This is a genomic window from Aliihoeflea sp. PC F10.4, assembly GCF_054612275.1.
The window spans coordinates 232,039-287,919 of the sequence record NZ_JBTSWH010000001.1 but is presented as its reverse complement, the minus strand read 5'-3'; the positions used below and the strand labels follow the sequence as shown (position 1 = coordinate 287,919).

The following is a 55,881-nucleotide window of genomic DNA, read 5'->3' as shown; positions in this document are numbered from 1 at the left end:
CCTTCGAATTCTCGACCGGGATGCCCGCTTCTTCCAGACCGTTGCGCAGGGCGCGCATATAGTCTTCCTCTTTGGAGGTGATCTGGATCAGATAGTCGCCGATATGGGGGGACGCGGTGCGCAGGTCCTTCCAGCCCTGTGTGCGTGCGCTGTCGTAGGTTTCCTCGAAGAGGTAGAATTCCAGTTCGGACGCGAAATAGGCGAGGTAGCCGCGCTCTTTCAGCCGCGCGACCTGACGCTTCAGGATCGCGCGCGGCGAATGCGGCAAATCCTCGTGATGACGATGGTCGAGCAGGTCGGACAGAACGAGCGCCGTCTTTTCGAGCCAGGGCGTCAGGCGGATCGTGGACAGGTCCGGCTTGATGACGAAATCGCCATAGCCCTTTTGCCAGCTTGCCGCCTTGTAGCCGGGCACCGGCTCCATATCGATGTCGTTGGCAAGCAGGTAGTCGCAGCCATGTGTCTCGTCATGGGCCGATGCGATGAAATGGCGTCCGGTGAACCGCTTTCCGATCAGGCGTCCCTGCATATCGACGGCTGCGACGAGAACCGTATCGATCGCTCCGTCCGCGATCAGTTTCTTCAATGCGTTGAAGGAAAGCGCTCCGGTCATGCAAATCCTCTTTGCCTCACACCGTCCGCGACGGCCGTAACGGCATTTACATCACGTATTCGTGCATGTGCAAAGCGGCCCGGAACGCACTTTAATGCCGATCCTTACGGATATTTAACAACAAAACTGGTGCATGGCACGAGACGTGCTGGCATAAGAATCGCACGATAACGTGCCTGCCCATGTCGCAATGCATGCGGTCGCTCTCTCATCGAAGACAATACTTCGGAGACTGCGGTCAAAAGTCAGATAGCCGGAGTACCACATGCCGATCTGGAAACAGCTTGCCATATGCGCCGTCCTGCTCGTTGCAGGCGCGATTGCCTGGGCGCTTTTCGGCTCCCCGCGCGAGACGCTGGCAGGCCTGGGGATCGGATCGGCCCCTGAGGTGGCGCAAATGCAGGCACCCGGCCCAAATCCGGAACAAGGGACGGCCCGGCAGGGTGGTGGCGTGTTCACCGTTGCCGTGACAACGGCGACGATCAATGATCGCCTGCAGGCGATCGGCACCGGCCGTGCGGCCGAAACGGTCGCTGTCACGCCATTCGCGTCAGGTCGCCTGACGGAACTTCTGGTCCGCTCCGGCTCGACAGTCGATGCCGGAGACATCATCGCCCGGCTCGATTCGCAGACCGAAACCATCGCCGTCGATCGCGCCCGCTTCGCGCTGGAAGACGCAGAGGCTCGGCTTCAGCGTATCGATCAGCTTCGCGCGTCAAACACCGTGTCGCAGGTGCAACTGACCGAAGCGCGGCTCGGCGTCGAAAATGCCCGCCTAGCGCTGCGCGATGCGGAATTGACGCTCGAACGGCGCGACATCGAGGCTCCCATTTCTGGCGTCGTCGGCATCCTGCCCGTTTCCGTCGGCAATTACGTGACGAGTTCGACCGAAATCGCCTCGATCGACGATCGCTCTAGCATCCTCGTCGATTTCTGGGCGCCGGAGCGCTACGCAGGCATGATCGAAGTCGGCGCAGCGCTTCAGGCTTCGCTGATCGCTCGGCCTGATCAGGTCTTTCGCGGGGAAGTAAGCGCGCTCGACAACCGCATTGACGCCCAGAGCCGCACGTTGCGCGTCGAAGCGACCATCGACAACCCCAGCGATGCGTTGCGTGCCGGCATGTCCTTTCAGGTCGAGATGTCGTTTCCGGGCGAAACCTATCCGGCGGTCGATCCGCTCGCCGTGCAATGGGGCACTGAGGGCGCGTTCGTCTGGGCCGTCGATAACGGCGTCGCCCGCCGCGTGCCCGTCCGCGTCGTCCAGCGCAACACCGATTCCATCCTGATCGCGGCCGAGATCGAGCCGGGCGTGCAGGTCGTTTCCGAAGGCATCCACTTGGTGCGCGAGGGAGGCGACGTGCGCATCGCGCAGCCGCGCGGCGAGACTATCCCCGCCGTCGAAGCACGCGGTTCTTAAGGAGACGGGCGCGATGTCGAACGCCACCGCAGCCGCCAAGGACGACGCCAATGGCATGACCGCGCTCTTCGTGCGGCGCGCCGTGCTGGCCTTCGTGGTCAACGTCCTGATCGCGGTCGCCGGCCTTGCCGCCTTTTTCGGCGTCGAGGTGCGCGAGCTTCCCGATGTCGACCGTCCTGTCATCACCATCCGGACCGAATATACGGGCGCGGCTGCCGAAACGATCGACCGCGAACTGACCTCCATCCTTGAAGGGGCGGTCGCCCGCGTTCCCGGCGTCAACAACATGTCGTCATCGTCGTCGTTCGGCAATTCGCGCGTCACGGTCGAGTTTAATGACGGCGTCGACCTCGACACAGCCGCATCCGACATGCGCGATGCGGTCAGCCGCGTGCAGAACCGTCTCCCGGAAAACGCCGAAGCACCGCTGATCGTGAAGGCCGACGACAACGCGCAGGCGATCATGCGTCTGTCGATAACGTCTCCGTCGATGAACATCGAAGACATGACGGTTCTGGTCGAGGACCAGATCATCGATCAATTCGCCTCCGTCCCGGGCGTCGCCGACGTGCAGATTTATGGCGACCGCGAGAAGATTTTCCGCATCGACATCGACCAGAACCGGCTTGCCAGCCTCGGAATGACGGTCGCGGACATCCAGAACGCACTCGCCACCATGTCCTTCGACACTCCGGCCGGCAGCCTCACCTCGTCGTCGCAGGCGCTTGTGGTGCGAACGCAGGCGCCCGTCACGACGCCGGAGGATTTCGAGAATATCGCCATCAGCCCGAACGCACGGCTGCGCGACGTCGCCAACGTCACGTTGGGGCCGGACATCGGCGAATCCGTTCTGCGCTCCGACGGCATGCCCGGCATCGGCCTCGGCATCATCCGGCAGGCACAATCGAACACGCTCGACATTTCCGTCGGCGTGCGTGAAGCGATGGAGCGCGTGCGCCCGACCTTGCCGGAAGGCATGAACATCTACGTCACAAGTGACGACGCGACCTTCATCGAGGGTGCGATCCACGAGGTGGAGATCGCGCTGGCCATCGCCGTCACGGTCGTTCTCCTGATCATCTTCATCTTCCTGCGCGACTGGCGGGCGACCGTCATCCCTGCGCTCGCCATGCCAATCTCGCTGATCGGCACCGTCGCCGCGATCTTCCTGATGGGCTTTTCGCTCAACATCCTGACGCTTCTGGCGCTCGTCCTGGCCGCCGGTCTCGTTGTCGACGACGCCATCGTCGTTCTGGAAAACATCGTGCGCCGCCGCAATCAGGGCATGGGGCCGCGCGCCGCCGCCGTGCTCGGGACCAAGGAAGTCTTCTTCGCCATCCTTGCGACCACGGCCACGCTCGTCGCCGTTTTCGTGCCGCTCTCGTTCCTTCCCGGACAGGCGGGCGGCCTGTTCCGCGAATTCGGTTTCGTGATGGCGATCGCGGTCTTCATTTCCTCCATCGTGTCGCTGTCGCTTTGCCCGATGGTCGCCTCGCGAATTCTCAAGCACAACGACCTTGGCGAGACGCCGGGCAGCACGGGCGAACGTGTCGCTGGAGCCTTTGCCGGCTTTTATCGCCGCACGCTCGCCGCCTGCCTCAACGCGCCCATCGTGGTCGTCGCGATCGCACTGGTCTTTGCGGGCGTAGCCGGCTTCGCCTTCACCGCCCTGCAATCGGAACTGACGCCGCCCGAGGATCGCTCTGCGGCGTTCATGCGCGTTTCTGCGCCGCAAGGCGTGTCGATCGACTACCTTGCCCAGCAGATGGCGGAGGTCGAACGTCTCATTCAGCCTCTGCGCGATTCCGGCGAGATCATCGCGACCTTCTCGCTTGCCGGTCAGGGCGGTGCGACGAACAATGGCTTCATTTCGCTGACGCTCGCGCCATGGAGCGAACGCGACCGCACGCAGCAGGAAATCCTCGACGAAGTGAACACGCTGGTCGAGCAGGTTCCGGGCGTGCGCGCCTTCGCGTTCCAGCCCAACAGTCTGGGCATTCGCGGCGCCGGCTCGGGCCTGCAATTCGCCATTCTCGGCAACAACTACCAGACCCTCGACGCCGCCGCGCAAGCGATCGTGGCCGAGATGCAGGACGATCCGCGTTTTCAGCAGGCGCGCCTGACGACCGAATCCACCCAGCCGCAGCTTTCCGTTTCGATCGATCGCGAGCGCGCTTCCGATCTCGGCATCGAGATCGCCGGTCTGGCGCAGGCCCTGCAATCGCTGCTCGACGGACGCGAAATCGGGGAAGTATTCATCGACGACCGCGCATTCTCGGTCAAATTCGTATCCACGACCAATCCGGTCAACGATCCGACCGATCTGGAAAGCATCTATCTGAAAACCGGCGACGGCCGATTCGTGCCGGTTTCGACGATCGCCTCGATCCGCGAGGTCGCCGTCCCGCCATCCCTTTCGCGCGAGGACCAGATGCGCGCCGTGTCGATAACGTCGGCCCTTGCAGAGGGCTTTGCGCTCGGCGATGCGCTCGCTGAGGCGACGCGGATTTCCGAAAAGCATATGCCCTCGGGTGCGCGCGTCCTGCCGCTCGCCGAAGCCGCGACGCTTGGCGAAACCGGCAACGCGATGATGACCGTCATGGCCTTCGCGCTCATCATCGTGCTTCTGGTGCTTGCCGCCCAGTTCGAAAGCTTCGTCAGCGCGATCATCATCATGGCGACGGTGCCGCTCGGCCTTGCCTGTGCGGTGATCGCCATGCTTTTGACCGGCACCAGCCTCAACGTCTATTCGCAGATCGGGCTCGTGCTTCTCGTCGGGCTGATGGCCAAGAACGGTATTTTGATCGTCGAGTTCGCCAATCAATTGCGCGATCGTGGGCACAATGTGCGCGACGCGATCGAGGAAGCATCGAACATCCGCCTGCGTCCGGTCGTGATGACGATGCTGTGCACCGTCGTCGGCGGCGTTCCCTTGGTGATGGCCTCGGGTGCGGGCGCGGAAGCCCGCATCGCGCTTGGCTGGGTGATCGTCGGCGGACTTGGCCTCGCCACCATCTCGACCTTGTACCTGACGCCCGTCGCCTATCTGCTCCTCGGCCGTTGGGTAACGCCGAAGGTCGAGGAAGAGGCACGGCTCGACCGTGAACTCGGCGAAGCCGAGGCGAACGAGCAGCGCAAGCTCGCTCCGGCCGAATAGAACTCTTCGTTGAAGGTCGCGAAATGAAAAGATCGCTCGTTCTTGCCGTCGCGATGGCGATAACAACGATCTCGCACGCCGCGCCTGTCTCTGGACGATACGGCCCGACCCTCCTCGTCGTGGATGGCAAGCATCTGAGCGGCGTTATCGGGGACACGGCGCGCGGCAACGGTACGGATGAAGCGCCGCAGTTCATGTGCCGAGCGCTGGTGACGGGGCGCTTCGACGGCGATGTTGCCGAACTCGTCGCCTGGCTTCCCGATGATCCGCAACGTATCGCAGGTACGTTGACGAGAGACGGAGCCGACATTCACGTGCGTCTGGACGAGAACCCGCCCGGCTGCGGCATGGTCTCCAACATGACCGGTGACGGACAGCGTTGGTGGCTGGAGGAAGCGCGCCCGGACTGGATCGCGGTCGGGATCGTTACCACCGAACGCGCCATCCTTCACTCCGAACCCACCGAGGACACGGAACGCGAACGGCCTTATCTCGTGGAATGGGACGTTGTTGCCGTGCTTGAACAGCGCGGAGACTGGGCGCGCGTCGAATACGTCCAAAGCGACCCGCTCGCACGCGGCTGGATCAAGGTTTCCGATCTCGCGCTTGCCGGGCCGGGTGAGGAATGAGCGCGCCGCAAAAATCGCCGGACGCCGCCGCGCGGGAGCGCGCCGCCAGAAGCCGCCGACGGCGCAGGAATGACGCAGAATTCAAACGAATATCGCGCGAAGCGGGACCGCGCTGGAAGTCGGCCTTGTTCGGCCTGTGTTTCGTCGTACCGGCCGGGCTGATTATCGTATACGCATCGGCACGGATCGAAACGATGCTTGAAACGCTGCGTATCCGCGAGGCCGTCATCGACACGTCGAGCGAAATGTTCGGCATCATCCTTGTCGCCCTGTCGATGACCGGCATCGGGATTCTTGCACTGCTCGGCGCGATGCGGATGGCATGGGCCTATCATCATGCCGGGGCGATATTCGGCGGCATCCTCGCATGCCTGCTGTTGGGCATCGGCCTGATGATCACTGGCGGCGAGATCAACGCGGCGCTGATGCGTTACAACGGCTATGAGCCATGCGACCGCAAGAGCTATTATCGCATGACGACGACCTTATGGGCGTTGCAAGAGCGCGGCTGCGACGGCGTCGATTACACGACATGGCGGCCATTGCGGTAAGCCGTTCGCCGGTAGCGCCCATGCGGATCACATCCTGCCGGACAATCGTTCTGCGATGTCTTACTCTCGGCGACATGCAGCCCGACAGCACCTTTTTTGTCATCGCCTCTCAAAACAGTCCGACGCCACGGATCACCCTTGGCCGCATGGCCTGCGATGAAACGCTGACGCTGGATGCCGCCCGCCTCGCAGCACAATACGCTTTGCCGTGGGGCGACATTCTTCTCGTCCTCGACGATGATTGCCCGTTCGAGGAGGAGCTTCACCTCGTGCTTGTCAGGAAAGGCGCGATCCTCGATCGTCTGGGTATCGGATTTCCCTACACGCCAGCCATCTTCGAGGAGATGGGCCATGATGGTTGCGAACTGCGCTTCACCTTCGAGTCCGACAAGCTCTGGATGCTGCATGTAGAGGAAAGCGGTACGCGGAGCCTGTCATGGTTGCCGGCCGGGACGCGCAAGCGCGGACGCTGGTTAAAGCCACGCCACCTTCATCTGTCCCGCTCCGATCCGAAATAAGGTGCGCCCACGAACGCGTTCACATTGCTTCGATACGCTCGATCAGCAGCAACGCCGCAACGATGAGCCCGATTGTCCAGATAAAAACCGACGGCCACCAACTCCACGTTTTCGAATGCGGCCAGATGGGCAAAAACGCGATTGCGGCGACCAGAAGCATGACGATGAGAATGACGATCATTCCCGCATCCTAGCGAATGAACCGGCGTGCAGACAGCATTACTGATCGCTTGAAGTCCAGCCACTAAAAACGCCGCCCGAACCAGCGGGCGGCGTTTTCATCTTTAGGACAAGGTTCAGTTGGCTGCTTCGGCCTCTTCCTCGCCGCCATCCGCTGCTGCACCGTCGCCATCTTCCGGATCGATGCGGATCACTTCGCGCCACATGCCGCCCTGGACCTGCGAAAGGACGATGGTCGTCGCGCCCTGATGGTCCTCGGGACCGTAACTGATCTGCATGCCGCCATTGATCTCGTCGGTGAAATCGAGGCTTTCCATGCCTTCGCGGAAGGATTCCGCCGTCAGGTCGGGACCGGCGGCTTCGAGCGCGTTGACCAGCGTCAGCGCGGCGGCGTGGCCGAGTTGCGCAGCTGTACCGGGCGTTTCGCCCGTGCTGGCCTGATAGCTATCCGCCCATTCCTTCACTTCAGGAACGTCGAGACGCTCCTCGAAATCGACCCAGCCCGATGTCGCGTAATACCCCTCGGTGACGCCTTCGGGCACCTTGGCGACGGCGGTGTTCATGGCAGCCGACGATCCGATGAACTTGACGTCGTTCCAGCCCAGCCGCTTTGCCGTTCCGATCGCAACGATCGTCTGGCGCACGCCGACGCCGGTCGCGACGATATCGCAGCCAAGTTCGCGCAGACGCGTCACCGCGCCGACGAAGTCCTGTTCGTCGGGACGATGCGTGGTTTCTCCGGCGAATTCGACGCCCCGCGCTTCGGCTTCATCGACGGCTGCTTCATGCACTTCGAGGCCGAAATCGGACGGGATATACATCGAGCAGATCTGCTCCGCGCCGTCTTCCTCGATCAAATGGCCGATGCCCGCGCGCGTCCCGTCGTAATAGGACGACGTGCCGGCATATTTATAGGTGATGTCGCCCTCAATCATCTGGCGCGCGGAGGTGAGCGGCGAAACATTTGCAACCTGCCGCGCCTCCATCAGCGGAAAGCCGGCGATATTGTGGGGCGTACCGAGGTTCAGGATCATCGCAAAGACCTGATCGGAATTGATCAGCTTGTTGAAATTCTGCACCGCGCGCGGAACCTGATAGCCGTGATCTTCGGCGATGAACCGGATCTGGCGGCCATGGACGCCACCATTGGCGTTGACCTCGTCGAAGATGAGCTGCGCGGCCTTGATCGCGCCGACATTGAACGCGGCAAAGATGCCCGAAAGGTCACCGTTCGAGCCGATCCGCACTTCCGTATCGGTGACGCCCTGCGTAGCGAAAGCGGAGGACGACATGCCCGCGGCAAGCCCCAGCGCCAATATGTATTTCCCAGACAGAACTTTCATTTCATTCCTCCTCTCGGGGTTGTCCCGCATTCCTCCTGTATGGCCCTTTTCAGGCATCGGATTATCCGAAAACCGGTTCCCACTTTTCGGTCCGATGCCCTAGCCATACATCTCGTCAATCAAAGGCTTGTGCTTCTTCTCGACGAAACCTCGCTTCAGCTTCATCGTAGCCGTCAGTTCCTCGTCTTCGGCCGTCAAGAGAACGTCGATGAGCCGGAAATCCTTGATCTGCTCGACGCGCGCGAATTCGCGGTTCGTGTCGTCCACGACCGATCCGATCAGGTCGCGCACCTCCTGCGCGGCGCAAAGCGAGCGGAAATTGTTGAACGGCACCTTCCGGTCCTGCGCGAATTTCTCAACGTTTTCCTGATCGATCATGATCAGGCATGCGAGGAACTTGCGCTGGTCGCCGATAATGACGGCATCGGAAATGTAAGGGCTGAATTTCAGTCGGTTCTCGATCTCGGCGGGCGTGATATTCTTGCCACCGGCTGTGATGATGATGTCCTTCATGCGTCCGGTAACGAACAGATAGCCATCGTCATCGACGCGCCCGACATCGCCTGTCCTCAGCCATCCGTCTCCGGTGATCGTCTCCTCGGTTTTGTCCGGCTTGCCCCAATAGCCCTTGAAGACATTGGGCGCGCGATACTGGATTTCGCCCTCGTCCGAAATGCGGATTTCCGCCCCTGGGACAGCCGGGCCGACGCTGCCGGTGCGGCTTTCGCCAAGACGATTGACCGAGATGACGCCGGAACTTTCCGTCATGCCGTAGCCTTCGAGGAGTTCGACGCCGACGGCGCGATACCATTTCAAAAGGTCAGGCGAGATGGGTGCCGCACCGGTCGTGCCCCGTCGCAACCGGTCGAAGCCGAGCATGCGGCGCAGGTTTCGTAGCACCATGAAATCCCAGAACGCATAGGCGAGGCTTGTTGCGGTGGGAACCGGTCGTCCGGTCTCCAGCGCGGCGGCGCGCTTCATGCCGGTTTTGACCGACTGGCGATAAGCCCATCGCCCGAGCGGCGAGGCCTCGTTCGCCATGATCGTCACGCGGCTGTAGATCTTTTCCCAAACGCGCGGCACGCCGGTAAAGATGTGTGGCGAGACCTCGCGCACATTGTCGAATACGGTTTCCGGGCTTTCGGCGAAATTGACGGTCGATTTCAAGCCGATCGGCGTGAACACAGTCACCAGCCGTTCGAGAATGTGGCAGAGCGGCAGGAAACAGACCTGCTCGTCGCCCTCGCCGACCGGAAGCGTCAGCACTGAACCGATTACCGAGGCAATGATGTTTGAGTGCGTGATCATCGCGCCTTTGGGCTGGCCGGTCGTGCCGGACGTATAGACAAGGATCGCTACATCCTGCGGCTTCGACTTGGCGATTTCCTCGTCGAAGAGGTCGGGGTGATCCTTCAGCCCACATTTCCCAAGTAAGGCGCTGATTTCGCTGTCCTGACCATTATATTTCCTATATAAAACATGGTGTTGAAGGCTGCGAGGGGCGCGTTTCATGGATCACCCAGAGGGTGCGGGCTTGCAACGGGCAGATCGGGTGGATTTCGACCCTCGCGTGCGGCTGGAATTTCGCGGCACGCAGCTCAGTTCCGACGGCGGCCTTCTGGTGATGCGCGAGCTTGATGACGCGCTCGGGTTGTCCGATTTGGCGTCAGCGGCGCTGCGCGATACTCGCTCTGGCAAGAACACGGTCCATCGGCTCGACGGCCTGTTCCGGCAATCAGTCTTTGGGCGGCTGGCCGGATACGAGGATGTCAACGACGCCAACCGTCTCGCCTGCGATCCGGTCATGCGCCAAGTTGTCGGCGGCAGAGCGGTCGATGCACAAGCGGCCTCGGCATCGCAGATGGGACGGTTCGAGACCGAGACGCTGGCTCTGGCCGGGAACCGTGCCGCGCTGGCCGACCTGAACGGGCAATGGATCGACCGGTTCCATGACCGTAACGGGCTGAAGTACATCGTTCTGGACATGGACAGCTCGGTCAGCCCGACCCATGGCGACCAGGAAGGGTCCGCCTGGAATGGCCATTTCGACTGTAGCTGCTATCACCCCAACTTTCTGTTCAACCAGTTCGGGATGCTGGAACGCTGCGCCCTGCGCCATGGCAACGTCCACAGCGCCGATGGCTGGCGTGATGTTCTCGACCCCGTCATTGCGCGCTACGCGGAGCGCGACCTTGGTGGCAGGTTCTTCCGGGCCGATGCTGCCTACGCGATCCCGGCGATCTATGAGCGATTGGAAGAAGCGCGGTTCTTCTACGCCATCCGGCTGCCCGCAAACGCGGTCCTCAAGGACAAGATCGCGCATCGGCTAACGCGCCCTGTCGGGCGGCCGTCACTGACCAAGGTCAAGCGGTTCTTCGAGGAATTCGAGTATCAGGCGGCGTCCTGGGACAAGGAACGCCGGGTGATCGCCAAGATCGAATGGCATCCGGGCGAACTGTTCCCGCGTGTCGGCTTCATCGTCACCAACCTGCCGATGGAGCCGGACTGGGTGGTGCGGTTCTACAACCAGCGCGGCACCGCCGAGCAGCACATCAAAGAGGGCAAATACGCCTTTCGCTGGACGCGGCTGTCGTGCCGGAAGTTCCGCGACAATGAGGTGCGGCTGCAACTGCACGCCCTGGCGTACAACCTGGCCACCTTCTTGCGCTGCATCGAGCTGCCCGAGGCCATGGCCGACTGGTCGTTGACCAGCCTGCAACTGAAGCTGATCAAGATCGGGGCACGTGTGGTCCGTCACGCCCGCACCATCACCTTCCAGCTGGCCGAGGTCGCTGTCACCGGCACGATGGTACGCGCCATCCTCGCCGCTATCCGCCGATTGCGAGCGCCACCGCTATGCGCATGATCGCGATCCACGCTCAAACTGAACGAAAGCGGCTGGACAGATCTGTCCGCTGCGCTGAAAAACGCCGCCCCTGGGCAAGGAAACAGCGGCTTCGCGGTCTGATCCGTCCAGATCCAGCAGTCTGCGCGACCGCAGGTGCCGCTTGCGGCAGAAAATCCTTGTCTAGCGCTCGGATACAGGCGATCTTCACCTCAAACGACACGCCACTTGGGGAATGCAGGTTCAGATAGTCGCGGCCGATCCTGTAGAGATCGTCGAGGAAGATGACCTGATCGTCGGCAAAATCGTGGAGGCCGTCACGGTCGAACACGATGACCTTCGAAAGGCCCGGCATTTCGCCGCGTATGGACAGGAACTTGTCGAGTTGCTCATCATTTTCGACCAGCAGGAACCGGCTGTCGGAATCGTTGACGAGATAGGCGAGTTGCTTGGCAGAATCCGTCGTGTAAACGCCCGAGGATATGCCGCCGACCGACTGGATGGCGAGATCGGCGTAGATCCATTCCTTGTTGTCTTCCGACAGGATCGAAACGGCTTCGCCGCGTTTCAGCCCGAGCGCCAGCAGACCGAGGCCGATTAGCCGCGCATGCTCATAAAAGTCCGTCCAGCTATAGGACAGCCAGATGCCGAAATCCTTTTCGCGATGGGCGATCTGAGGGCCGAGTTCCAGGCAGCGCTGGCGAAACAGCTTCACCAGCGTGTCGCATCCGTCGAAGTAGAACGGACCTTGAACGAGGTCCTCGTTGAAGGAATGGCCGCGAACGGTCTGCATCGGCGGCAGTTTTTCGGCGATGGTCATGCTTCTACCTCCACGTCTTCTTCTGCTTCCAGCGCTTCTGGCCGCGCTGGGCCTCCTCCGTCTGAACGCCAAGATAGAATTCCTGCACGTCCTTCGACTGCAGGAGCCTGTCGGCGCTGTCGGCCATGACGATGCGGCCAAGCTCCATGACGTAGCCGTAATCGGCGACTTCAAGCGCGACCTTGGCGTTCTGTTCGACAAGCATGATCGTCACGCCCTGCTCGCGGTTGAGCCGCCGCACGATCTGGAAGATTTCCTTGACCAGCAGCGGCGACAGGCCAAGCGACGGCTCGTCGAGCAGCATCACTTTCGGCCGCGCCATGAGGCCGCGCCCGATGGCGAGCATCTGCTGCTGTCCGCCCGACAGCGTGCCGGCTGCCTGCCCGCGCCGTTCCTTCAGGATCGGGAAATAGGAAAAGACCATTTCCTCGTCGGATGCGATTGCGGCCGTGTCGGAGCGCGTGAACGCGCCCATGCGAAGATTTTCCTCAACGGTCAGGAGCGGGAAGACCTCGCGCCCTTCGGGAACATGGACCATACCGAGCCGCACGACCCTGTCGGGGTTCGCGCCCGCGATGTTCTCTCCCTTGTAGAATATCTGGCCTTTTTCCGGGTCCATGACCCCGGAAATCGTCTTCAAAAGCGTCGTCTTTCCTGCGCCATTCGCGCCGAGCACGGTGACGATCTGTCCGTCGCGCACGTCAAGGCTCGCGCCACGGATTGCCATGATCGGCCCGTAATAGCTTTCGAGGTTTCGCACCGAGAGCACGATCTCGGGATCGGCTTTATCCGCAGGGGCGGTCATCGTCATGCCAGCACCTTTTCGTGTTCGTCGGCGACGCCGATATAGGCCTCGATCACCTTGGGATGGTTCTGCACCTCATGCGGCGTGCCCATGGCGAGCATCTTGCCGTCGGCAAGCGCCAGCACACGATCCGAAACGGACGCCACGAGATGCATGTCGTGTTCGACCATCAGCACCGTGATGCCCATCTGCTTCTTGATATCCTCGACCCAGAAGGCGACGTCCTGCGTCTCCTCGACCGAAAGTCCCGATGCAGGCTCGTCGAGAAGGAGAAGACGCGGCTCGATGGCGAGCGCACGGCCCATCTCGACCACCTTGCGCACGCCATAGGGCAGGCCGGCGATGTACTTTTCGCGATAGGCCTGAAGATCGAGAAAATCGATCACGCGTTCGACCGCCTCGCGGTGGCGGCGCTCTTCGGACCGCACGAAGGGCGTGAACATCAGTTCCGTCCACATATGGCTTTTCCGGTGGCGGTGACGCCCGACCAGAAGGTTCTGCGCCACCGTCGCATGGTCGAACAATTCGATATTCTGGAAGGTGCGCGCGATCCCGAGCCGCGCCATTTCGTGCGGCTTCCTATCGAGGATGGTGCGCCCGTCGAAGCGGATATCGCCTTCGGCCGGGTCGTAGATGCGGCTGATCAAATTGAACAAGGTGGACTTGCCTGCCCCGTTCGGCCCGACCAGCGCGAACACCTCGCCTTCCTCCACATTGAAAGACACCTGACTGACGGCGGTGACGCCGCCGAAGCGAAGCGTGACATTGTCGATTTCGAGGAGGCTCATCGCATGCGCTCCGTCTTGAGATAGGCTTTCTGGCGGCGGAACATGTCCTTTCGATAGAAGGGGAAAAGCTCGAAATAGGTGCGGATCTTGATCCACCGCCCATAGATGCCGCGCGGCTCGAACAGGATCACGAGGATCAGAATGACGCCGAAGATCGCCGTTTCCAACCCTGGAATGGCGATCGACCCGCCGCCGATGATACGCCCGATCGCATCGCGTGCGATCGCGATGGTCTGCGGCAGCATGGCAACGATGATCGCACCGAAGAACGCACCGTGGATGGTGCCGAGGCCCCCGATGACGATCGCAAGCAGAAGCTGGATAGAGATGATCAGGTTGAACGTCTCGTAGTTGAAGACGCCGGCATAATGGCCCATCAGCGCACCGCCAAGACCGGTGATGCCGGCTGAAAGCCCGAAGGCCACGGCCTTGGCGCGCGCCACGTTGATGCCCATCGCCTGCGCCGAGATTTCCGAATCCCGGATGGCCGCGAAGGACCGGCCGAGTGGCGAGCGCTCAAGATTGCGATAGAGAAACACGACGGCGAGCACGATCGCGAAGACGAGGTAATAAAGCAGCCACGGCGTGCGGTAGCGATCGATTTCGAGACCGAAAATATCGATCGGCGGCGCGAAAAGCCCGATGACGCCGTTGGTCAGCGGCGTGGCGATGACGATGAATTCCTCCACGAGAATCACCACCGCAATCGTCGCGATTGCCAGATAAATGCCGTGCAACCTTGTGATCGGCAGCGCGATGATCGCCCCGGCGACACCAGCGATCAGGCCCGCCAGCGGAAACGACAGCAGGAAGGGAAGACCGAGGCGTTCCTGCAAAAGCACGTTCGCATAAGCGCCGATGGCGAGAAACGCGGCATGGCCAAGGCTCGCCTGTCCGGTCTGGCCGACGAGGACCATCAGCCCCATGCAGGCGACCGACCAGACCAGAACGTTCGTCACCTCGCCGAGCGCGAAGGTGGAAAGGACGAACGGCAGCACGAGCATGATGATGAGCAAGCCCGCATACCAGCCCATCTGCTGGGGGTGGCGAAAGAGATTGATGTCGGCGTCGTAGCTTGTCTTGAAAACGGTTCTCATCGCCTCACACCTTCTTCGCGTGGACCTGGGCGAGAATGCCGTGCGGTCTGAACACCAGGATCAGGAAAAGAAGCAGGTAAGGCATGACCTGATTGTAGTGGGGCGGCATGTAATAGGCCGCGAAAGGCTCGATCAGCCCGACGATCAAGCCACCCAGAAGCGCGCCCGGCAGCGACCCGAAGCCGCCGATGACGGCGGCCGCGAACGCCTTGATGCCCAAAAGCCCGATCGACGGATCGATGGAGCCCTTGGAGGCGAAAAGGATACCGGCGACAGCCGCGACCATACCCGACAGCGCCCAGATCAGCGAGTGAATGCGCTTGACCGGGATGCCCATATAATAGGCCGCAAGCTGGTTCTGCGAGGACGCCTGCATGGCGACGCCAAGCTTGGTGCGGTTGAAATAAAGCCAGAGCAGCAGCGTCAGGATGGCGGTGACCGCGATCACCATCACCTCGTCGAGGCCGAGTACGATCCCCCCGAACCTGACATCGCGGCCCGCGATCGGCGAGGCGAGCGAGATCGGCTCGTGCCCCCACATGACGCCGGCGAAAAAGCGCAGGACGAAGCCGAGCGCGATGGTCAAGATGACGATCGCGATCTGCGACTGGCCGAACATGCGCCGCAAAACGACGAGATCGAGTGCGTAGCCGAACGCGCCCATGATCGCGATGGCGATGGGAACGGACAGCCAGAACGGAAGATCCATGAATTGCGGATTGGTCAGCCCAAGGCAGATGAAGGCCCCGAGCATCATGAAATCGCCTTGGGCGAAGTTCACCGCTTCGGTCGCCTTGTAGATCAGCACGAACCCCATCGCGATGAGGCCGTAGACGCAGCCATTGGCAAGGCCGCTGACGATGAGCTGCAATACGCCCACAGGCGCTCCTCCTCCCGGTTTCCGGCACGGGGTGTTGTCGGCCTGCGGTCCGTCCGGTTTCCCGGCTCCTCTCGAACCGCAGGTTGAACCCTGCGTCGGCTTTCGACTTTATGCTGCCCTCACTCAAGGGCAAGCGTTTCGCTCACACCATCGCGTTACGGCGCGATGAAAACCTTGCCGTTCGGTCTGGCCAGTTCGTCCGCAACGCGCGAAACCGCTTCCTCAAGTGGCACGATCGCGGTCACGTCCGTCTTCCAGCGCCCGTCCGCAAAGCGCTTTTGCGCCTCGATGACCGCAGCCATGCGTTTTTCGTCTCCGGCCGAGCGCATCCACTCGGTCAGCCAGAAACCCTCGATTTTCTTGTGCATGAAGATCATCTGGCCCGGTTCGATGATCGGGGTGACGCCCGCATCGAGCCTGCCATAGACGATCCAGCGTGCGCGCTTACCCATCGCGTTGAAGATTTTTGCGGCGAGCGGGCCGGTGACGGCGTCGAGAAAGATGCGTGGTTTCTCGCTGGCCATCACCTCGGAAAGGCGCGCGTCGAAATCGGCAGCTTCCGCGTTCAGGACATGCGCCGCGCCGATGCCCTTCAAAAGCTCGATCTGGTCGTCGCGCCGCACGATGGCGATGGGGCGGTAGCCTTCGTCCTTCGCGACGGAGATGATCAGCTTGCAAAGCTGGCTTGCGCCGGCGGTGACGACGAACGCCTTTTCGCCCTCGTCCCGGACGATGCCGAACATGGCAAGCGCGGTCAAAGGATTGACGATCATCGCCGCCGCATCCTCGTCGCGCACGCCATCCATCATGATCGGTACGCATGCACCGGCCTCGGCGACGGCATAATCCGCCCAGCTTCCCCAGTTGGAAAGGCCGGTCGCGAACGCCACGCGCTTGCCCATCAGCCCTTTTGCCTCCGCACCAGCCGCGACGACTTCGCCGACACCCTCGAAGCCGGCCGGCTGTCCCTGTTTTCGCGGCTGGCCGTAGAGCCCTTTCAGGAACATCACGTCGGACGGATTGATCGAGGCGAGCGCAACCTTGACCAGAACCTGGCTCGGCCCCGGCTGCGGCACCTCGATTTCGCCCTGTTCGACATAAGGCTCCATGGCCTCAAGTACCGTTCCCGAATGGTCGCGCGAATAGCCGTCATTCTTGAGAAGCAGGGCTTTCATGGTTTTGGGCAGCGCCATGTCGTTCCTTTCAGGGCTTCAGGATGATCTTGCCGGCAGCGCCGCGGCCAAGCACGCGTTCGAGAATGGAAGGCGCTTCGGCAAGCGGATAAACGCCTTCGATGACGGGCTTAACCTTGCCTTCGAGATACCAGCCAACGAGTTCGCTCATATTGTCGGCATAGGCCTGCGGTTCCTTCGCGGTGAACGCGCCCCAGAAAACGCCGACCACGCTGTAGCCCTTCACCAGCGTCAGATTCACAGGCAGTTTCGGGATCGTGCCGGAGGCAAAGCCGATGACAAGCAGACGCCCGCCCCAGCCCATCGAGCGCGCGAGGACGTCGAAACCCTCACCGCCGACCGGATCGAACGCCACATCGACACCGTTGCCGCCGGTCGCTTGTTTCAGCGCATCCTTCAGATTGTCGTAGCCGAGAACGATATCCGCGCCGGCCTGTCGCGCGATTTCCTGCTTTTGCGGCGTCGAGGCGACGGCGATGACCCTTGCGCCCATCACCTTGCCGATTTGCACGGCGGCAACCCCCGTCGCACCCGACGCGCCGAGCACGCACAGCGTTTCGCCGGATTTAAGCTGCCCGCGCTGCTTCAGCGCATAATGGGATGTGCCGTAACCGCATAAAAGCGCACAGGCGTGCTCGGCCGGAAGTCCGTCCGGCAGCTTCATCACAGCGCCATGGTGAACCGCATTGAGTTCGGCATAGCCGCCGAGCGTGCCGAGTGCGGCAACACGGTCGCCCGGCGCAAATCCCGACACGCCCTCGCCAATGGCTTTCACGCGGCCGGCCATTTCCATCCCGGGAATAAAGGGCGGCTCAGGCTTCATCTGGTAGAGGCCCTGCACCAGCAAACCGTCGGGAAAGTTGACGCCGATCGCCTCCGCCTCGATCAGCACCTCACCCACGCCCGGCACGGGGTCGGGCATGTCGGTATAGTCGAGTTCGGCGATCGGGCCGAAGCCGCGTGCGACGATGGCCTTCATACCTTCTCCTGCGTGTACTTCTTCAACTCCTCGCGCGCGACCTGACGGCGATGCACGGCGTCGGGACCATCGGCGAAGCGCAGCGTGCGCAGATGCGTCCACGAACGAGCGAGCGTCGTGTCCTGGCTGATCCCTTGAGCGCCGAACATCTGCGCCGCCTCGTCCGTCACTTTCAGCGCCATGCGCGGCGCGACGACCTTGATCTGGCTGATCCACGGCGCGGCGGCTCGTTTGTCGCCCTGATCCATCATCCACGCGGCCTTGAGGCAAAGCAGCCGCGCCTGCTCGATCTCCATGCGGCACTCGGCGATGATATCGTAATTGGCACCGAGTTCTGACAGCTTCTTGCCGAAGGCCTCGCGGCGCAGTGCGCGCTTGCACATCATTTCGAGCGCCATTTCCGCATGGCCGATGGCACGCATGCAATGATGGATGCGGCCCGGCCCAAGCCGCCCCTGCGCGATCTCGAACCCCCGGCCCTCACCTAAAATGAGGTGCGACGCCGGCACGCGGACATTCTCAAATTTCAGGTGCAAATGGCCGTGCGGCGCGTCGTCCTCGCCATAGATCGTCATGGCGCGCAGCTTGGTGATGCCGGGCGTGTCCGCCGGCACCAGGACCATCGAGTGCTGCTGGTGCTTGCCGCGCCCGGCATCGGGCGTATGCACCATCACGATATAGATCTTGCAACGCGGATCGCCGGTTCCCGATGCCCACCATTTTTCACCGTTCAGGACGTAGTCGTCGCCATCGCGCTCGCAGCGCATGGAGATGTTGGTGGCATCGGACGACGCCACGTCCGGCTCGGTCATCAGATAGGCCGAACGGATTTCGCCGGCGAGCAGGGGTTTGAGCCATTTTTCCTTGTGTTCGGGAGCGCAATAGCGCTCGAACACTTCCATATTGCCTGTGTCGGGAGCCGAACAGTTGAACGTCTCGGCTCCCAGATGCGCCTTGCCCATTTCTTCGGCGAGATAGGCGTATTCGACAGTCGACAATCCGTAGCCACGCTCCGAATCCGTCAGCCAGAAATTCCACAGGCCGCGTTCCTTCGCCTTCGCCTTCAGCCCTTCGAGAATTTCGGTCTGCCGCGCGGTATACTCCCAGCGATCGCCTTTCCCCACTTCGGCGAGAAACTCCTCATCGAGCGGCATGATCTCATCGCGCACCATGCGCGCGACCTTCTCGTGAAGCGGCTTCAGGCGCTCGCTCATGCCAAGGTTCATCTGAGGATTCTCGTTCATTCACGGGGTCCTTCGTTTGCGCCGAGACCGCGCCAGGCGCAGGTGACGACTTGGGCAATGAGATCCTCGATATCGGCGCGGGTTTCCCCGGCGCGCGGCGAGTACCAGAAGATCGGTGAGTTCAGCGTCATGAACATGAGCTGATTGGCGACGGACAAATCGGGAAAGTGGAAGCGCCCCTCGCTTCGCCCGCCGGCGATGAGTTCGCGAAAGATGTTGCCGTAGCGCGAGCGTGTTTGCACCAGTTCGTCGTAGCGGCTTTTCTGCTGTTCGGTCGGCGCGCCGGTCTGATGCATTTCAACGCCCATCCACACGACACGCTGAAACGCACGCGTGGCCATCATCTGTTCCACATGGACACGGGCGAAGCTTTTCCAGCGGACATGCGCCGGCCCTGTCATCGCGCGAAGCGGCTCGAGCGCCTCGTAGTTCATTTCCATGCCAGCACGGAACACTTCCGCAAAGAGATCGGCCTTGGATTCGAAATGGTGATAGATGCGGCCCTTGGTGGAACTGAGCGCCCGGGCGACATCGTCGATCGACGTCGCAGCATAGCCCCGCTCGTGAAAACAGCGTGCGGCCGCCTCCAAAATGGCGCTGCGCGAACTGTCGACGGTGCGTTCCCCGATATCCAGACCCACCATACTCCTCCCGTCGCTGCCCTGCTTTGCCGGTCTTCTGCCGGTTTTTGCGAAGGCTCTTTACGGACGGCAAATGATGAACATACTATCGGGTATGTTGTCAACGCGGCCGCCGGACGGCTCGTGCCACATCCTGGGGAGGAATGATGAGCTACATCGACGACCTGTTTTCCGTTGCCGGCAAGACCGCGCTCGTAACGGGCGCTGCGACCGGCATCGGCCGTATGGCCGCGACGGCGCTGATGCATGGCGGGGCAAATGTTTTGATCGCCTCGCGCAAAGCACACGACTGCGCACAGACCGCCGAGGAGTTGAACGCGCTCGGCACGTCGGGACAAGCCGAAGGCTTCGGAGGTGATATAAGCACCGAAGACGGCATCGCCGCGATCGTCGGTGAGGTACGAAAGCGCACGGAAAAGCTCGACATCCTTTTCAACAATGCGGGCGTGTCATGGGGCGCAGAACTTGCCGAGTTCCCCTATTCGGCATGGGCGAAGGTACTCAACGTCAACGTGACGGGGCTTTTCCACCTGACCCGCGAACTCCTGCCGGAACTCGAACGGGCGGCAAGCGACGAGGACCCGGCGCGCATCATCAATCTGGGTTCCGTCATGGGCACCCAGCCGATCGCCGACGGCGCCTATTCCTACACGGCATCTAAGGCGGCCGTGCATCATCTGACCCGCACGCTCGCGATCGAGTTCGCCGGGCGGCGCATCACCGTCAACGCGTTTGCCCCCGGCCCTTTCCAAAGCCGCATGACGGCCTTCGCCACCGCCAGCGAAGAGCAGGCGGCGCATGTCGGATCGCGCGTGCCGATCGGCCGGATCGGCGCGCCGAGTGACATCGCGGGCGCGACCTTGTATCTGTGCTCCAAGGCCGGCAGCTATATCACGGGCGCGATCCTTCCCATCGATGGCGGACAGTCGGTCCAGCACGGCATGTCACTGTTCAAGGAATAAGGTTTTTGTCCATGGAAGGTCCGCGTTTGGCGCCGGTCGCGATCGATCAGCTCGTCTCCAATGTCGGCAATGAGATCGGCGTTTCGCCCTGGCGTGTCGTCACGCAGCAGATGATCGACATGTTCGCCGATGCGATCGACGATCACCAGTTCATCCACGTCGATCCGCAGCGCGCGGCGCAAACGCCGTTCGGCGGGACGATCGCCCATGGTTTCCTGACCCTGTCGCTGTTGTCGGCGTTTTCCTATGAGGCTGTCCCGCCGCTCGCCAATGTCGAGATGGGCGTCAATTACGGCTTCGAGAAGGTTCGGTTCGTCACCCCGGTCAAGACCGGCGCACGCGTGCGCGGACGGTTCGTCCTTGCTGACGTCAATGTGCGGCCCTCTGGATGGGTTCAGGTGTCGACCGACGTGACCGTTGAGGTCGAAGGTTCGATCAAGCCGGCACTGACCGCACGCTGGCTGACGCTCGCCGTGTTGCAGAAGGAAGACGCACAGGCATGAACGAAGCGAACGCGCTCGACGAAGCCGCCCTTGCCGGCTATCTCGCCACCGAGGTCGACGGCTTTCACAGTTTGCGAGACATCGCCAAGTTCGATGCCGGCCAGTCCAATCCGACTTATCTTTTGACGGCCGAGAGCGGCCGCTACGTGCTGCGCGCCAAGCCGCCGGGCGAACTCTTGAAGTCCGCCCATCAGGTCGATCGCGAATTTCGGGTCATGGAGGCGCTGGCCGAAACCGACGTTCCCGTCCCCCGCGTGCTTCATCTGTCGGGGGAAGCCTCGCCCATCGGGCGCATGTTCTACGTGATGGAATATGTCGAAGGGCGGATTTTCTGGGACCCGGCACTGCCGGACGCCGCCGACAATGGCGAGCGCGCGGCAATCTATGACGACATGAACAAAGTGCTGGCCGCGCTCCACTCCATCGACCTGAAAAAGACCGGGCTAAGCGACTTCGGAAAGCCGGGCAATTATTTCGAACGTCAGTTCTCACGTTGGTCGGCGCAGTATCGTGCCTCGGAGACGCAGCGCGTCGACGCCATGGAAACGCTGATCGCATGGCTGGAAGCGAACGCCTTGCCCGATGACGGGCGCGTCTCGCTGGTGCATGGCGATTACCGCCTCGACAACATGATCTTCGCGCCCGAAGAGCCGAAAGTCGTCGCGGTTCTCGACTGGGAACTGTCGACGCTCGGTCATCCCTTTGCCGATCTTGCCTATCAGTGCATGCAGTGGCGTCTGCCCAACTCGTCGGCCTTTCGAGGGCTGGGCGGTATCGACCGTGAAGCGATCGGCCTTCCAACGGAAATCGAATATGTCGACGCATATTGTCGGCGGCGGGGCATCGCCGGCATCAATAACTGGACCTATTACCTCGCTTTCTCGTTCTTTCGCCTCGCTGCGATCTGTCAGGGCGTCTACAAGCGCGCCCTCGACGGCAACGCGTCGAACCCTGAAAAGGCGCGAACATACGGAGACGCCGTCGCACTGCTCGCCGGACTGGCGGTCGAAGCGATCGAAACCGGCAGATAATCAATGATGCGATCCTGGAATTTTGAATGAAGCGCTTCGATGGGTTGACGGTCATCGTCACGGGTGCCGCCGGCGGGTTCGGCAAGAAACTGGCCGAACGCCTTTTGTCGGAGGGCGCAAGGCTCGTTCTTTCGGACATAAGGGACGAACCGCTAAATGCGCTTGCCACTTCTCTCGGCGGCGAAATCGCCGTCCTTGCCGGGGATGTCGCGCATGAGGAGCACTCGCGCGATCTCGTTGCCTTGGCCGTCGAACGCTTCGGTCGGCTCGACGTGGCATTCAACAATGCCGGTATCGCGCACAATTTTTCGAAACTGCCGCTGATGGATTCACAAGAGGCGCGTCGGGTGATCGATATCGATCTGATGGGCGTCTTTTATGCGATGAAGCATCAGCTCCCCGTTCTTGAGCGCCAGTATCGGCGCGACGGTAAGGGCGGCGCGATCGTCAACATCGCCTCCGTCGCCGGGATTGCGGGCGCACCACGGCTCAGCGTCTATTCCGCAGCCAAGCATGGCGTGGTGGGTCTGACGCGCTCGGCCGCCGCCGAATACGCGTCAAAGAACATCCGAATCAACGCCGTCTGTCCGTCCTATGCGCGCACGCCGATGGCGACCGACGCTCTTGGCCGTGTCGCGGATGACGCCGTTTCGGCGGAGAAAGAACTGACGCGTGGCGTTCCGATGCGGCGACTTGCCGAAGTGGACGAAGTGATCGAAGTCATGATGTTTGCAGGCTCTCCTGCCAATTCATTCATGACCGGGCAAACACTGGCTGCCGACGGCGGAATAACTGCCATCTAAGTGCATCGCCTTTTGAGCGACCGGGCAATTTTAATTTAAGGTCTCTGCTGCACCATGCGTTGATTGTGCTGAAATAATAATACGCATCGGGGAGCGTTGGCACGCATGCATGGGTGGCAAGGCAAAAGACCGCAAGTTCGGCTCCCGCGTTTTCGCGGCAGTCATGCGCAGTTTTTGCTCGTCACGGTCGTCGTCGTCTGTGCGGCGATATTCGCCATCCATCAGAACCAGAGAATATTCGAGCAGAAGCTGCGGGCAGACGTATTTTCTCAGGCGTCGCTCATTCGCTCCAAGCTTGAGGGAAACATCAACGCCAGCGTCCAGCTTGTGCGCGGCCTCGTGGCATCGATCGAAGCCAATCCCGACATCTCGCAGGATCAATTCTCGCGGCTGGTAAGCTCCTTGCTGACGCAGGACGTGCAAGTCAGGCATATCGTTGCGGCGCCCGATCTCGTGGTGCAGATGATCCATCCGATGGAAGGAAACCAGCGCGTTCTCGGCCTCGACTATCGTACCAGCCAGGCACAGCGCCAGATCGCGATGCAGGTCCGCGACACGGGCAAGTTCATTTTCACCGGCCCCATCGACCTCATTCAGGGCGGACAAGGCTTCGTAGGCCGGTTTCCTGTATTCACGCAGGGTCCATCGCCCCAAGACGCGTTTTGGGGCCTTGTCTCAGCCGTTATCGACGTCGACCGGCTCTATGCGCAAAGCGGCCTGCTCGATGAGAATCTTCCCATCGACGTCGCTCTTATCAGCCGAGGCGCGGACGGCGTTCGAAAACAGTTTTTCGGCGCGGAAAGTATCCCGTCGAACGACCCGGTTTTGCTCGATGTCAATTTTCCATCCGGTCGCTGGCAGATCGCGGCAGTACCCCGACAAGGCTGGAACCAGCCGGTTCCCGACAGAAGCCGGCTTTACGCCTGGATTATAGCAGCGGCGTTTTTGATTCTCGCGCCAAGCTTCGTCATGGGACGGCTCATGGACGAACGTCAGCGGCATATCGTCTTCATGCGCGAGCGCGAGTTCGAGCTCGAGCAGGTCTCCCGGCGCCTGCGGCTGGCATTGCAGGCATCCCGCATCGGTATCTGGGAGATGGATATCAAGAACGGTGAGCTGTTCTGGGACGACCGGATGAACGAGCTCTACGATTTCCCGACCGACGGACGCATGCGCAACTACACATACTGGTCGCGCCGGCTTCACCCTGACGACAAGCAGCGCGCCGAATCCGATTTTTCGGTCGCGATGCATCAAAGCGGCAGGTATCGCTCCGACTATCGTCTGATTCTGGAAAGCGGCCATATCCGCCACATCCGGGCGATTGGCAGGGTTTATCAGGATGGCGACAACCCGCCACAGATCGTCGGCGTCAATTGGGACGTGACGGAGGATGTCGAGCGAACCGAACAGTTGAACATGGCCGTGCTTTTGTCCGAAGCGCGCAACGCCGAGCTTGAGACGATCCGCGAACGGATCGAGTTCAACGCGCTGCACGATTCACTGACCGGCCTGCCGAACAGGCGTTTTCTCGACGAGGTGATGGCAGACCACGCCGCAGCGTTCGGCAAAGGGGCCGAAGTCGCAGCGATCCTTCAGATCGACCTCGACAGGTTCAAGGAAATCAACGACACGCTGGGCCATGCGGCCGGCGACGCCATGCTCGTCCATGCTGCAAATGTCCTGCGCAATTCGGTGTCGCCGCAGGATTTCGTCGCACGGATCGGAGGCGACGAATTCGTCATCGTGCGGCGCGCGAGCGATCCCGCGTCGCTGAGCATCGAAAACCTGGCAGACCTTGCGGCGAACCTCATCGTCAGATTGCAGGAACCCAAACGCTTCAACGAGCACGAATGCCGGATCGGCGGGTCGGTAGGTATCGCCGCAGACACGGATTTTCTGGCCGATCCGGCACGCCTTCTCATCAATGCCGACATCGCGCTCTATCGCGCGAAGCGAAACGGCCGCAACTGTTTCCAGTTCTTCTCGGAGGAATTGCAGGCGGAGATCGTCACGCAAAAGCGGATCGCCGACGAAATCCTGCTCGGACTGGAGCGCGGCGAGTTCGTCCCTTACTATCAGCCGCAGCTCGACGCCAGGACGTTGAAACTCGTCGGCGTCGAAGCGCTGGTGCGCTGGGAACACCCCGAAAACGGCGTGCTGGCCCCGCAGCATTTCCTCAAGGTGGCGGAGGACATCAACGTCGTCGACGAGATCGACCGTCGCATGCTGGAACAAACCATCGCACAGCTCGGTCTTTGGGAAATGCAGGGCCTCCGCGTGCCCAAGGCCGCTGTCAACGTCTCGGCCAAGCGTCTTCACGGCGACGGCCTTCTGGCCAGCCTGCGCAAAATGCAGATCGAGCCCGGCCGGATCGCGTTCGAACTGGTCGAGTCGATCTTCCTCGACGAGCATGACGACCTTTTGGCCGCGAACGTTCAGGAACTGAAGGAAATCGGCATCGATATCGAAATCGACGATTTCGGCACCGGTTACGCCTCGATCGTATCGCTCCTGCGCCTCAAGCCCGCCCGGCTCAAGATCGACCGGCAATTGGTTCAGCCGTTGGTAGGCTCACCCGCGCAGCGCCAGATTCTCGGCTCCATCATCGAGATGGGTCATTCGCTCGGCATCGAGGTTTTGGCCGAAGGTGTCGAGACGATGGAGCATGCCAAAATCCTGAGAAACATCGGCTGCGATGCGCTGCAGGGCTATGCCTTTGCAAAGCCGATGCCGCCCGGCGAACTGATCGATTTCGCCCGGACAGCCCGGCTTCGCTACGCGTCCTGATCAGACGGCGGCGTCTCTGGCGGCCTCGCTCAGATACGAGAATGCGTAATCTGCAAATGAGCGCCAGCACTCGACGCGAAACGTGTTTTCGTCCGTCCGGTAGAGCACGATCTCGATCTTGTGCAGGATCGTGCGCGATGCAGCTCCAACGGGAAAAGCCGCCAGCGACAGGTCTTGCGGGCAACCTGCATTGATAATAGTTGCCGCGCCCGGACCCGTGACGACGAAACCGACATTACGGTGGGAAACGTCAACGGTGGAGTGAAATTCCGTAACGGATGTGAGCAAGGCGACGAGATCCGCGCCGGCATCGTCGATGATCAGCCATTCGTCCGGGCCGAGCCACAACGCATGGCGCGAACCGTTCGACGCCGAGCTTTTCGGTTTCACGGGCAGTTCGAGACCCAGCGCCTTCGACAGTGACTGAACGCTCTCGGCCGGCGCGCGAAGCGACAGGCGCAATGCGGGTGGCGCGACCGTGATGGAGACGGTCGGCGCGGTGGTCTGGTGGCCCGCGAAAAGCGGGCGACGTTCCGCAACGATCATGTGTGCATCAACCATTGAGCCGCTCCCCGCTTTCGTCGAAGAAGACCGTCCCGGTCACCTCCACCTCGATCGTTCCGTTCGGCATCGGCACGAAGAGGCGCTGACCCGTCTTTTCACGTCCATCAACGACCAGCGCCAGCGCGATCGATCGACCGCAATTAGGAGACCAGTAGCTCGACGTGACGTGGCCGATCATCTTCATCGGGATCGGCTGGTCACGGGTGGCAACAACCTGCGCGCCCTCTTCCAGAACCACATTCGGATCTACCGTCTTCAAACCGACAAGCTGCTTTCGCCCGCCGCCCACAAGATCGGGACGTTTGAGGCCGCGAATACCAACGAAATCCGTCTTCTTCTTGCCGATGGCCCAATCGAGCCCGGCATCGTTCGGCGTCACCGTTCCGTCCGTCTCCTGGCCGACGATGATGTAGCCCTTTTCGGCGCGCAGGACGTGCATCGTCTCGGTGCCGTAAAGGCACGCGCCGTGCTTTTGCGCTTCCGCCCAGACGGCCTCAATGACCGCTTCGCCGTAATCGGCCGGCACATTGATCTCGAAGCCGCGCTCCCCGGTGAACGACATGCGGAACAGCCGAGTCGGCACGCCGCAGATCGTCCCCTCGCGCACCGACATATGCGGCATGGCGGCGTCGGAAATGTCGATCCCCTCGACCAGCGGCGCGATGATATCGCGGCTTTTTGGCCCCTGAACGGCGATGACCGCCCATTGTTCGGAAATCGAGGTCAGATAGACCTTCAGATGCGGGAATTCGGTCTGGAGGTAGTCCTCCATGTGGTTCATGACCCGCGCCGCGCCGCCGGTCGTCGTCGTCACATGGAAGCGGTCTGCCGCCAACCGCCCTACGACGCCGTCATCATAGATGAAGCCGTCCTCGCGCAGCATGATGCCATAGCGGCAGCGGCCGGGTTCGAGCTTCGCCCAAGGGTTGGTGTAGAGCAGTTCCATGAAGGCAGCCGCGTCGGGTCCGACCACCTCGATTTTGCCCAGCGTCGATGCGTCGAAGATACCGGCCGACTGGCGCACGGTTTTCGTCTCGCGCGAAACTGCCTGCGCCATGCCCTCTCCCGCCTGCGGGAAATACCACGCGCGCTTCCACTGGCCGACATCCTCGAACACCGCGCCGTTCTTCTCGGCAAAGCCGTGCATGGCGGTGCGCCGCGTCGGATCGAACAGAACCCCGCGCGAATGGCCGACGATCGCGCCGAACGTGACCGGCGTATAGGGCGCACGGAACGTCGTCAGCCCGACTTCGGGAATCGGCTTGCCGAGCGTTTCGGCTGCGATGGCGAGGCCGTGCATATTCGACGTCTTGCCCTGATCGGTCGCCATGCCGTTGGTGGTGAAACGCTTGACGTGTTCGATGGAGCGCATGCCCTCGCGCACGGCCTGCCGCAGATCCTTCGCGGTCACGTCGTTCTGGAAATCGACGAAGGCCTTGACGGCATCGTCCGGCCCCGCGCCCGGTGCGGCACCGAGCATGCCGCCTGTCCAGTTCTCGCTCGTCGCGGCAGCAGGACGTGGGCCTTTAACAGCGCCCGCCGCCTTTTCGCCGGCCGCATAGGCTTCCTCGATCACGGCTTCGAGCGTATCGGTCCCGTTGCATGCGCCGACAGACGCGCAATCCTGCGCAGATTGGCCCGGCAGAAAACGCTGCGTCGCGTCATCGAACGCGACCTTGCCACGCGACTGCGAGAAGAGGTGAACGGACGGCGTCCAGCCCGACGACATCAAAAGGGCATCCACCGGGATCACCCGCGCCGCGCCACCGTTTTTCGGCGTCACAGCCATTGAGGAGACGCGCAAGCGTCCGCCCGTTTTCGTCACCGAATGGCCGGCGAGAATTTCGATACCGAGTGCCTTGGCTTCTTCGGTGGCGGTGCCTTGCGGATCGTCGCGCAGATCGACGATGGCCGCGATCCCGACGCCCGCCTTCTTCAGGTCGATTGCGGCGGCATAGGCGGAATCGTGCGCGGTGAAGACGCCGACATTCTTCCCGACCGCCACGCCGTAATGATTGAGATAGGTGCGCGCCGCGGACGCCAGCATGACGCCCGGCCTGTCATTGCCAGCGAACACCATGTGCCGCTCGATCGCACCGGCGGCGACGATCACCTTTTTCGCACGAACCTGCCACAGACGCTCGCGCGGCAGGTCCTTGCCGGGGTTGGCGACATGCTCCGTCACGCGCTCGACCAGCCCAACCATGTTCTGCGCGTAATAGCCGAAGGCGGTCGTGCGATTGAGGACACGCACGTTGTCCCTGGCTTTCAGGCTTGCAACGCTCGCCTGCGCCCAGTCCCAGCCGGAAACACCGTCGATCGCAGCACCACCTTCGAAACGCAATGCTCCGCCGAAATCCGCCTGTTCGTCGGCGAGGATGACACGCGCGCCAGATGCCGAGGCCGCCAGAGCCGCCGCGATGCCCGCAGCGCCGCCGCCGAGCACCAGCACGTCGCAATGCGCGTAAAGCGAGGAATAGTGATCCGGGTCCGGCTCTTCCGGCGCGACGCCTAGCCCTGCGGCATGGCGGATGAACGGTTCGTAGACCTTGTCCCATGCCGCCTTCGGCCACATGAACGTCTTGTAGTAAAAGCCAGCCGAAAAGAAGGGCGAACCCAGATCGTTCGCCTCGCCGACATCGTAGGCGAGCGAAGGCCAGCGATTTTGCGAGACGGCGGCAAGGCCGTCATAGACTTCCTGCACCGTCGCACGCACGTTCGGCGTCTTGCGCGCGCCGTCGCGATGGATGCCGACGAGCGCGTTCGGCTCCTCGGCGCCTGCCGACAGGAAACCGCGCGGGCGGTGATATTTGAACGAGCGGCCGACAAGATGAACGCCATTGGCCAGAAGCGCCGAGGCGAGCGTGTCGCCTTCCACGCCCTGCATCGCCTTGCCGTCGAATGTGAAGCGCGCGGTGCGCGCGGGCGTCAGCCGGCCCGCGCCTGCGATGCGATAATCCGCGTTCATCGCACGTCTCCCTTCTCTAGCATGTCGACGTTCAGTTCGGCAGGTTCGCGATTGGCCCATGCAGCAGGCTCGGCCGGAGCCATCAGCGTGATTTCAGGCTTCGGTTCACCGGCCTTGTAGGTCAGGTAAAACCTGTCGGTGACGGTGTCACGCGCCGCGTTGAAGAAGCGCCCACAGCCATGGATATGGCGCCACCGCTCGAAGATCAGACCCTTCGGATTCTGGCGAATGAAGAAGAATTTTTCGAACTCGTCGTCCGAAAGCTCCGTCATCTCCGTCGAACGCGCGATATGCGCCTCGCCGGCATGGCGGAACTCGAGTTCGGGACGCTCTTCCTCGCAATAGGGACAACGGATGAGAAGCATGGCGCTGCCGTTTCGTTCTAGTGTGTCACATCGAGAGCGGCGAGAAGTTCGTCCGCCACATATTGAGGATTTTCAAGCTGGGGTAGGTGTCCAAGCCCCTTCATCTGCCTGAAGGTCGACCGTTCGATCCTGTCATGAAGCTCCCTGCCCCGCGAAACAGGAATCCACGGATCGTCCTCGCCCCACAGGATCGCGACCGGGCAACGGATGTCGTTCAGCCGGTCCTCGAATTCGTCCGTCAGGCGTTCGTCCGCTTGGGCGAACTGGGCATAGAAACTGCGTCGTCCCGCATCGTCCAGCCACGGCGCGCAGAGCCGTTCGAAATCCTCGCCCTCAAGCTCATTGACCAATGCACCTTTGATATATGCGCCAACGACCGCGCGATGAATATGGACCGGCAACCGTGCGAACACGTCGGTATTTGCGCTGACGAGGTCGAAGAAATCGGACCCCCATGGGCTGAGCGCCACGACATTCATCAATACCAGCCGCTCGAAATTCGCATCGTGGAGAAGATGGGCCCGCAACGCTACCGCGCCGCCGACATCATGGGCGACGACCGACGGTGCGTCGAGTTGCCAGAGATCGATCATCTCGACCAGCAATTCACCTTGTGCGTCGAGCGCCGTCGACCGATCCGCATCCTTGGACGAGGCCCCATAGCCCGGCATGTCATACCAATGGACGGTGAAGCTTCGGCCGAGCGCTTCGATGACACGATGCCAGCTATAAGACGACCATGGCCAGCCATGGGCAAGGACGAGCGCAGGCCCCTCGCCTGCGCGGCCCCACGCGACCTCGCCCTTGCTCGTATTGGCAGTCTGGTCAACGTTCCACATCACCTGTCTCAATGCGCAACGGCAGCGGCAGCCGCCTCTCCGATCAGCCGACGCGTGCGGAAGTGTTCGAGATTGAACTGGCGGACGCAGAAGACCGTCTCGAACTCATCGTCCGGGAGTTCGTGACGCTCTTCCTCGCAATAGGGGCAGCGGATCAAAAGCATGGATCGTTCCTAAAGTTCGCCGGGACCGACATGGGTCCCTCGCGGTTGATCGCACAAGCGTCGGCCGAGGCTTTCGAACGGCCCCATTCTCACGATGAGGTCTTCGACCGTTTCGGTTTCGGCGACGAGATGCCGGTTCGCCATATTGAGAAAGACAGCGTCCATGGGATTGGTCGAAACGAACACCATTCCCTCTTCCTCGTCGGGAATGAAGATGACGACTTTCTGACCCGCGCTCCATGTGCAGGCGAGCGATCCATGATCGACGGTAAACGGCCAGCTACGCTCGTCTCCCGAACGTGAAATCGCCTGCAAGCGCACGTCTTCCGGGCCGCCGAAATGAAAAAGGCTCCGCTCGTTGGCCAGAATGACAGGTGCGCCGATGGCAGCTATGGCGGCGACAGTCAGCATCAATGCGCGACGGCAGCGGCAGCAGCCTCGTCGATCAGGCGTCCGGTACGGAAGCGGTCGAGATTGAACGGCGCGTTGATCGGGTGCGGATTATCGTTGGCGATGGTATGGGCGAAGACATGGCCCGACCCCGGCGTCGCCTTGAAGCCGCCGGTTCCCCAGCCGCAATTGACGTAAAGCCCCGGCACCGGCGTCTTGGCGAGGATCGGCGAGCGATCGGGCGTCACGTCGACGATGCCGCCCCACGAGCGCAGCATCTTCATGCGCGTGAACATGGGAAACATCTCGCAGATCGCGTCGAGCGTGTGGTTGAGGATGTGGAATCCGCCCGTCTGCGAATAGGACGTGTACTGGTCCGTTCCCGCGCCGATGACGAGTTCGCCCTTGTCGGATTGTGAGATATAGGCGTGAACCGTGTTCGACATGACGACGCACGGAAACACCGGCTTGACCGGCTCTGAAACCAGCGCCTGCAGCGGGTAGGATTCGAGCGGCATGCGCACGTCGGCCATCTGCATGATGACGGAGGAATGACCGGCAGCGACGACACCAACCTTTTTCGCGCCGATGAAGCCACGCGTCGTATCCACGCCCGTCACATGCCCGTTGGCCGAGCGGCGCACGCCCGTCACTTCGCAGTTCTGGATGATGTGGACGCCGCGATCGGCGGCCGCGCGCGCATAACCCCATGCGACCGCGTCGTGACGCGCCGTGCCACCGCGCCGCTGGAGCGCCGCACCCATCACCGGGTAGCGTGCGGACTGCGAGATGTTGAGCGGCGGGCAAAACGCCTTCGCCTCCTGCGGCGTCAGCCATTCATTGTCGACGCCGTTCAGCCGGTTCGCATGGATATGCCGCTTGAAGACCTGCACGTCATGGACGTTGTGCGCCAGCATCATGACGCCGCGCGCCGAATACATGACGTTGTAATTCAAATCCTGGCTAAGCCCGTCCCAAAGCTTCACGGCATGGTCGTAGATGCCCGCCGATTCGTCATAGAGATAGTTCGAGCGAATGATCGTGGTGTTTCGGCCGGTATTGCCGCCGCCGAGCCAACCCTTTTCCAGTACCGCGATATTCGTGAGGCCGTGTTCCTTGGCGAGGTAATAGGCTGTCGCCAGACCGTGCCCGCCCGCGCCGACGATGATCACGTCATATTCGCTGCGCGGCTCGGGCGAAGACCATTGCTCCTCCCAGCCCTTGTGGGCCCGAAGCGCCTCGCGGGCGATGGCGAAGACCGAATATTTGCGCATGAACGCTTTGCCTCGATGCGTGTGGCGGGACGATTTCATGACTAGCGAAAACGAAGCTTTCGCCTTGCACTGATTGCGACTTCGATTGCCCGTTTGCGCCGCCCGAATTCGGCTGCGGCGAATTGACCGGTTGTATTCCAGCGAAACCGCCGTCGAATTCTTCTCGACAAGCGTATCGGCCGGTGATATGAGCCGCACCGATCCGTGGTGCGCGCGCCACGCGGCGCAGTTTCCTGCGCTTTGAATTTTGAAACTCGATCGAAACGGCCTTGCGCCAACGGTAACGACAGGAACGCTAAGTGCAGGTACTCGTCCGCGACAACAACGTTGATCAGGCGCTCCGCGCGCTCAAGAAGAAGATGCAGCGCGAAGGTATCTTCCGCGAGATGAAGATGCGCGGCCATTACGAGAAGCCGTCGGAAAAGCGCGCCCGTGAAAAGGCCGAAGCCGTTCGCCGCGCCCGTAAGCTGGCCCGTAAGCGCGCCCAGCGCGAAGGTCTGGTCGGCGGTGGCCGCGCTCCGGCCGCAGCGGCGCGCTGATCGCCGCTTTTTGGTCCTTTTTGCCGAATTAAAAGAGGTGGCGCGAGCAATCGCTGCCACCTTTTTTCGTTGTCTGCGTTAGAGTTCCAACGATCCGCCGCCCAGCGCCAAACGAGGGAATAATCCGATGAATTCGACCGGGAGCCATTCTAAACGCATCGCTACCGCGTTGGCCTTGATCTCCGCTTTGGGGCTTGCGGCCTGCCAGACGGCACCGGAGACGATGGCGAGCGTCTCGCCCATGGACGCCGCGCAGGCGTCGACCGAGAACATCTCCTCGCTGACCGCCGTCATCGAACGTTCGCCCAACGACGCCGAAGCCTATAACGTCCGCGGATCGGCCTATGGCCGCGGTGGACGCAACCGCGAGGCGTTGGCCGATTTCGACCGCGCGATCCAGCTCAATCCGGGCTTCTATCAGGCTTATAACAACCGCGCGCTGATCCACCGCAACATGGGCAACACGCAGGCGGCGATGACCGACTACAATCAGGCCATCCAGCTCAATTCGAATTACGACGCCGCCTATATCGGGCGCGGAAACCTAAATCGCGCGAGCGGTCGCACCAACGAGGCGTTTCAGGATTTCGAGCGCGCTATTCAGCTCGATACGACCAATCCCCGCGCCTATTACAATCGCGGCCTGATGTACCAGCTGCGCAACCAGCACGACTTCGCCATCAATGATTTCGCGCAGGCGATCTCGCTGTCGCCGAACGCTGCAGAGCCTTACACGGCGCGCGGCCTTTCTTACCTCGCCATCGAGAACGAGGATAACGCGCTCTCCGACTTCAACACTGCGCTCGTCCGCGACAAGACGAACGCGGAAGCTTGGGCCTATCAGGGACTCATTCTGGAACGTCGCGGCGATCGCCAGCGCGCATCGCGCTCATTCGCCGAAGCCGCGCGCCTCGATCCGAACCTTCAGGTCGCCCGCGACGGGCTGAGCCGCACGCGCGGCACCGGCTGATCAGGAACGAAGTCGCTTCTGTCTTGTTGTTCAGCCGCAAGAACGAGACAGGAGAATTTCGATGTTCCGCACCATAGCCGCCACCGCGCTTTTAGGCGCATCCGCAATCATTCCGGCTCACGCTCAGGACACGCGCACGGAGGCCGGCTTGCTCGAATGCGTCATCGAGGGTGACGTCGGCGCAATCCTCGGCTCCTCGCGCGACATGGAATGCGTGTTCAATCCGTCCGACGGCGCGCCGCAGACGGCCTTTGTCGGCGTGGTCAATCGCTACGGCCTCGATATCGGCGTCACCAGCGAATCGATCATGCAATGGGCGGTGCTGATGCCCGCGACGATTACGCTTACGCCCGGCGAAGCGCTCAGCGGCGACTATGTCGGCGCAAGCGCAGAAGCGACGGCCGTGATAGGTGGCGGTGCGAACGTCCTCGTCGGCGGATCGCAGCAATCGGTCATGCTCCAGCCGCTCAGCGTTCAGGCGCAGACCGGCCTCAACCTCGCGCTCGGCGTAACGGAATTTCGTCTGCGCGCGATCGAATAGCGAAATGGTTCAGAGCTTGCGTGCCGCCTGCCGGCGGCGCGCGATCTCGTAGCTGATGGCTCCCAGAACCGTCACCGCGATCATGACGAGCGCCAGCGCGTTAACGGCAGGGGTCAATCCGGTACGTACCTTGGTCGCGATGAAAACGGTCAGAGGCGTATCGAACCCGCGCACGAACAGGGTCGTATTGTAGTTCTCGATCGATTGCAGGGTCGCAAGAAGCGCGGACGCGATGAGCGCGGGCTTCAGGAACGGCAGTAGGATGCGGCGAAATACCATGAATTTCGATGCACCGAGGCCGAGCGCCGCCTCCTCCTGCGCGCGATCGAAACGTTGCAGGCGCGCCGCAATCATCAGCATCACATAGCAGATGATGAAGCTTGCCTGCGCGACGACGATTAGAAAGACACCGCCGCCAACGCCGAGTTGACGCCACAGGACCAGCGTCGCGATGCCGATGACGACGCCGGGCGTCAGAAGCGGCGACACCATCAGTGCATAGAGAAACCCGCGTGCCCGCGCATGCAGGCTCGTCAAAATCAGCGCCGCAGCCGTGCCGACCGGCAGCGCGACGATGACGACGAAGAAAGCAACGACGAAGGAGGTCCATAGCGCCTGCCACATGGCCCGGTCGCTCCACATGGCGGAGAACCAGTCGAGCGTCGTGCCCTGCCAGGGCGTCACCGTCGGAAAGCGGCTCGTGTTAAACGCGGCCGCGCCCATGATGATCAGCGGCGCGAAAAGATAGAGCGCGAACACCACCATGTAGAAGACGAACACGCCCTTCGCGATCCGGTCCGACGCGCTCATTTGGCCACATCCGTCAAATTGACGCGCGCGATTTTCAGCGTGACGAGCACGACCAGCAGGCAGAGTACGAGGAGCACCAGCGCGTAGGCAGCGCCACGGTTCCAGTCCCCGCCCTCGAAGAACCAGTTGTAGATGATCTCGGTGAACCAGCGACTGCCCGGTGCGCCGAGCAGCGCAGGCGCGACATAAGACCCGGCTGCAAGCATGAAGGTGAAGACGCAGCCCGTCGCAATGCCTGCCTTGGCATGTGGAATGACGACACGCGTATGAATGCGCCACGTCGATGCGCCCAGATCGCGCGCGGCCTCGATCTGCGCCTTTTCCAAGCTCTCGATGGAATTGTAGATCGGGAAGAGCATGAAAAGGATGTAGGCATAGACCATCCCGGCCAGCACGCCCGTATTGCCGTACCATCTGATCGGCGCGTCGATGATGCCGAGGCTCGTCAGCGCGACATTGAGCGGCCCGCGAAAGGCAAGCAGGATGTACCAGGCGAGCGTGCGCAGCACCTCGTTGATCCAGAACGGGATCGTGAGCGCCAGAAGCACGATGGCCAGTTGCCCGGCCGTGGCGCGCTGCGCCAGCCAGAAGGCGATCGGGTAGCAGACGAGAAAGGTGATGAACGCCACGAGCGCGCTCGCCCAGATCGTCTTGAAGAAGATCGACCGATGCGTCGCCTCGTTGGCGAGGTAGAGAATGTTGTCGAGTGAATAGACGTCGCTCGGCCCGCCGATCTGCGAGGGCGGCAGGTTCGGCCGCAGCGCGTAGTCCAGCATCGTCAGATTCGGTGCGATCACCATGCCGGCGAGCCAGATCAGTACCAGCGCGATGAAGATCGTCGAAAGCCCGCCGCCGAAACGCCGATAAAGACTACCCATCGCCGAGCACCACGGCGTGCTCCGGCGCAAAGCCGAAATCGGCGCGAGCGCCGACCTTTGGTGCGTCGGCAAGGCGCGTGCTGGGGATGGAAGCAACGAGCGGGCGACCGTCCTCGAAACGGCCGTGGGCGAGCGCGAACGCGCCCTCGAAATCCACGCGCTCGATGGATGCGGCAATCGCGTTGCCCTGCCCCGTCACCGGCATCAGCGCCTCGGGCCGCACATAGAGCGTTGCCGCCTGCCCGGCGCTGAGACCCTGTCCGCGTCCGCGCAATGGCCCCATCGGCGTGTCGAGCACGATCATGCCACCGTCCGTCGCCTGAACCTTGCCCGCGATCGCGTTCGTCTCGCCGACGAAGCGTGCGACGAAGGCGGTCTGCGGATTGTCGTAAAGCTCGCGCGGAGCGGCGACCTGCTGCAGCACGCCCTCGCTCATCACCGCCACACGGTCGGACATAGCGAGCGCCTCGGACTGGTCGTGCGTGATATAGATGAAGGTGACGCCGGTTCGCTTTTGCAGCGAGCGCAACTCGGCGCGCATGTGCTGGCGCAGCTTCAAATCGAGTGCGGACAACGGCTCATCGAGAAGCAGAACCTTAGGCTCGACGGCAAGCGCGCGCGCGATGGCGACACGCTGGCGCTGGCCGCCGGAAAGCTCGCCGGGCATGCGTTCGCCATAGCCCTCGAGCGCGATCAGCTTCAGGAGTTCGTCGGCCTTGGCGCGGCGCTCGGCCTTCGAAGCTCCGCGCGCCTCCAGCCCGAACGCGATGTTTTCCCACACGCTCATTAGCGGAAACAGCGCCAGCGACTGGAAGATCATCGCCGTCGGCCGCGCATTGGGGCCGAGCCCGGCCATGTCCTTGCCGCCGATCAGCACCTTGCCTTCGGTCGGTTCCAGAAAGCCGGCGATCATGCGCAGGATCGTCGTCTTGCCGCATCCCGACGGGCCGAGGATCGAAAAGAACTCGCCTGCCTCGACATTGAAGGACACGTCGCGGACCGCGCGCGTTGCGCCAAAGGTCATTCCGACCTGATGAAGTTCAACCGAATGCGACATCTATCCCCGCAAGATGGAAACGGGGCGGCAAGCCGCCCCGTTCAGGTAGTCATCAGGCCGAAAGGAAACGGTCCTGATATTCGTTGCGCTTGGTGACGAACCAGCTTTCCTGGATCGGCCACCACCACAGCTTCTCCAGCGCATCGCCCGGATAGGCAGCGGCGAAGAACGCCTTGGCTTCGTCCGAGGTCAGGTCGGCCGCGCCGACTGCGGTCGAGTTGATCGAGGTCGCGTTGGTGTACATCGCACCGGCTTCCGGGGTCAGGAACCAGTTGATGAAGGCGTAAGCCTGATCGAGATTTGTCGCGCCCTTGGGGATCGAAACGCCTTCCATCCAGGTCAACGCGCCTTCCTTCGGCGCGATGAAGCCAACTGGCAGGCCTTCCTTGGCAAGCGCCGCCCCGGTCGAGTCCCAGGTCTGGCCGATCGCCGCGCCGTTGACGCGGAACGCGCCCTGCGCCTCGTTTTCGTTGTTCCAGAACTGGATGATGTTGCCCTTGCGCGCAATCGCCTCGGCGAGGATCACGTCATAGATTTCGACCATCGCCTCTTCGGACTGAAAGGCGTCGAGCATCGGGCGCGGCAGCTTGCCTTCGGCTTCGAGCCAGAGGCCGAGACCGACGAGGCCCGAATGGCCGCGCACGGTCGCCTTGCCTTCCTGCTCGGGCGCCCAGATGTCGCCATAGGAAGCGGTGCCATATTCCAGCGGAAGCTGGTCCCTGTCGAAGGCAATGGCCTCCGTGCCCCAGTCGGTCGGCACTTGGTAACGCTCGCCCTCGACGACCGCGCCAAGGTTCTCCGAATTCGACCATGCGCTCGGCAGGCAGCGGTCGACCTCGACCTTCGACTCGTCGATCGGCTGGACGAGATCGAACTCGACATAGTTCGGCACGCGGTCGACGGTCGGCCAGATGATGTCGAACCCGCCGCCATTATTTGCGCGAAGCTGGTTCAAAAGCTCGTCGTTCGTGCCGTAAGGCGTGTAGTTCGCCTGAATGCCGGTCGCCTCCTGAAAGGCGGTCAGCATCTCGTCATTGAGGTAGCCGGCCCAGGCGAAGATGTTGACCGAGCCGGACGAGCTCTGCGCGAAGCCAGAGCGCGACACGAACGGAGCGGCCAGCGTAAGGCCGGCCGTCGCCGCAGCGCCCTTGAGGATAGTACGACGTGGAAAGAGTTTCATTGAGGGGTTCTCCCGAAAGTTGCCAGCCACGGCATTTAGCTCGCTCATGATACAACCAGATGACGGTTTTGCGCGTTGTGAGCCCGCAGCAAACCCGACATCTCAGAATATACAGCATTGATTTTAGCCGACTTCCTTCATCTTTCACAGATGATCATTCGATTTCGGTCTGGGTGAACCAGTCGATCACGAGCGCCCGCATGTCGTTGACATGCTCACCGGTCTCAAGCGCCCCGGCGAATTCGGAAAGCCGCGCTGCCGCCGTCAACATGAAAACGTCTTGCGGATCGATATTGCGCCCGGTGAGCCTGCCATATGCCCGCATCGACCGTCGCGCGAGATTGGGCGAGATCAGCGAAACGGGAACGAATTCGCGCGCAGCCGGCCCAAAGCCGGAATCTGCGAAATCGAAAATGCCGTTAAGACGCGAAGCCTCGTGATCGAAGGCCATGTTCCAGCCATGGGCGTCGAAAAATCCGTAGATATCGTCATCCCATTTGCGCGCTGAATAGCGCCCCAAAGCCGCCTGCGCCCTATCCCTCACCGAGGTGGGAATCAGCGACCAGACCGGCGCGAGGGTTCCGGGCCGCACGTCCCAGCGCTCGGCTGGGCTGGCACCGGCGGCATGCATGAACTTGCGGTCGATCGCGTGGAGTTCGGCGAAGAACTGCGCCAACGTCTCGGCAAGCGCGTCTCGTGCATCGTCGGGCAGACGCTCGTAATCCGCTGCCAGGAGGACGCTGCCGCCAAGCTTTTCATGAAGCGAAAAGAGTATCGGGCGCTCGACGAGCTTCATGTCGGGAACGGGCAGAGCCAAATGCGGGCGTACTGCCGCAAGCAGGCGGGCCTCGCGGCGCAGCGCTTCTAACGCTTCCGATCCTTGCGGAAACTTGGCGATGAAGCGGCCGTCGATATCGACGGCCAGGCTGTGCCAACCACGGCCCGCAACCGAAAAGCGGGCTGACCGGAACTGCGGAAAAGCTTCGATGACGGCCGCACGAAGTTCCGGCGGAACCTCCGCCGGAGCTTCAGGCAGCATCAGTGATCCATCGCCTTGACGATTTCCTCGGTCATCTTCTTGGCGTCGCCGAGCAGCATCATCGTGCCGTCCTTGTAGAACAGCGTGTTGTCGATGCCGGCATAGCCGGAGCCGAGCGAGCGCTTGACGAAGAGGCATGTGCGCGCCTTGTCCACGTCGAGGATCGGCATGCCGTAGATCGGCGACGACTTGTCGTCACGCGCTGACGGATTGGTCACGTCGTTAGCGCCGATCACATAGGCCACGTCGGCCTGCGCGAACTCGGAGTTGATGTCTTCGAGTTCGAAGACCTCGTCGTAAGGCACGTTGGCTTCGGCCAGGAGCACGTTCATGTGGCCGGGCATGCGGCCCGCGACCGGGTGGATCGCGTATTTCACCTCGACGCCGTTGGCCTTGAGCTTGTCGGCCATTTCGCGCAGCGCATGCTGTGCCTGCGCCACCGCCATACCGTAGCCCGGCACGATGATGACCTTTTGCGCGTTCATCATCAGATAGGCCGCGTCGTCGGCCGAACCCTGCTTGACCGTACGCTCAATGCCGTCATCCGCGCCGGCTGCCGCCGTCTCACCGCCGAAGCCGCCCAGGATGACGGAGATGAAGGAGCGGTTCATGCCCTTGCACATGATGTAGCTGAGGATCGCACCCGACGAGCCGACCAGCGCGCCGGTGATGATGAGCGCAAGGTTGCCGAGCGTGAAGCCGATACCCGCCGCAGCCCAGCCCGAATAGGAGTTGAGCATCGACACGACGACCGGCATGTCCGCACCGCCGATCGGGATGATGATCAGGACGCCCAGCGCCAGCGCCAGAATGACGATCAGCCAGAAGGCGAGCGTCGATTGCGTCGCAACGAGAATGATCACGAGCACCACTAGCGCGATCGCGATGCCTGCATTGATGAAATGGCGCGAGGGCAGCAGGATCGGCTTGCCGGACATGCGCCCGTCGAGTTTCAGGAACGCGATGATCGAGCCGGTGAAAGTGATCGCGCCGATGGCGACGCCCAGGCTCATTTCGATCAACGCCTGCCAGTGAATGTGCCCGACCGTACCGACACCGAAGCTTTCCGGCGAATAGACGGCGGCCGCCGCGACCAGCACTGCGGCAAGACCGACGAGGCTGTGGAAAGCGGCGACGAGCTGCGGCATCGACGTCATGGGAATACGCCGCGCAACGACCGCGCCGATGCCGCCGCCGATGGCGATGCCAAGGACGATCAGGACGAAGCCGCCGAAGGTCGGACGTGCCAGAAGCAGGGTCGTGACGACGGCGATGGCCATGCCGACCATGCCATACATGTTGCCCTGCCGACTGGTCGTCGGATGCGAAAGCCCGCGCAACGCCATGATGAACAGGACGCCGGATACGAGATAAAGGAAGGAGGCGAAATTCTCGCTCATGGATCAGCGCCTCACTTTTCTTTTTTCTTGTACATCGCCAGCATGCGCTGGGTGACGAGGAAGCCACCGACGATGTTCACCGAAGCAAGGATCAGCGCGATGAAGCCGAAGCCGGTCGCGATGCCCGACGACGAGATGCCGACGGCCAGCAGCGCACCGACGACGATCACCGAGGAAATCGCATTGGTCACGGACATAAGCGGCGTGTGAAGCGCAGGCGTCACCGACCAGACGACGTAGTAGCCGACGAAGATCGCCAGCACGAAAATAGCGAAGCGAAAGACGAACGGGTCGATCGCGCCGCCCGTTGCAGCCGCTGCTGCGTGACCCGCCGCCTCGGAGGCCTGAACGTCGGAAAAGGCGAGCCGCAGGGCCGCGACCGATTGTTCAAGGCGCTGGATGGCGCGTTCCATCGCGGTCATTTCCATCACGCGTCCCCCTTCTTCGAAGCGGCTTTAGGCTTGGCGGTTGCCTTGGGCGCAGCGTCGAGATCGGGCTCCGTGCTGTCGGTCGCAGCCATCGGCACCGGCGCGTCGGCCTTGACGAAATTCGCATGCACGACGCGGCCCTGATGGGTCAGCAACGTCGCCTTGACGAGTTCGTCCTCGGGCTGAATCGAAAGGGTCTTCGTTTCCTTGTCGATCAGCGTTTCGAGGAAGGCGTAGAGGTTCTTGGCGTAGAGAAGCGAGGCCGATGCGGCGATGCGGCCGGCAACGTTCAGATGGCCGACGATCTTGACGCCGTTCGCGCTCGTCACGACCTCGCCCGCCTTCGCGCCATCGACATTGCCGCCGCGCTCGACAGCGAGATCGACGATGACCGAACCGGGCTTCATGGACGCGACCATCTCGGCCGAGACCAGCTTGGGCGCGGGACGGCCGGGAATGAGCGCGGTGGTGATGACGATGTCCTGCTTGGCAATGTGCTCGGCCGTCAGCGCGGCCTGCTTCGCCTGATATTCCTTGGACATTTCCTTGGCGTAGCCGCCTGCGGTCTCCGCCGCCTTGAATTCCTCGTCCTCGACGGCAAGGAACTTCGCGCCGAGCGAGGCGACCTGTTCCTTGGCGGCGGGGCGCACATCCGTCGCGGTGACGACTGCGCCCATGCGCCGCGCGGTCGCGATCGCCTGAAGGCCCGCGACACCGACACCCATGATGAAGATTTTGGCGGCCGGAACGGTGCCCGCCGCCGTCATCATCATCGGCAACGCGCGATCATATTCATAGGCGGCATCGACGACGGACTGATAGCCGGCAAGGTTCGCTTGGGAGGACAGGATATCCATCGATTGCGCACGCGTGATGCGCGGCATGAATTCCATCGCGAACGCCGAAATGCCAGCCTGCGCCATCGCCTCGATGGCGGCGTTGTTGCCGTATGGGTCCATCGCGGCGATGACGGCGGCGCCGGATTTATAGGCTTTCAATTCCGTGCTGGCGGGACGGCGCACCTTCAAAACGATATCGGCAGCAGCTGCATCTGCAGCGCTGCCGATCCGGGCACCGTTCTTCTCGAATTCCGCATCGGGGATGCGCGAGCGCTCCCCGGCTCCGGCCTCCACCACCACGTCCAGCCCGAGCGCCTTCAGGCGCTTGACCGTTTCGGGCGATGCGGCGACACGCGGTTCGCCGGCCTCGATTTCTTTCGGTATGAATACGATCTGCGTCATGAACCCCTCCCCTCGGCCGATCTGATCTTATCGCGGGAAGGTCCCGCGACAATCGTTCGTCAGCGCAGGGAAAAAGCCCCGATACCGCAGATCAGAACGAACAGAATGAACGACGAGATGAAGCCGGCGGACGTGAAGAACCCGAACGCCATCGCGACGAGCAGGGCCACCACGATCAGCGTCGCGTATTTCGTGAACTCGAGGAAGAAATTGTAGGTCTTCTCGTGTTCGGCGTAGTCCATTTCGGCGCCCATTTCGAGCGGACCGGAGGGATGCTGTTCTGCCATGGGTGGCTCCTCGCAAATTCGTCCACCGCTGATAACGAAAAGCGCGTTTGAGGGCAATGGCAGTATTGTCGCGCCGGCGGCTATCCTGCGAGTTCGGGAAACAGCCCGATAAGACCGATGACGATGAGGTAGAAGGCGACGATGTAGTTGAGCAGACGTGGCATGATCAAAATGACGACGCCCGCGATGAGCGAGATGAGCGGAGTCAGGGCGAGATCGGGCATTTGGGCGGTCCTCTGGCGTTGATGGTGCAGCGACATAGCTAGGCCGCTCGCGGCGTAGGACAAGCGCCGACAAACGATCTGCGCATTTGCGCGGTCAGGCTTGCCCGTTGAAGCGACTGTAGACACCGCCGCTATTGACGAGTTCATCATGCGCGCCTTCTTCCACGATGCCGGATTTATCGATCACCACGATGCGGTCCGCATTGCGGATCGTCGCCAGCCGGTGCGCGATGACGAGCGTAGTGCGCCCTTTAGAAAGATCGGCAAGCGACTGCTGGATTTCGCGTTCCGTCTGCGTGTCGAGCGACGACGTCGCTTCGTCGAGAATCAGGATCGGCGGGTTCTTCAGGAAGATACGCGCGATCGACAGACGCTGCTTCTGGCCGCCCGAGAGCTTCACGCCGCGCTCGCCGATAACGGTTTCGAACCCGTCCGGCAATGAAGCGATCAGCCCGTCGAGCCGCGCGCGATGCGCTGCCTGTTCGATCTCCGCGTCGCTCGCGCCAAGGCGTCCATAGGCGATGTTTTCGCGGATCGTGCCGCCGAACAGGAATACGTCCTGCTGGACGATACCGATCTGCGCGCGCAGCGAGGTGAGCATCATATCGCGGATATCGATGCCATCGACGGTGATCGCCCCGGCTTCAACCTCGTAAAAGCGCGGCAGAAGCGAGCAGAGCGTCGTCTTGCCGGCTCCTGACGGGCCGACGAAGGCGACAGTTTCGCCTGCTGCAATGTCGAGGTCGATGTCTCTCAATACGGGTCGGCCGGGTGAATAGCCGAACGTCACGCCGCGATATGCGATGTTGCCGGTGAGCTTTTCGACCGAACGCGCGTTCGAACGGTCGGCGACGTCCGGCTCGGTATCGATCAGCGACAGATAGCGCTGAAAGCCGGCGATGCCCTTAGGATAGGTTTCGATGACGGCGTTGATCTTCTCGATCGGGCGCACGAAGACGTTGACCAGAAGCAAAAAGCCGACGAAGCCGCCGCTCGTGAGATCCCCGTTGATCACGTAATAGCTGCCCGCGATCATGACGACGAGCTGGATCAGCCGCACGCTCATGTAAGACAGCGAGGTGCTCGCGGCCATGATCTTGTAGGCAGCAAGCTTGGTCGTGCGGTAGCGGTCATTGTCGCGCGCGAAAAGCTTGCGCTCGAAATCCTCGTTGGCGAAGGCCTGCACGACGCGCATGCCGCCGATGTTTTCCTCCAGCCGCACGTTGAAATCGCCGACGCGCCCGTAAAGCGCCTGCCAGTTCTGCGTCATGCGACCGCCATAGCGTGTCGTGATCCAGGCGATGAACGGCACGATGGTGGCGGTGATCATGGCCAGCGGCGGATGCACCCACAGCATCAGCGCCAGCGCACCGATCAGCGTCATGATGGCGATGAAAAGATCCTCGGGGCCGTGATGAGCGACCTCGCCGATCTCCTCCAGGTCCTTCGTCACGCGCGCCAGAAGGTGGCCGGTCTTGTTCTCGTCATAAAAGCGGAAGGACAGCTTTTGAAGATGGTCGAACGCCTTTCGGCGCATCTCGGTCTCGATATTGATGCCGAGCATGTGGCCCCAATAGACCACGACAGCCATCAGCCCCGTATTGACGATGTAGAGGGCGAAAAGACCCACCGCCGCGAGCATGATCGCGCCCCATTGCGCCGTCGGCAGCAACGAGTCGATGAACCATTTGACTGCGAGTGGGAAGCCGAGTTCGAGCAGTCCTGCAAGGATCGCGCAGGAAAAGTCGAGGATGAACAACCCTTTCCAGGGCGTATAATAGGAAAAGAAACGGCGGATCATCGATTGCGTCCAATGGGCATTTAAGTCGCTGGGTCGATGTGCCTTGCGACAGGAGACGACCGCATGACGACCGTCAATCGGCGAGACCGCGGTTCAGGATCCGCACGACGCGGATAGCTGATAGGCGAACGCCGTCGCACAGGCAAGCGGGTTGCGGCGATCCGATCTTGGTCCAGCAAATAGTGCCTCTATGGCAAGCTCATCCTACCGAGCCGACATTGTTGGCAATGTGAACAAATTTTCAGCAATAATTCGTCTTGCATCTATTCTAATCAGCTCGATTGCAAAGCTCACCTGTGTGGCACGGCTCTTGCGTTTCTTCTGCGGCAACCGCGCTCGTCATGCGCGGAATGAATTTGAACCAAAGGGGAAGGCGAAAATCATGCAGAAAAGACTCAATCGGACGCGCTCTCTCGCCGCTGGATGTTGTGTCGCGGCGATGATGGTTTTTCAGGCCGGCGCAGCGCAGGCCGAAACGACCCTGCGTATCGGCATGACGGCCGGCGACATTCCGCGCACGCTCGGCCAGCCCGATCAAGGCTTCGAGGGCAACCGCTTCACCGGCCTGACGATGTATGATGCGCTGACCTTATGGGATCTGTCGTCGCAGGAGGATGCGAGCGTCGTCATCCCGGGATTGGCGACCGAGTGGTCGGTAAACGAGGACGACACGACGAAATGGACCTTCGTGCTGCGTGAAGGCGTGACCTTCCACGACGGCTCGCCGTTCAATGCCGAAGCGGTGGTGTGGAACGTCGAGAAAGTGCTGGACGAGGAAGCGCTCCACTACGACGCCAGCCAGGTCGGCGTCACCGCCTCGCGCATGCCCACGTTGCGCAGCGCCGTCGCGATCGACGAATACACGGTCGAGCTGACGACCTCGCAGCCCGATTCCTTCCTGCCGATCAATTTGACGAACCTGTTCATGGCCAGCCCCGCCAAATGGCAGGAACATTTCGACGCGGCGAGTGGTGATGACGATGCCAAAGCGGCTGCGGCATGGGAAGCCTTTGCTCGCGATGCGTCGGGAACCGGCCCCTGGATCATGGACGCTTTCGCACCGCGCGAACGGCTGGAACTGGTCAAGAACGAAGGCTACTGGGACGCCGAGCGCGTACCCAATGTCGACAGGCTCATTCTGCTGCCGATGCCGGAGGCGAACGCCCGCACGGCCGCGCTTTTGTCGGGACAGGTCGACTGGATCGAGGCGCCTGCGCCGGACGCCGTTCCCCAGATCGAAAGCCGCGGCTTCGTGGTGCACAAGAACGAAGCGCCGCATGTGTGGCCGTGGCAGTTCTCGCGTGTCGATGGTTCGCCATGGAACGACATCAATGCCCGCAAGGCCGCCAATCTGTGCATCGACCGCGAAGGCATGCGTGACGGCCTCCTCGCCGGCCTGATGGCACCTGCTACAGGCGCAGTTGAAGAAGGGCATCCCTGGCGCGGCGACGTCACCTTCAACATCACCTTCGATCCCGACGAGGGCCGTAGGCTGATGGAGGAAAGCGGCTATTCGGACAGCAACAGGCTGACGGTCAAGGCGCTCACCTCCGCCTCCGGTTCCGGCCAGATGCAGCCTTTGCCGATGAACGAATACATCCAGCAGGCGCTGGCAGAATGCCATTTCGACGTGCAGCTCGAAGTGCTCGAATGGAACACGCTCTTCACCAACTGGCGTCAGGGCGCGAACGATCCCGGCTCGCTGGGCGCGCACTCCACGAACGTGACCTTCGCCACCATGGACCCGTTCTTCGCGCTGGTGCGCTTCCTTCAGTCCGAAATGGCACCGCCGGTTTCCAACAACTGGGGCTACGTCAACGAACCGGTCTATGACGAACTGGTCGCCAAGGCGCGCGAGACCTTCGATACTACCGAGCGCGACGCCGCACTGGCCGAACTCCACGCGGCTTCCGTCAACGACGCGGCGTTTCTCTATGTCGCACATGACGTCAGCCCGCGCGCGATGAGCGCCAAGGTGACCAACGTGATCCAGCCGAAAAGCTGGTTCATCGATTTCTCGCCGATCACCGTCGAGGAATAAAACCGGGCGGCAAACCCGACCCGTGGCGCGCTTGATGGTGCGCCACGGCCAGTCCCCGAAAGGCTCGCTCCTCAAAGGAAAGGCATGCCGCGTCCATGCTCGTCTATCTCGCCAAGCGTCTCGTCTACACGGTCCCGGTCGTGTTCAGCGTCGCTGTCGTCTGCTTCATGCTGGTCCACCTGTCGCCGGGCGATCCACTGGTCTCGATCCTTCCGGCCGACGCCTCGGCGGAACTCGAAGCGCGGCTGAGAACGCAATACGGCTTCGACCGCCCGCTGCCGGTGCAGTTCTGGATATGGATATCGAATGCGGTTGCCGGCGATCTTGGCACCTCCATTGCCAATGGACGCCCCGTTCTCGGCGAAGTCATGCGCGCCGTAAGCAACACGCTTCTTCTGGCTTGCACGGCCGCCGTTCTGGGCTTCGCACTCGGCATCTTCTTCGGGCTAATCGCCGGTTACTACCGCGATAGCTGGGTCGACAAGCTGGCAACCTCAATAGCCATCGCAGGCGTGTCCGTTCCGCATTACTGGCTCGGCATGGTGCTGGTCATCATCTTTTCGGTGCAGCTCAACTGGCTGCCCGCAGTCGGCGCGGGGCCGGGTAACTGGACATGGACGTGGTCCCATCTCCAGTTCCTCGTCCTGCCGGCGGTGACCATGGCGGTGATCCCCATGGGCATCGTCACCCGCACGGTGCGCGCGCTTGTCGGCGACATCCTGTCGAACGACTTCGTCGACGCGCTGCGCGCCAAGGGGCTTGGCGAGGGACGTGTCTTCGTCCACGTCGTGAAGAACGCCGCGCCGACGGCGATCGCGGTGATGGGGCTGCAACTGGGCTATCTTCTAGGCGGCTCCATCCTCATCGAAACCGTCTTTTCCTGGCCGGGCACGGGCTTTCTGCTCAACACGGCGATCTTCCAGCGCGACCTGCCGCTTCTGCAGGGGACCATCCTTGTCCTCGCGCTGTTCTTCGTCTTCCTCAACCTCTTCGTCGACCTTTTGCAGGCGACGATCGATCCACGCATCAAGCGAGGCTGACACCTATGGCCATCGCAACCGAACCCCTCGTCGAGATCGCGACCGTCGAAAAGCGGCGTGGCTACTGGACGACAGTCGGACGGCGTCTCGTGCGCGATCCGCTGTCGATGATCTGTGCCGGCGTGCTGGTGCTGATATTTCTTTCGGCCATCTTCGCGCCGTATCTGGGCCTTGCCGATCCGTTTCGCGGATCGATGATCTCGCGCCTTCGCCCCTTCGGCACAGAAGGGCATCCGCTGGGCACGGACGAGCTTGGCCGCGACATGCTTTCGCGCCTGATCTACGGCGGAAGGCTGAGCCTTTTGATCGGCATCCTTCCCGTCTTCAACGCCTTCGTCATCGGCACGATCCTCGGCGTCATCGCAGGCTATAATGGCGGCTGGGTCAACTCCGCCATCATGCGCACGATCGACATCTTCTACGCGTTTCCCTCCGTTCTTCTGGCGATCGCGATTTCGGGAGCGCTCGGCGCGGGTATCCTCAACTCGATCGTCTCCTTGACCATCGTGTTCATCCCGCCGATCGCACGCGTTGCCGAAAGCGTGACGACAAGCGTGCGCAATCTCGACTTCGTCGATGCGGCGCGTGCCTCGGGCGCGAACGCGCTGACCATCATGCGCGTGCATGTGCTGGGCAACGTTCTGGGGCCGATCTTCGTCTATGCGACGAGCCTGATTTCGGTGTCGATGATCCTTGCGGCCGGCCTTTCCTTCCTCGGCCTCGGCACCCGTCCGCCACAACCCGAATGGGGGCTGATGCTCAACACGCTGCGAACCGCGATCTATGTCGATCCTTGGCTGGCCGCGCTTCCCGGAGTGATGATTTTCGCAATCTCAATCGGCTTCAACCTTTTGAGCGACGGCCTGCGAAGCGCCATGGACATCAGGAACTGACATGCTCGAACAGATCGAAGACAAGGGCGGCCCGCGCCAGAAGCTCCTCGAGATAAAAGGGCTTCGAAAACATTTTCCGGTCGGCGGTGGGCTGATCGGCAAGAAACAGGTCGTGCGCGCTGTCGACGGCGTCGACTTCGCCGTTGCCAAGGGTGAAACGCTCGGCATCGTTGGTGAATCGGGCTGCGGAAAATCGACAACCGCGCGCCTTCTCATGCATCTCATCGAGCCGGACGAAGGACGCATTGTCTATGACGGCGAATCCGTCGGCGGTTCGCTCTCGCTGCGCGAATTGCGCCGGCGCATGCAGATGGTCTTTCAGGATTCCTACGCCTCGCTCAACCCGCGCCTGACGATCGAGGACTCCATCGCTTTCGGACCGAAGGTGCATGGCCTCGGCGACAAGGAGGCGAGAGATCGGTCCCGCGACCTTCTCGGCCGCGTCGGGCTGAAGCCCGAAACCTTCGCCAACCGCTATCCGCACGAACTTTCCGGCGGGCAGCGCCAGCGCGTGAACATCGCCCGCGCATTGGCGCTGATGCCGCGCATCGTCATTCTCGATGAAGCTGTCTCCGCGCTCGACAAATCGGTCGAGGCACAGGTGCTCAACCTTCTGATCGACCTGAAGCGCGATTTCGGCCTGACTTACATCTTCATCAGTCACGATCTCAACGTCGTGCGCTACATCTCCGACCGCGTTCTGGTGATGTATCTGGGCGAAGTCGTCGAAATCGGCCCGGTCGAGGAATTGTGGGGGGCCGCGCGCCATCCCTATACGAAGGCGCTACTCGCCTCGATGCCGACACTCGACCCTGACCGGCGCACGACCGAAGCGCCGCTCGCCGGCGATCCGCCCAATCCGATCGATCCGCCATCCGGCTGCCGTTTCCACACGCGATGCCCATTCGCGGAGGAAAGCTGCACGCAGACCTCCCCTTCCCTTGCGGCGGTCGGCGACGAACACGCCGTCGCGTGCCTGATGTATGTGCCGGGTTCGGGACATTCCCGCGCCACCGGTTCCCAACAACCCGTTCTGGAGCCGTCATGAAACCGATCATCTCTATTCGAGACCTGAATGTCACTTTTCACGGCGAACGCACGGTCCATGCGGTCAACGGCGTCAGCCTCGACGTTATGCCGGGCGAAGTGGTCGGACTTCTGGGCGAATCCGGTTCGGGCAAGAGCGTGACCATGCGCGCCTTGATGCGGCTTTTGCCCAAAAAGCGCACGAAGATAACCGGCGGCATCGAAGTCGACGGAAAAGACGTACTGGCGATGGGCGACAACCAGTTGTCCGACATGCGCGGCAAGGTCGTGTCGATGATCTTTCAGGAACCCGCGCTTGCTCTCGATCCGGTCTATACGATCGGCACGCAGATCGCCGAATCCGTCGTGCGACATGAAGGCAAGAGCATGAAGGAAGGGCAGCAGCGCGCGCTCGAAATGTTGGAGCGGGTGCGCATTCCCTCCGCAAAACGCCGGCTAGACGCTTATCCGCACGAAATGTCGGGCGGCATGCGCCAGCGCGCCATGATCGCGCTCGCGCTCGCCTGCCGACCGAAAATTCTCCTCGCCGACGAGCCGACGACAGCGCTCGACGCCACCGTCCAGATCCAAATCCTGTTGCTTTTGCGCGAATTGCAGGCCGAAATGGATATGTCGGTCATTTTCGTGACCCACGACCTCGGCGTCGCCGTCGAGATCTGCGACCGGATCGCAGTCATGTATGCCGGCGAAGTTGCCGAAACGGGTACGATGGCGCAGGTCGTGCGCGACCCGCGCCACCCTTATGCGCAAGGCCTCCTGTCCTCGACGGTTCTCGGCGCGAAACGCGGCGAAAAGCTCACCACGATCCCTGGAGCCCCGCCATCCCTCGATCGCGCGCCGACCGCGTGCTCGTTTGCGCCGCGCTGCCGTTTCGCGGTTCCACGCTGCATGAGCGAGCGACCGCCTGCGGTCGCGCTCGGTGAGAATCGCATGGCGCGCTGCATCTTTGCTGAACGTACGGCCACCGAAAAGCTCGCCAAAACCGAACCGGCACTCGCATGAAGCTTCTCGTCGTCAATCCCAATTCCACAGCGGCGATGACGGACAAGATCGCAAGGTCGATTAAGCCCTTTGCGGCGACGGATACGCAGCTCTCCTTCCGCAATCCGCACACGAGCCCGGCAAGCATCGAGGGACATTTCGACGAGGCGGCGAGCCTTGCCGGCATGCTCGACATCATTGCCTCGGCCGAGCGCAACGGTAATGATGGCACAATCATCGCCTGTTTCGACGATCCGGGCATCGGAGCCGCGCGCGAAATCGCGAGCGGCCCGGTCATGGGTATCTGCGAGGCGGCGATGATTGCGGCAAGTGTTATCGCCGCGCGTTTTTCGGTCGTGACGACGCTGCCGCGTTCAATCCCGATCATCGAGGATTTGGCCGTGCGCTACGGCATGGAGCGTCGCTGCCGGCGCGTCCATGCGGCCGATATCGCGGTTCTGGCATTGGAACACGATCCCGATGCGCGCATGATCGTCCGTGATGCGGTCCTTTCGGCAGTCAAAAGCGACGGCAGCGACGCCATAATTCTCGGTTGCGCGGGCATGGCGGACCTGACCGACTGGCTGTCTCAGGAAGCGGGCGTGCCCGTCATCGATGGATGCCTTGCCGGCCTGAAGATCGTCGAAGGACTTGCCGGCGCAAAGCTGACGACAAGCAAGGCCGGCGCCTATGCCTGGCCGCGCGCCAAGAACTGACGGCCGGCTCCCGACTAGGTGACGTCGTGTGACGAATTGTCATTCGATGCTGCAGCGCAACGCACTAGATTGTCTGCCGATGACCCGCCTTCCGATTTCGCTCGCAATCTTGCTATCCATGCTCGCCGGACTGGCGACTGCCTCCGCTTGGGAGCGATGCGTAACCGGCGTCAGCGGTCCAATGGCGAAACCCAATCTCGTCGACGCCCTTTGCACCCCACCGACGATGCTCGACGAGAAGCAAGCCATACGCTGATGAAGCAGGGGCGCGTTAGCCAGCCCTGTTCATGCGCTTCATCGCAGCGATGGCCGTTTCATATCCTTCGGCTCCCAGCCCTGCGATAACCGCCGTCGCGATCTTCGAGACCAGCGAATTGTGATAGATCGCCTCGCGGCGATGGACGTTCGAGATATGAAGCTCGATGATCGGCCCGGGAAACATCTTCAGGGCGTCCAGAATGGCGATCGATGTGAAGGTGAAGGCGGCCGGATTGATGACGATGCCCGCCGCCGGCCGGTCGATCGCCTCGTGAATCCAGTCGATCAACTCGTATTCGCGGTTCGACTGACGAAACTCGACGGGGATATCGCCGGCCGCCTCGCGGCACATGGCTTCGACCTGCGAGAGCGTCGTCGAACCGTAGATTTCGGGCTCACGCTTACCCAGACGGTTGAGGTTCGGACCGTTGAGAACGTAAATCGGCGACGGCATTTTTCAAAAGTCTCCTGCTGCCTCAGCCCGAATAGCCGAACATGCGCGGTACCGCGAGAACGAGCGCCGGGAACAAGGTGATCAATATGAGTGCGGCGAACATTCCCGCCAAAAAGGGCAGCGCATCTTTGACAATAGCCCTCAACGGCGCGCCGGATACGCGTGCGACGACGAACAAGAGCAGGCCGTAGGGTGGCGTGATCAGCCCCAGCATGATGTTGAAGACGACGACGACGCCGAAATGGATCATGTCGATGCCAAGCGCCTGCGCGGTCGGGATCAGCACCGGCACGATCACGAGCAGGATCGTCGTGCCTTCCAGAACGCAGCCCAGAAGCAACAGCACGATGTTGACGATGATGAAGAACGTCAGCGGCGTCAGTTCGAACGAAAGCAGGAACGCGCTGAGCGAGGCTGGAATGTTCTCGATGGTGACGACGTAGTTGAAGACCATCGCACCGGCGATCAGCATACCGACGGACGTTGTCATGCGTCCGGCCGATAAAAGCGAGGCGTAAAATTCGCGGATGCCGACATCGCGGTGAATGATGACAGAGACGATCAGGGCGTAAAGCGCGGCGACGGCCGCGGCCTCCGTCGGTGTCATCACGCCGCCGCGAAGGCCGACGAGCAGGACGACCGGGAGCATCAGGGCAGGAAGAGCGCGCAGCGTTATGCCGGGAATCTTGCGGGCCGGAACGGGGGCCTCTGTCGGAAAATTCTGCCGCCTTGCGCTCCACGCAACGACGAACATCTGCGAAATGGCGATCAGCAGTCCCGGCAGGATGCCGGCCAGAAACAGGAAGCCGATCGACGCGCCGGAAACAAGCGAATAGATGACCAGCGGAATGGACGGCGGCAGGATCGGCGCGATGACGGCGGAAACGGCGGTCAGCGCAGCCGCGAAACTCGGCGTATATTTGCCGTTTTCCGTCATCATTTTCTGCATCATCTTGCCCATGCCGGCGGCATCGGCGATGGCCGAGCCGGACATGCCCGCGAAGATCAGGCTTTGCAGCACGTTGACCTGCGCAAGCCCGCCGCGAAACCGTCCCACGATGGCGTTGCAGAAATTGAGAAGCCGGATCGTCATCGAGCCGGAATTCATGAGCTCTGCCGCGAGGATGAACAGCGGCACGGCAAGCATGGTGTAGCTCGTGAACATGGAGTTCAAAAGCTGTTCGGCCGCCGTGCCCATGTCGAGACCGGCCGCGTAAAGATAAAGGATCGATGCGGCGATCATCGAATGGCCGATCGGCAGCCCCAGAAGGCTGAGCGAAACCAGCGTCACGAGGCACAGCGTGAAGGGATCGGAAAGGCTCATAGGCCGGAGCTCTTTTCGGTTGGGTCGATCTCTCTTGGAGCGCGCTGGAACGCTTTGCTGATCAGCCAGCCATAGCGGACGATCACGGCTACGGCGAAGACCACATAGATCGAATAAAGATAGTCGAAGCGGATTTTGAGATAGGCCGTCGACTGCACCTTCATGAAGGTCACGTAGTCGACCACCGCCGGCAGCGAGAAGAGATACAGGCCAATAAGCGCAAGACCGCCGACCACCACCATAACGCGCCGCGCTGTTGGACCGACGGCATCGAAAAGAAGATCGAAGCGGATTTCCTCATTCTCACGCACCACGAAGGCAGCACCCCAAAGGACGAGCCACAGCCACATGATGACCGTCAGCTCGGACGTCCAGCCGATCGGGAAATTGAGAAAATAACGAAAGACGATCTGCGCGATGAAGCCGAAGAACATGACCGCCAGCATCAGAGCCAGAATGTTTTCAGCACGCGCGTAAAGCCACCGGCCGACGCTGGTCAATCGCATTGCCGTCTCCTCATGCCGGTTTTCAGAAATTTACAGCCGACGGATGAAAGGCGGCATGGCGCACGCAATTGCGCCATGCCGCTCGATACGTCGATCAAAGCGCGTTGATGCGCTCGACCATGCCTTCCGGCCAGCTCTCGGCCAGCGGCGAGTTCAGGTACATTTCCTGCGCGTGGGTGCGAAACGCATCGATATCCGGCTCGTGGATGGTCAGGCCCTGTTCCTCGAAGAAGGATACGAGTTCCGCTTCCTGCGCGATGTGCTGCTCGGTGCTCCAGTCCATCGCGTTGTCGGCGGCGGTCTGCATGGTTTCCTGCTGCTCGGGGCTGAGCTTGTTCCAGGCGTCGAGCGAGATCGTCAAGACGTCGAAACCGACAAGATGCGAGGTCAGGACTATCTGATCCATGACTTCGTAGAACTTCATGTTCTCGACGTTCGGCAGCGGATTGTCCTGCCCGTCGATCGCGCCGGTCTGCAGGCCGGTATAGACTTCCGCATAGGCCATCGGCGTCGGGTTGGCTCCGATGGCCTGGCCGAGGAACTGCCAGGCGTCGCCGCCGGGCATGCGCAGCTTGATGCCGGCCATATCCTCCGGCGTGTTGATTTCCTTGTCGCCGACAAGGCCGACCTGGCGCGCGCCGAAATAGGTCGGGCCGAGAATCTTCACCTGAAGCTGGTCCTCGACCATCTGCTTCATCTCGTCGCCGGCTTCGCTGTCGAAGAAGGTCTTGAGATGCGCGGCGTCGCGGAAGAGATAGGCCGAGGTCAGGATCGACCATTCGGGGATCTGGTTCGCGATGTCCTGCGGGGCGATGTTGCCCATCTCCAGATTGCCGCGCTGCAAGGCGACGAGTTCGGTCCCCTGCTTGAACAGATTGCCGCCGTAATAGCCCTGAAACGCGAAGTCCTCGCCGATCTCGTCGGTGAACTTCTTCATCATCTCGGCGCGGATGTCCTGTTCGGAGAACACGGCTGAAAAGCGAAGTCGTTCCTGCGCAGAGGCCGGAAGCGACGACAAAATGAGAACTGCGGCGCCCGCAGCCATGAGAGCGCGACGGCTCATGGAAATCGACATGTCTTGATCCTCCCTGATCACGTGAGAGCCGGCCCCCAGGGCCACCCTTCCCGAAATTCATGCCATGAGACATAAAGTTGATCAATACGCGAAATCGATTTCGTATGAGATTTTCTGTTATGTCATTTTCTTTGCGTGTCGCTTGAAGATGCAGGTTCCCGCGGTCTACTATGTCGGCGAACAGGACGAATGAACGTGCCTCATCAAGACCCGGCCCCGGAGACGACCAGCGAGACTGCCTACAGGCAGATACGGCACGACATCATTTTCGGCCGTTTGAAGCCGGGGACACGGCTTCGCCTCGAAAGATTGAAGGACACCTATTCGGCAAGCGTCAGCACTTTGCGCGAAATCCTCTTCCGGCTGAGTTCCGAGGGCTTCGTCGCGGCGGAAGGACAAAAGGGATTCGAAGTCGCGCCGGTCTCGCAGCAGAATTTCCGCGAAATCGCTTCCATGCGCGAATTGCTGGAAGGTCACGCGCTGATGGAATCATTCCAGCGCGGCGATCTCGACTGGGAGGCGCGGGTCGTATCCGCCCATCACAAGCTGTCGCGCTACGAGGCGCGCATGCTTGCCGGCGAGGAAACGGCGACCGAGGCCTGGAAGCATTACGATCGCGAATTTCATTGCGCGATGATAGATGCATGCGGTTCCGAAGCGCTGATGTCAGCACATGCGCGCATCTTCGACCTGTTCGTGCGCTATCAAGTCATCGCCGTGATCTTTCGCGGTTTGGCGGCGGCCGAAGAACATCGCCGCTTTCTGGCGCTCGCGCTCGATCGCGACCATGCGGGCGCC

Annotated in this window: 57 protein-coding genes (2 of these 57 cut by a window edge); 21 read left to right on the top strand and 36 right to left on the bottom strand. The window is 61.8% G+C overall.

What is annotated here, in order from left to right; translation table 11 throughout:
- Positions 1–613, bottom strand: partial view of a glutamine synthetase family protein gene (locus ACX82Z_RS01335; protein ID WP_459586355.1) — the beginning only. The gene continues 758 nt to the left of window position 1, outside the view; the window shows 613 of its 1,371 coding nt (coding positions 1–613); its start codon is at positions 611–613; the stop codon falls past the left edge of the window.
- 265 nt (positions 614–878) lie between these two features.
- On the opposite strand from ACX82Z_RS01335, the gene ACX82Z_RS01330 reads away from it, so the two are divergent.
- From ACX82Z_RS01330 to ACX82Z_RS01310, 5 genes are read left to right on the top strand one after another with little or no spacing between them, the layout of a single operon-like run.
- The gene (locus ACX82Z_RS01330; protein WP_459586354.1) at positions 879–2,030 is read left to right on the top strand and encodes an efflux RND transporter periplasmic adaptor subunit; all 1,152 of its coding nucleotides are present in this window, start codon (positions 879–881) and stop codon (positions 2,028–2,030) included.
- A 13-nt stretch (positions 2,031–2,043) separates the two neighbouring features.
- Complete coding sequence (locus ACX82Z_RS01325; RefSeq protein ID WP_459586353.1) at positions 2,044–5,187, top strand: efflux RND transporter permease subunit; 3,144 nt, start codon at positions 2,044–2,046, stop codon at positions 5,185–5,187.
- A 23-nt stretch (positions 5,188–5,210) separates the two neighbouring features.
- Complete coding sequence (locus ACX82Z_RS01320; protein WP_459586352.1) at positions 5,211–5,816, top strand: hypothetical protein; 606 nt, start codon at positions 5,211–5,213, stop codon at positions 5,814–5,816.
- Complete coding sequence (locus ACX82Z_RS01315) at positions 5,813–6,367, top strand: hypothetical protein (protein WP_459586351.1); 555 nt, start codon at positions 5,813–5,815, stop codon at positions 6,365–6,367. The genes ACX82Z_RS01320 and ACX82Z_RS01315 overlap by 4 nt, the downstream gene beginning before the upstream one ends.
- Before the next feature lie 20 nt (positions 6,368–6,387).
- Entirely contained in the window at positions 6,388–6,885 is a 498-nt protein-coding gene (locus ACX82Z_RS01310) for a hypothetical protein (protein ID WP_459586350.1), read from the top strand.
- A 19-nt stretch (positions 6,886–6,904) separates the two neighbouring features.
- On the opposite strand, the gene ACX82Z_RS01305 is transcribed toward ACX82Z_RS01310, so the two are convergent.
- From ACX82Z_RS01305 to ACX82Z_RS01295, 3 genes are all read right to left on the bottom strand, one after another.
- On the bottom strand, positions 6,905–7,066 hold the full coding sequence (locus ACX82Z_RS01305) for a DUF3309 family protein (RefSeq protein ID WP_459586349.1): 162 nt from the start codon (positions 7,064–7,066) through the stop codon (positions 6,905–6,907).
- 115 nt (positions 7,067–7,181) lie between these two features.
- The gene (locus tag ACX82Z_RS01300) at positions 7,182–8,408 is read right to left on the bottom strand and encodes an ABC transporter substrate-binding protein (protein WP_459586348.1); all 1,227 of its coding nucleotides are present in this window, start codon (positions 8,406–8,408) and stop codon (positions 7,182–7,184) included.
- Between the two features lie 99 nt (positions 8,409–8,507).
- Positions 8,508–9,920 (bottom strand): AMP-dependent synthetase/ligase, encoded by a 1,413-nt coding sequence (locus tag ACX82Z_RS01295; RefSeq protein ID WP_459586347.1) that lies wholly within the window; start codon positions 9,918–9,920, stop codon positions 8,508–8,510.
- On the opposite strand from ACX82Z_RS01295, the gene ACX82Z_RS01290 reads away from it, so the two are divergent.
- A complete protein-coding gene (locus tag ACX82Z_RS01290; RefSeq protein ID WP_006473457.1) occupies positions 9,919–11,274 on the top strand; it encodes an IS1380-like element IS1247 family transposase in 1,356 nt (451 codons plus the stop codon). The genes ACX82Z_RS01295 and ACX82Z_RS01290 overlap by 2 nt on opposite strands.
- A gap of 13 nt (positions 11,275–11,287) precedes the next feature.
- Here ACX82Z_RS01290 and ACX82Z_RS01285 read toward each other — a convergent pair whose 3' ends face one another.
- The 9 genes from ACX82Z_RS01285 to ACX82Z_RS01245 all read right to left on the bottom strand — a co-directional run bounded on the left by ACX82Z_RS01285 (position 11,288) and on the right by ACX82Z_RS01245 (position 19,703).
- A complete protein-coding gene (locus tag ACX82Z_RS01285; RefSeq protein WP_459586346.1) occupies positions 11,288–12,073 on the bottom strand; it encodes an AMP-binding protein in 786 nt (261 codons plus the stop codon).
- 4 nt (positions 12,074–12,077) lie between these two features.
- Complete coding sequence (locus tag ACX82Z_RS01280; protein WP_459586345.1) at positions 12,078–12,884, bottom strand: ABC transporter ATP-binding protein; 807 nt, start codon at positions 12,882–12,884, stop codon at positions 12,078–12,080.
- On the bottom strand, positions 12,881–13,666 hold the full coding sequence (locus ACX82Z_RS01275) for an ABC transporter ATP-binding protein (RefSeq protein WP_459586344.1): 786 nt from the start codon (positions 13,664–13,666) through the stop codon (positions 12,881–12,883). The genes ACX82Z_RS01280 and ACX82Z_RS01275 overlap by 4 nt, the downstream gene beginning before the upstream one ends.
- Positions 13,663–14,763, bottom strand: coding sequence for a branched-chain amino acid ABC transporter permease (locus tag ACX82Z_RS01270; protein ID WP_459586343.1), 1,101 nt, complete (start codon positions 14,761–14,763; stop codon positions 13,663–13,665). The genes ACX82Z_RS01275 and ACX82Z_RS01270 overlap by 4 nt, the downstream gene beginning before the upstream one ends.
- 4 nt (positions 14,764–14,767) lie before the next feature.
- Complete coding sequence (locus ACX82Z_RS01265; RefSeq protein WP_459586342.1) at positions 14,768–15,643, bottom strand: branched-chain amino acid ABC transporter permease; 876 nt, start codon at positions 15,641–15,643, stop codon at positions 14,768–14,770.
- Between the two features lie 155 nt (positions 15,644–15,798).
- Positions 15,799–16,836: a zinc-binding dehydrogenase gene (locus tag ACX82Z_RS01260; RefSeq protein ID WP_459586341.1), complete on the bottom strand. Its 1,038-nt coding sequence runs from the start codon at positions 16,834–16,836 to the stop codon at positions 15,799–15,801.
- Positions 16,837–16,846: 10 nt separating this feature from the next.
- Positions 16,847–17,815, bottom strand: a complete 969-nt coding sequence (locus ACX82Z_RS01255; protein ID WP_459586340.1) for an NADPH:quinone oxidoreductase family protein — start codon at positions 17,813–17,815, stop codon at positions 16,847–16,849.
- Positions 17,812–19,041, bottom strand: coding sequence for an acyl-CoA dehydrogenase family protein (locus ACX82Z_RS01250; RefSeq protein WP_459591208.1), 1,230 nt, complete (start codon positions 19,039–19,041; stop codon positions 17,812–17,814). Before ACX82Z_RS01250 ends, ACX82Z_RS01255 begins: the two co-directional genes overlap by 4 nt.
- Before the next feature lie 14 nt (positions 19,042–19,055).
- Positions 19,056–19,703, bottom strand: a complete 648-nt coding sequence (locus ACX82Z_RS01245; RefSeq protein ID WP_459586339.1) for a TetR/AcrR family transcriptional regulator — start codon at positions 19,701–19,703, stop codon at positions 19,056–19,058.
- A gap of 143 nt (positions 19,704–19,846) precedes the next feature.
- Between ACX82Z_RS01245 and ACX82Z_RS01240 the strand changes: the two genes are divergently transcribed.
- From ACX82Z_RS01240 to ACX82Z_RS01220, 5 genes are all read left to right on the top strand, one after another.
- The gene (locus ACX82Z_RS01240) at positions 19,847–20,662 is read left to right on the top strand and encodes an SDR family oxidoreductase (RefSeq protein ID WP_459586338.1); all 816 of its coding nucleotides are present in this window, start codon (positions 19,847–19,849) and stop codon (positions 20,660–20,662) included.
- A gap of 11 nt (positions 20,663–20,673) precedes the next feature.
- Positions 20,674–21,165 (top strand): MaoC family dehydratase, encoded by a 492-nt coding sequence (locus tag ACX82Z_RS01235; RefSeq protein ID WP_459586337.1) that lies wholly within the window; start codon positions 20,674–20,676, stop codon positions 21,163–21,165.
- Positions 21,162–22,196 (top strand): phosphotransferase, encoded by a 1,035-nt coding sequence (locus ACX82Z_RS01230; RefSeq protein WP_459586336.1) that lies wholly within the window; start codon positions 21,162–21,164, stop codon positions 22,194–22,196. The genes ACX82Z_RS01235 and ACX82Z_RS01230 overlap by 4 nt, the downstream gene beginning before the upstream one ends.
- A gap of 26 nt (positions 22,197–22,222) precedes the next feature.
- Positions 22,223–22,999 carry an SDR family NAD(P)-dependent oxidoreductase gene (locus ACX82Z_RS01225; RefSeq protein WP_459586335.1) on the top strand — a complete coding sequence of 259 codons (777 nt, stop codon included), beginning with the start codon at positions 22,223–22,225 and terminating at the stop codon, positions 22,997–22,999.
- A gap of 105 nt (positions 23,000–23,104) precedes the next feature.
- A complete protein-coding gene (locus tag ACX82Z_RS01220) occupies positions 23,105–25,789 on the top strand; it encodes a bifunctional diguanylate cyclase/phosphodiesterase (RefSeq protein WP_459586334.1) in 2,685 nt (894 codons plus the stop codon).
- On the opposite strand, the gene ACX82Z_RS01215 is transcribed toward ACX82Z_RS01220, so the two are convergent.
- Genes ACX82Z_RS01215 through ACX82Z_RS01185 form a run of 7 tightly spaced genes read right to left on the bottom strand, consistent with a single transcriptional unit; the run spans position 25,790 to position 32,353 of the window.
- Entirely contained in the window at positions 25,790–26,350 is a 561-nt protein-coding gene (locus ACX82Z_RS01215) for a sarcosine oxidase subunit gamma (protein ID WP_459586333.1), read from the bottom strand.
- Positions 26,343–29,321 (bottom strand): sarcosine oxidase subunit alpha, encoded by a 2,979-nt coding sequence (locus tag ACX82Z_RS01210; protein ID WP_459586332.1) that lies wholly within the window; start codon positions 29,319–29,321, stop codon positions 26,343–26,345. Before ACX82Z_RS01210 ends, ACX82Z_RS01215 begins: the two co-directional genes overlap by 8 nt.
- Entirely contained in the window at positions 29,318–29,686 is a 369-nt protein-coding gene (locus ACX82Z_RS01205) for a sarcosine oxidase subunit delta (protein WP_459586331.1), read from the bottom strand. Before ACX82Z_RS01205 ends, ACX82Z_RS01210 begins: the two co-directional genes overlap by 4 nt.
- Before the next feature lie 17 nt (positions 29,687–29,703).
- Positions 29,704–30,525, bottom strand: a complete 822-nt coding sequence (locus tag ACX82Z_RS01200) for an alpha/beta fold hydrolase (protein WP_459586330.1) — start codon at positions 30,523–30,525, stop codon at positions 29,704–29,706.
- Between the two features lie 8 nt (positions 30,526–30,533).
- A complete protein-coding gene (locus ACX82Z_RS01195; RefSeq protein ID WP_459586329.1) occupies positions 30,534–30,689 on the bottom strand; it encodes a hypothetical protein in 156 nt (51 codons plus the stop codon).
- Positions 30,690–30,698: 9 nt separating this feature from the next.
- Entirely contained in the window at positions 30,699–31,100 is a 402-nt protein-coding gene (locus ACX82Z_RS01190; protein ID WP_459586328.1) for a hypothetical protein, read from the bottom strand.
- Positions 31,100–32,353 carry a sarcosine oxidase subunit beta gene (locus ACX82Z_RS01185; protein WP_459586327.1) on the bottom strand — a complete coding sequence of 418 codons (1,254 nt, stop codon included), beginning with the start codon at positions 32,351–32,353 and terminating at the stop codon, positions 31,100–31,102. Before ACX82Z_RS01185 ends, ACX82Z_RS01190 begins: the two co-directional genes overlap by 1 nt.
- A 299-nt stretch (positions 32,354–32,652) precedes the next feature.
- On the opposite strand from ACX82Z_RS01185, the gene rpsU reads away from it, so the two are divergent.
- Positions 32,653–32,892 (top strand): 30S ribosomal protein S21, encoded by a 240-nt coding sequence (gene rpsU / locus ACX82Z_RS01180; protein ID WP_459586326.1) that lies wholly within the window; start codon positions 32,653–32,655, stop codon positions 32,890–32,892.
- A gap of 78 nt (positions 32,893–32,970) precedes the next feature.
- Here the strand turns inward: rpsU and ACX82Z_RS01175 are convergent, their stop codons facing one another.
- The gene (locus ACX82Z_RS01175) at positions 32,971–33,135 is read right to left on the bottom strand and encodes a hypothetical protein (protein ID WP_459586325.1); all 165 of its coding nucleotides are present in this window, start codon (positions 33,133–33,135) and stop codon (positions 32,971–32,973) included.
- Here ACX82Z_RS01175 and ACX82Z_RS01170 point away from each other — a divergent pair.
- Together ACX82Z_RS01170 and ACX82Z_RS01165 are read left to right on the top strand one after the other, a co-directional pair.
- Entirely contained in the window at positions 33,134–33,862 is a 729-nt protein-coding gene (locus ACX82Z_RS01170; protein ID WP_459586324.1) for a tetratricopeptide repeat protein, read from the top strand. The genes ACX82Z_RS01175 and ACX82Z_RS01170 overlap by 2 nt on opposite strands.
- Positions 33,863–33,923: 61 nt before the next feature.
- A complete protein-coding gene (locus tag ACX82Z_RS01165) occupies positions 33,924–34,403 on the top strand; it encodes a DUF992 domain-containing protein (RefSeq protein ID WP_459586323.1) in 480 nt (159 codons plus the stop codon).
- A 9-nt stretch (positions 34,404–34,412) separates the two neighbouring features.
- On the opposite strand, the gene ACX82Z_RS01160 is transcribed toward ACX82Z_RS01165, so the two are convergent.
- From ACX82Z_RS01160 to ACX82Z_RS01110, 11 genes are all read right to left on the bottom strand, one after another.
- The gene (locus ACX82Z_RS01160; protein WP_459586322.1) at positions 34,413–35,213 is read right to left on the bottom strand and encodes an ABC transporter permease; all 801 of its coding nucleotides are present in this window, start codon (positions 35,211–35,213) and stop codon (positions 34,413–34,415) included.
- A complete protein-coding gene (locus ACX82Z_RS01155) occupies positions 35,210–36,091 on the bottom strand; it encodes an ABC transporter permease (RefSeq protein ID WP_459586321.1) in 882 nt (293 codons plus the stop codon). The genes ACX82Z_RS01160 and ACX82Z_RS01155 overlap by 4 nt, the downstream gene beginning before the upstream one ends.
- Positions 36,084–37,148, bottom strand: coding sequence for an ABC transporter ATP-binding protein (locus ACX82Z_RS01150; RefSeq protein ID WP_459586320.1), 1,065 nt, complete (start codon positions 37,146–37,148; stop codon positions 36,084–36,086). The genes ACX82Z_RS01155 and ACX82Z_RS01150 overlap by 8 nt, the downstream gene beginning before the upstream one ends.
- Before the next feature lie 52 nt (positions 37,149–37,200).
- The gene (locus ACX82Z_RS01145; protein ID WP_459586319.1) at positions 37,201–38,328 is read right to left on the bottom strand and encodes an extracellular solute-binding protein; all 1,128 of its coding nucleotides are present in this window, start codon (positions 38,326–38,328) and stop codon (positions 37,201–37,203) included.
- Between the two features lie 154 nt (positions 38,329–38,482).
- Positions 38,483–39,367, bottom strand: coding sequence for a phosphotransferase family protein (locus tag ACX82Z_RS01140; protein WP_459586318.1), 885 nt, complete (start codon positions 39,365–39,367; stop codon positions 38,483–38,485).
- Positions 39,367–40,767 (bottom strand): NAD(P)(+) transhydrogenase (Re/Si-specific) subunit beta, encoded by a 1,401-nt coding sequence (locus tag ACX82Z_RS01135; RefSeq protein WP_459586317.1) that lies wholly within the window; start codon positions 40,765–40,767, stop codon positions 39,367–39,369. The genes ACX82Z_RS01140 and ACX82Z_RS01135 overlap by 1 nt, the downstream gene beginning before the upstream one ends.
- A gap of 11 nt (positions 40,768–40,778) precedes the next feature.
- On the bottom strand, positions 40,779–41,195 hold the full coding sequence (locus ACX82Z_RS01130; protein ID WP_459586316.1) for a proton-translocating transhydrogenase family protein: 417 nt from the start codon (positions 41,193–41,195) through the stop codon (positions 40,779–40,781).
- Positions 41,195–42,436, bottom strand: a complete 1,242-nt coding sequence (locus ACX82Z_RS01125) for a Re/Si-specific NAD(P)(+) transhydrogenase subunit alpha (protein ID WP_459586315.1) — start codon at positions 42,434–42,436, stop codon at positions 41,195–41,197. The genes ACX82Z_RS01130 and ACX82Z_RS01125 overlap by 1 nt, the downstream gene beginning before the upstream one ends.
- A 59-nt stretch (positions 42,437–42,495) precedes the next feature.
- Complete coding sequence (locus tag ACX82Z_RS01120) at positions 42,496–42,723, bottom strand: aa3-type cytochrome c oxidase subunit IV (RefSeq protein WP_459586314.1); 228 nt, start codon at positions 42,721–42,723, stop codon at positions 42,496–42,498.
- Positions 42,724–42,803: 80 nt separating this feature from the next.
- Positions 42,804–42,947 carry a DUF3096 domain-containing protein gene (locus tag ACX82Z_RS01115; protein ID WP_252912504.1) on the bottom strand — a complete coding sequence of 48 codons (144 nt, stop codon included), beginning with the start codon at positions 42,945–42,947 and terminating at the stop codon, positions 42,804–42,806.
- A gap of 94 nt (positions 42,948–43,041) precedes the next feature.
- Complete coding sequence (locus ACX82Z_RS01110; protein WP_459586313.1) at positions 43,042–44,748, bottom strand: ABC transporter ATP-binding protein; 1,707 nt, start codon at positions 44,746–44,748, stop codon at positions 43,042–43,044.
- 439 nt (positions 44,749–45,187) lie between these two features.
- Here ACX82Z_RS01110 and ACX82Z_RS01105 point away from each other — a divergent pair, with 439 nt between their 5' ends.
- The 6 genes from ACX82Z_RS01105 to ACX82Z_RS01080 all read left to right on the top strand — a co-directional run bounded on the left by ACX82Z_RS01105 (position 45,188) and on the right by ACX82Z_RS01080 (position 51,466).
- A complete protein-coding gene (locus ACX82Z_RS01105; protein ID WP_459591207.1) occupies positions 45,188–46,789 on the top strand; it encodes an ABC transporter substrate-binding protein in 1,602 nt (533 codons plus the stop codon).
- A 95-nt stretch (positions 46,790–46,884) separates the two neighbouring features.
- Entirely contained in the window at positions 46,885–47,829 is a 945-nt protein-coding gene (locus tag ACX82Z_RS01100) for an ABC transporter permease (protein ID WP_459586312.1), read from the top strand.
- 5 nt (positions 47,830–47,834) lie between these two features.
- Positions 47,835–48,722, top strand: coding sequence for an ABC transporter permease (locus ACX82Z_RS01095; protein WP_459586311.1), 888 nt, complete (start codon positions 47,835–47,837; stop codon positions 48,720–48,722).
- Position 48,723: 1 nt separating this feature from the next.
- Positions 48,724–49,770 carry an ABC transporter ATP-binding protein gene (locus tag ACX82Z_RS01090; protein WP_459586310.1) on the top strand — a complete coding sequence of 349 codons (1,047 nt, stop codon included), beginning with the start codon at positions 48,724–48,726 and terminating at the stop codon, positions 49,768–49,770.
- Positions 49,767–50,771: an ABC transporter ATP-binding protein gene (locus tag ACX82Z_RS01085; RefSeq protein WP_459586309.1), complete on the top strand. Its 1,005-nt coding sequence runs from the start codon at positions 49,767–49,769 to the stop codon at positions 50,769–50,771. Before ACX82Z_RS01090 ends, ACX82Z_RS01085 begins: the two co-directional genes overlap by 4 nt.
- Positions 50,768–51,466: an aspartate/glutamate racemase family protein gene (locus ACX82Z_RS01080; RefSeq protein ID WP_459586308.1), complete on the top strand. Its 699-nt coding sequence runs from the start codon at positions 50,768–50,770 to the stop codon at positions 51,464–51,466. The genes ACX82Z_RS01085 and ACX82Z_RS01080 overlap by 4 nt, the downstream gene beginning before the upstream one ends.
- Positions 51,467–51,737: 271 nt before the next feature.
- Here ACX82Z_RS01080 and ACX82Z_RS01075 read toward each other — a convergent pair whose 3' ends face one another.
- From ACX82Z_RS01075 to ACX82Z_RS01060, 4 genes are all read right to left on the bottom strand, one after another.
- Positions 51,738–52,178, bottom strand: coding sequence for a type II 3-dehydroquinate dehydratase (locus ACX82Z_RS01075; protein WP_459586307.1), 441 nt, complete (start codon positions 52,176–52,178; stop codon positions 51,738–51,740).
- Between the two features lie 22 nt (positions 52,179–52,200).
- Positions 52,201–53,502 (bottom strand): TRAP transporter large permease, encoded by a 1,302-nt coding sequence (locus ACX82Z_RS01070; RefSeq protein ID WP_459586306.1) that lies wholly within the window; start codon positions 53,500–53,502, stop codon positions 52,201–52,203.
- Positions 53,499–54,008, bottom strand: a complete 510-nt coding sequence (locus ACX82Z_RS01065; RefSeq protein WP_459586305.1) for a TRAP transporter small permease — start codon at positions 54,006–54,008, stop codon at positions 53,499–53,501. The genes ACX82Z_RS01070 and ACX82Z_RS01065 overlap by 4 nt, the downstream gene beginning before the upstream one ends.
- A 94-nt stretch (positions 54,009–54,102) precedes the next feature.
- On the bottom strand, positions 54,103–55,083 hold the full coding sequence (locus ACX82Z_RS01060; protein WP_459586304.1) for a sialic acid TRAP transporter substrate-binding protein SiaP: 981 nt from the start codon (positions 55,081–55,083) through the stop codon (positions 54,103–54,105).
- Between the two features lie 195 nt (positions 55,084–55,278).
- Here ACX82Z_RS01060 and ACX82Z_RS01055 point away from each other — a divergent pair, with 195 nt between their 5' ends.
- Positions 55,279–55,881 carry the 5' portion of a GntR family transcriptional regulator gene (locus tag ACX82Z_RS01055; RefSeq protein ID WP_459586303.1) on the top strand. Its footprint extends 72 nt past the window's final position, so the window shows 603 of its 675 coding nt (coding positions 1–603); its start codon is at positions 55,279–55,281; its stop codon lies beyond the right edge, outside the window.

Bases quoted from the DNA above. Each gene is read 5' to 3' on its own strand.
- ACX82Z_RS01330 (WP_459586354.1), top strand. From the start codon at position 879: ATGCCGATCTGGAAACAGCTTGCCATATGCGCCGTCCTGCTCGTTGCA.
- ACX82Z_RS01325 (WP_459586353.1), top strand. From the start codon at position 2,044: ATGTCGAACGCCACCGCAGCCGCCAAGGACGACGCCAATGGCATGACC.
- ACX82Z_RS01320 (WP_459586352.1), top strand. From the start codon at position 5,211: ATGAAAAGATCGCTCGTTCTTGCCGTCGCGATGGCGATAACAACGATC.
- ACX82Z_RS01315 (WP_459586351.1), top strand. From the start codon at position 5,813: ATGAGCGCGCCGCAAAAATCGCCGGACGCCGCCGCGCGGGAGCGCGCC.
- ACX82Z_RS01310 (WP_459586350.1), top strand. From the start codon at position 6,388: ATGCGGATCACATCCTGCCGGACAATCGTTCTGCGATGTCTTACTCTC.
- ACX82Z_RS01305 (WP_459586349.1), bottom strand. From the start codon at position 7,066: ATGATCGTCATTCTCATCGTCATGCTTCTGGTCGCCGCAATCGCGTTT.
- ACX82Z_RS01300 (WP_459586348.1), bottom strand. From the start codon at position 8,408: ATGAAAGTTCTGTCTGGGAAATACATATTGGCGCTGGGGCTTGCCGCG.
- ACX82Z_RS01290 (WP_006473457.1), top strand. From the start codon at position 9,919: ATGGATCACCCAGAGGGTGCGGGCTTGCAACGGGCAGATCGGGTGGAT.
- ACX82Z_RS01295 (WP_459586347.1), bottom strand. From the start codon at position 9,920: ATGAAACGCGCCCCTCGCAGCCTTCAACACCATGTTTTATATAGGAAA.
- ACX82Z_RS01285 (WP_459586346.1), bottom strand. From the start codon at position 12,073: ATGACCATCGCCGAAAAACTGCCGCCGATGCAGACCGTTCGCGGCCAT.
- ACX82Z_RS01280 (WP_459586345.1), bottom strand. From the start codon at position 12,884: ATGACGATGACCGCCCCTGCGGATAAAGCCGATCCCGAGATCGTGCTC.
- ACX82Z_RS01275 (WP_459586344.1), bottom strand. From the start codon at position 13,666: ATGAGCCTCCTCGAAATCGACAATGTCACGCTTCGCTTCGGCGGCGTC.
- ACX82Z_RS01270 (WP_459586343.1), bottom strand. From the start codon at position 14,763: ATGAGAACCGTTTTCAAGACAAGCTACGACGCCGACATCAATCTCTTT.
- ACX82Z_RS01260 (WP_459586341.1), bottom strand. From the start codon at position 16,836: ATGGCGCTGCCCAAAACCATGAAAGCCCTGCTTCTCAAGAATGACGGC.
- ACX82Z_RS01255 (WP_459586340.1), bottom strand. From the start codon at position 17,815: ATGAAGGCCATCGTCGCACGCGGCTTCGGCCCGATCGCCGAACTCGAC.
- ACX82Z_RS01250 (WP_459591208.1), bottom strand. From the start codon at position 19,041: ATGAACCTTGGCATGAGCGAGCGCCTGAAGCCGCTTCACGAGAAGGTC.
- ACX82Z_RS01245 (WP_459586339.1), bottom strand. From the start codon at position 19,703: ATGGTGGGTCTGGATATCGGGGAACGCACCGTCGACAGTTCGCGCAGC.
- ACX82Z_RS01240 (WP_459586338.1), top strand. From the start codon at position 19,847: ATGAGCTACATCGACGACCTGTTTTCCGTTGCCGGCAAGACCGCGCTC.
- ACX82Z_RS01235 (WP_459586337.1), top strand. From the start codon at position 20,674: ATGGAAGGTCCGCGTTTGGCGCCGGTCGCGATCGATCAGCTCGTCTCC.
- ACX82Z_RS01230 (WP_459586336.1), top strand. From the start codon at position 21,162: ATGAACGAAGCGAACGCGCTCGACGAAGCCGCCCTTGCCGGCTATCTC.
- ACX82Z_RS01225 (WP_459586335.1), top strand. From the start codon at position 22,223: ATGAAGCGCTTCGATGGGTTGACGGTCATCGTCACGGGTGCCGCCGGC.
- ACX82Z_RS01220 (WP_459586334.1), top strand. From the start codon at position 23,105: ATGCATGGGTGGCAAGGCAAAAGACCGCAAGTTCGGCTCCCGCGTTTT.
- ACX82Z_RS01215 (WP_459586333.1), bottom strand. From the start codon at position 26,350: ATGGTTGATGCACACATGATCGTTGCGGAACGTCGCCCGCTTTTCGCG.
- ACX82Z_RS01210 (WP_459586332.1), bottom strand. From the start codon at position 29,321: ATGAACGCGGATTATCGCATCGCAGGCGCGGGCCGGCTGACGCCCGCG.
- ACX82Z_RS01205 (WP_459586331.1), bottom strand. From the start codon at position 29,686: ATGCTTCTCATCCGTTGTCCCTATTGCGAGGAAGAGCGTCCCGAACTC.
- ACX82Z_RS01200 (WP_459586330.1), bottom strand. From the start codon at position 30,525: ATGTGGAACGTTGACCAGACTGCCAATACGAGCAAGGGCGAGGTCGCG.
- ACX82Z_RS01195 (WP_459586329.1), bottom strand. From the start codon at position 30,689: ATGCTTTTGATCCGCTGCCCCTATTGCGAGGAAGAGCGTCACGAACTC.
- ACX82Z_RS01190 (WP_459586328.1), bottom strand. From the start codon at position 31,100: ATGCTGACTGTCGCCGCCATAGCTGCCATCGGCGCACCTGTCATTCTG.
- ACX82Z_RS01185 (WP_459586327.1), bottom strand. From the start codon at position 32,353: ATGCGCAAATATTCGGTCTTCGCCATCGCCCGCGAGGCGCTTCGGGCC.
- ACX82Z_RS01170 (WP_459586324.1), top strand. From the start codon at position 33,134: ATGGACGCCGCGCAGGCGTCGACCGAGAACATCTCCTCGCTGACCGCC.
- ACX82Z_RS01175 (WP_459586325.1), bottom strand. From the start codon at position 33,135: ATGGGCGAGACGCTCGCCATCGTCTCCGGTGCCGTCTGGCAGGCCGCA.
- ACX82Z_RS01165 (WP_459586323.1), top strand. From the start codon at position 33,924: ATGTTCCGCACCATAGCCGCCACCGCGCTTTTAGGCGCATCCGCAATC.
- ACX82Z_RS01160 (WP_459586322.1), bottom strand. From the start codon at position 35,213: ATGAGCGCGTCGGACCGGATCGCGAAGGGCGTGTTCGTCTTCTACATG.
- ACX82Z_RS01155 (WP_459586321.1), bottom strand. From the start codon at position 36,091: ATGGGTAGTCTTTATCGGCGTTTCGGCGGCGGGCTTTCGACGATCTTC.
- ACX82Z_RS01150 (WP_459586320.1), bottom strand. From the start codon at position 37,148: ATGTCGCATTCGGTTGAACTTCATCAGGTCGGAATGACCTTTGGCGCA.
- ACX82Z_RS01145 (WP_459586319.1), bottom strand. From the start codon at position 38,328: ATGAAACTCTTTCCACGTCGTACTATCCTCAAGGGCGCTGCGGCGACG.
- ACX82Z_RS01140 (WP_459586318.1), bottom strand. From the start codon at position 39,367: ATGCTGCCTGAAGCTCCGGCGGAGGTTCCGCCGGAACTTCGTGCGGCC.
- ACX82Z_RS01135 (WP_459586317.1), bottom strand. From the start codon at position 40,767: ATGAGCGAGAATTTCGCCTCCTTCCTTTATCTCGTATCCGGCGTCCTG.
- ACX82Z_RS01130 (WP_459586316.1), bottom strand. From the start codon at position 41,195: ATGGAAATGACCGCGATGGAACGCGCCATCCAGCGCCTTGAACAATCG.
- ACX82Z_RS01125 (WP_459586315.1), bottom strand. From the start codon at position 42,436: ATGACGCAGATCGTATTCATACCGAAAGAAATCGAGGCCGGCGAACCG.
- ACX82Z_RS01120 (WP_459586314.1), bottom strand. From the start codon at position 42,723: ATGGCAGAACAGCATCCCTCCGGTCCGCTCGAAATGGGCGCCGAAATG.
- ACX82Z_RS01115 (WP_252912504.1), bottom strand. From the start codon at position 42,947: ATGCCCGATCTCGCCCTGACTCCGCTCATCTCGCTCATCGCGGGCGTC.
- ACX82Z_RS01110 (WP_459586313.1), bottom strand. From the start codon at position 44,748: ATGATCCGCCGTTTCTTTTCCTATTATACGCCCTGGAAAGGGTTGTTC.
- ACX82Z_RS01105 (WP_459591207.1), top strand. From the start codon at position 45,188: ATGATGGTTTTTCAGGCCGGCGCAGCGCAGGCCGAAACGACCCTGCGT.
- ACX82Z_RS01100 (WP_459586312.1), top strand. From the start codon at position 46,885: ATGCTCGTCTATCTCGCCAAGCGTCTCGTCTACACGGTCCCGGTCGTG.
- ACX82Z_RS01095 (WP_459586311.1), top strand. From the start codon at position 47,835: ATGGCCATCGCAACCGAACCCCTCGTCGAGATCGCGACCGTCGAAAAG.
- ACX82Z_RS01090 (WP_459586310.1), top strand. From the start codon at position 48,724: ATGCTCGAACAGATCGAAGACAAGGGCGGCCCGCGCCAGAAGCTCCTC.
- ACX82Z_RS01085 (WP_459586309.1), top strand. From the start codon at position 49,767: ATGAAACCGATCATCTCTATTCGAGACCTGAATGTCACTTTTCACGGC.
- ACX82Z_RS01080 (WP_459586308.1), top strand. From the start codon at position 50,768: ATGAAGCTTCTCGTCGTCAATCCCAATTCCACAGCGGCGATGACGGAC.
- ACX82Z_RS01075 (WP_459586307.1), bottom strand. From the start codon at position 52,178: ATGCCGTCGCCGATTTACGTTCTCAACGGTCCGAACCTCAACCGTCTG.
- ACX82Z_RS01070 (WP_459586306.1), bottom strand. From the start codon at position 53,502: ATGAGCCTTTCCGATCCCTTCACGCTGTGCCTCGTGACGCTGGTTTCG.
- ACX82Z_RS01065 (WP_459586305.1), bottom strand. From the start codon at position 54,008: ATGCGATTGACCAGCGTCGGCCGGTGGCTTTACGCGCGTGCTGAAAAC.
- ACX82Z_RS01060 (WP_459586304.1), bottom strand. From the start codon at position 55,083: ATGTCGATTTCCATGAGCCGTCGCGCTCTCATGGCTGCGGGCGCCGCA.